This window comes from Pseudomonas putida W15Oct28, from assembly GCF_000708715.2.
Classification (GTDB): Bacteria; Pseudomonadota; Gammaproteobacteria; order Pseudomonadales; family Pseudomonadaceae; genus Aquipseudomonas; species Aquipseudomonas putida_R.
In genome coordinates, this window is record NZ_JENB01000023.1 from 1 (window position 1) to 57,671 (window position 57,671).

General features: G+C 62.2%; 45 protein-coding genes and 1 pseudogene (1 of these 46 running past the window's edge). 19 read left to right on the forward strand and 27 right to left on the reverse strand.

The features are described from left to right. The 3 genes and pseudogenes from AK81_RS16995 to AK81_RS30820 form a co-directional block, all read left to right on the forward strand. On the forward strand, nt 1-215 hold a 215-nt coding region (locus AK81_RS16995), incomplete at its 5' end, for a 16S rRNA (uracil(1498)-N(3))-methyltransferase (protein WP_043200608.1). A 217-nt stretch (nt 216-432) separates the two neighbouring features. Beyond that, nucleotides 433-1,377 (forward strand): annotated as a pseudogene (locus AK81_RS30815) (methyl-accepting chemotaxis protein); the annotation flags it as partial. A gap of 141 nt (nt 1,378-1,518) precedes the next feature. After that, nucleotides 1,519-2,232 carry a methyl-accepting chemotaxis protein gene (locus tag AK81_RS30820; protein ID WP_416733608.1) on the forward strand — a complete coding sequence of 238 codons (714 nt, stop codon included), beginning with the start codon at nt 1,519-1,521 and terminating at the stop codon, nt 2,230-2,232. 474 nt (nt 2,233-2,706) lie between these two features. Here the strand turns inward: AK81_RS30820 and AK81_RS17005 are convergent, their stop codons facing one another. The 7 genes from AK81_RS17005 to pip all read right to left on the reverse strand — a co-directional run bounded on the left by AK81_RS17005 (nt 2,707) and on the right by pip (nt 11,498). Further along, complete coding sequence (locus AK81_RS17005) at nt 2,707-3,441, reverse strand: amino acid ABC transporter ATP-binding protein (protein WP_041168148.1); 735 nt, start codon at nt 3,439-3,441, stop codon at nt 2,707-2,709. Further along, complete coding sequence (locus tag AK81_RS17010; RefSeq protein WP_043200610.1) at nt 3,434-4,396, reverse strand: amino acid ABC transporter permease; 963 nt, start codon at nt 4,394-4,396, stop codon at nt 3,434-3,436. Before AK81_RS17010 ends, AK81_RS17005 begins: the two co-directional genes overlap by 8 nt. Before the next feature lie 77 nt (nt 4,397-4,473). Further along, a complete protein-coding gene (locus AK81_RS17015) occupies nt 4,474-5,271 on the reverse strand; it encodes a transporter substrate-binding domain-containing protein (RefSeq protein ID WP_043200709.1) in 798 nt (265 codons plus the stop codon). 253 nt (nt 5,272-5,524) lie between these two features. Beyond that, nucleotides 5,525-8,098: a glucans biosynthesis glucosyltransferase MdoH gene (gene mdoH / locus AK81_RS17020; protein ID WP_043200611.1), complete on the reverse strand. Its 2,574-nt coding sequence runs from the start codon at nt 8,096-8,098 to the stop codon at nt 5,525-5,527. After that, on the reverse strand, nt 8,091-9,830 hold the full coding sequence (locus AK81_RS17025) for a glucan biosynthesis protein G (protein WP_206542914.1): 1,740 nt from the start codon (nt 9,828-9,830) through the stop codon (nt 8,091-8,093). Before AK81_RS17025 ends, mdoH begins: the two co-directional genes overlap by 8 nt. Before the next feature lie 262 nt (nt 9,831-10,092). Next, entirely contained in the window at nt 10,093-10,530 is a 438-nt protein-coding gene (gene dtd, locus AK81_RS17030) for a D-aminoacyl-tRNA deacylase (RefSeq protein ID WP_043200613.1), read from the reverse strand. Continuing rightward, the gene (gene pip / locus AK81_RS17035) at nt 10,527-11,498 is read right to left on the reverse strand and encodes a prolyl aminopeptidase (protein ID WP_016489576.1); all 972 of its coding nucleotides are present in this window, start codon (nt 11,496-11,498) and stop codon (nt 10,527-10,529) included. The genes dtd and pip overlap by 4 nt, the downstream gene beginning before the upstream one ends. Before the next feature lie 168 nt (nt 11,499-11,666). Here pip and AK81_RS17040 point away from each other — a divergent pair, with 168 nt between their 5' ends. Then, the gene (locus AK81_RS17040) at nt 11,667-17,153 is read left to right on the forward strand and encodes a dermonecrotic toxin domain-containing protein (RefSeq protein ID WP_081042087.1); all 5,487 of its coding nucleotides are present in this window, start codon (nt 11,667-11,669) and stop codon (nt 17,151-17,153) included. A gap of 87 nt (nt 17,154-17,240) precedes the next feature. Here the strand turns inward: AK81_RS17040 and AK81_RS17045 are convergent, their stop codons facing one another. Beyond that, on the reverse strand, nt 17,241-17,879 hold the full coding sequence (locus AK81_RS17045) for a class I SAM-dependent methyltransferase (RefSeq protein ID WP_081042088.1): 639 nt from the start codon (nt 17,877-17,879) through the stop codon (nt 17,241-17,243). Between the two features lie 453 nt (nt 17,880-18,332). On the opposite strand from AK81_RS17045, the gene AK81_RS17050 reads away from it, so the two are divergent. The 5 genes from AK81_RS17050 (at nt 18,333) to AK81_RS17070 (ending at nt 23,242) form a co-directional block, all read left to right on the forward strand. After that, nucleotides 18,333-19,289, forward strand: coding sequence for a condensation domain-containing protein (locus tag AK81_RS17050; RefSeq protein WP_043200614.1), 957 nt, complete (start codon nt 18,333-18,335; stop codon nt 19,287-19,289). An 80-nt stretch (nt 19,290-19,369) separates the two neighbouring features. Continuing rightward, complete coding sequence (locus tag AK81_RS17055; RefSeq protein WP_160325559.1) at nt 19,370-20,119, forward strand: AMP-binding protein; 750 nt, start codon at nt 19,370-19,372, stop codon at nt 20,117-20,119. A 14-nt stretch (nt 20,120-20,133) separates the two neighbouring features. Beyond that, nucleotides 20,134-20,955, forward strand: coding sequence for a methyltransferase (locus AK81_RS17060; RefSeq protein ID WP_154100808.1), 822 nt, complete (start codon nt 20,134-20,136; stop codon nt 20,953-20,955). 79 nt (nt 20,956-21,034) lie between these two features. Continuing rightward, entirely contained in the window at nt 21,035-21,574 is a 540-nt protein-coding gene (locus AK81_RS17065; protein ID WP_043200616.1) for a dihydrofolate reductase family protein, read from the forward strand. A gap of 45 nt (nt 21,575-21,619) precedes the next feature. Then, nucleotides 21,620-23,242: a M28 family metallopeptidase gene (locus tag AK81_RS17070; protein ID WP_154100809.1), complete on the forward strand. Its 1,623-nt coding sequence runs from the start codon at nt 21,620-21,622 to the stop codon at nt 23,240-23,242. Here the strand turns inward: AK81_RS17070 and hutG are convergent. The 7 genes from hutG to hutC all read right to left on the reverse strand — a co-directional run bounded on the left by hutG (nt 23,145) and on the right by hutC (nt 31,615). Further along, nucleotides 23,145-23,948 carry an N-formylglutamate deformylase gene (hutG, locus tag AK81_RS17075; RefSeq protein ID WP_043200618.1) on the reverse strand — a complete coding sequence of 268 codons (804 nt, stop codon included), beginning with the start codon at nt 23,946-23,948 and terminating at the stop codon, nt 23,145-23,147. The two genes, AK81_RS17070 and hutG, sit on opposite strands and share 98 nt — an antisense overlap. Nucleotides 23,949-23,958: 10 nt before the next feature. Further along, nucleotides 23,959-25,164, reverse strand: coding sequence for an imidazolonepropionase (hutI, locus tag AK81_RS17080; protein ID WP_043200619.1), 1,206 nt, complete (start codon nt 25,162-25,164; stop codon nt 23,959-23,961). A 15-nt stretch (nt 25,165-25,179) separates the two neighbouring features. Further along, nucleotides 25,180-26,583 (reverse strand): amino acid permease, encoded by a 1,404-nt coding sequence (locus AK81_RS17085; protein ID WP_043200621.1) that lies wholly within the window; start codon nt 26,581-26,583, stop codon nt 25,180-25,182. A gap of 180 nt (nt 26,584-26,763) precedes the next feature. Next, complete coding sequence (gene hutH, locus AK81_RS17090) at nt 26,764-28,296, reverse strand: histidine ammonia-lyase (protein ID WP_043200622.1); 1,533 nt, start codon at nt 28,294-28,296, stop codon at nt 26,764-26,766. Nucleotides 28,297-28,404: 108 nt separating this feature from the next. Beyond that, a complete protein-coding gene (gene hutU / locus AK81_RS17095; RefSeq protein WP_016502006.1) occupies nt 28,405-30,078 on the reverse strand; it encodes a urocanate hydratase in 1,674 nt (557 codons plus the stop codon). A 257-nt stretch (nt 30,079-30,335) separates the two neighbouring features. Further along, nucleotides 30,336-30,908 carry a HutD/Ves family protein gene (locus tag AK81_RS17100; protein ID WP_043200624.1) on the reverse strand — a complete coding sequence of 191 codons (573 nt, stop codon included), beginning with the start codon at nt 30,906-30,908 and terminating at the stop codon, nt 30,336-30,338. Next, nucleotides 30,905-31,615, reverse strand: a complete 711-nt coding sequence (gene hutC / locus AK81_RS17105) for a histidine utilization repressor (protein ID WP_169725194.1) — start codon at nt 31,613-31,615, stop codon at nt 30,905-30,907. Before hutC ends, AK81_RS17100 begins: the two co-directional genes overlap by 4 nt. 144 nt (nt 31,616-31,759) lie before the next feature. On the opposite strand from hutC, the gene AK81_RS17110 reads away from it, so the two are divergent. Beyond that, nucleotides 31,760-33,124, forward strand: a complete 1,365-nt coding sequence (locus tag AK81_RS17110; RefSeq protein WP_043200625.1) for a formimidoylglutamate deiminase — start codon at nt 31,760-31,762, stop codon at nt 33,122-33,124. Between the two features lie 114 nt (nt 33,125-33,238). Here the strand turns inward: AK81_RS17110 and AK81_RS17115 are convergent, their stop codons facing one another. The 5 genes from AK81_RS17115 to AK81_RS17135 form a co-directional block, all read right to left on the reverse strand. Then, nucleotides 33,239-33,811, reverse strand: a complete 573-nt coding sequence (locus tag AK81_RS17115) for a lipocalin family protein (RefSeq protein WP_043200626.1) — start codon at nt 33,809-33,811, stop codon at nt 33,239-33,241. Then, nucleotides 33,808-34,062, reverse strand: coding sequence for an outer membrane protein assembly factor BamE domain-containing protein (gene bamE / locus AK81_RS17120; RefSeq protein WP_043200628.1), 255 nt, complete (start codon nt 34,060-34,062; stop codon nt 33,808-33,810). The genes AK81_RS17115 and bamE overlap by 4 nt, the downstream gene beginning before the upstream one ends. 293 nt (nt 34,063-34,355) lie before the next feature. After that, the gene (locus AK81_RS17125; protein WP_043200629.1) at nt 34,356-34,952 is read right to left on the reverse strand and encodes a DUF924 family protein; all 597 of its coding nucleotides are present in this window, start codon (nt 34,950-34,952) and stop codon (nt 34,356-34,358) included. 3 nt (nt 34,953-34,955) lie between these two features. Then, a complete protein-coding gene (locus AK81_RS17130) occupies nt 34,956-35,966 on the reverse strand; it encodes a class 1 fructose-bisphosphatase (protein ID WP_012274595.1) in 1,011 nt (336 codons plus the stop codon). 245 nt (nt 35,967-36,211) lie between these two features. Then, nucleotides 36,212-38,662: a glycogen/starch/alpha-glucan phosphorylase gene (locus AK81_RS17135; protein WP_043200630.1), complete on the reverse strand. Its 2,451-nt coding sequence runs from the start codon at nt 38,660-38,662 to the stop codon at nt 36,212-36,214. Between the two features lie 184 nt (nt 38,663-38,846). Here AK81_RS17135 and AK81_RS17140 point away from each other — a divergent pair, with 184 nt between their 5' ends. Then, nucleotides 38,847-39,251 (forward strand): YkgJ family cysteine cluster protein, encoded by a 405-nt coding sequence (locus tag AK81_RS17140; RefSeq protein WP_043200719.1) that lies wholly within the window; start codon nt 38,847-38,849, stop codon nt 39,249-39,251. A 183-nt stretch (nt 39,252-39,434) separates the two neighbouring features. Here AK81_RS17140 and typA read toward each other — a convergent pair whose 3' ends face one another. Continuing rightward, nucleotides 39,435-41,258, reverse strand: a complete 1,824-nt coding sequence (typA, locus tag AK81_RS17145; RefSeq protein ID WP_043200631.1) for a translational GTPase TypA — start codon at nt 41,256-41,258, stop codon at nt 39,435-39,437. 128 nt (nt 41,259-41,386) lie between these two features. Continuing rightward, the gene (thiI, locus tag AK81_RS17150) at nt 41,387-42,841 is read right to left on the reverse strand and encodes a tRNA uracil 4-sulfurtransferase ThiI (protein ID WP_043200633.1); all 1,455 of its coding nucleotides are present in this window, start codon (nt 42,839-42,841) and stop codon (nt 41,387-41,389) included. Nucleotides 42,842-43,331: 490 nt separating this feature from the next. On the opposite strand from thiI, the gene glnA reads away from it, so the two are divergent. The 3 genes from glnA to ntrC all read left to right on the forward strand — a co-directional run bounded on the left by glnA (nt 43,332) and on the right by ntrC (nt 47,612). Next, nucleotides 43,332-44,738, forward strand: coding sequence for a type I glutamate--ammonia ligase (glnA, locus tag AK81_RS17155; RefSeq protein WP_043200634.1), 1,407 nt, complete (start codon nt 43,332-43,334; stop codon nt 44,736-44,738). Nucleotides 44,739-45,093: 355 nt separating this feature from the next. Continuing rightward, nucleotides 45,094-46,179 carry a nitrogen regulation protein NR(II) gene (gene glnL, locus AK81_RS17160; protein ID WP_043200636.1) on the forward strand — a complete coding sequence of 362 codons (1,086 nt, stop codon included), beginning with the start codon at nt 45,094-45,096 and terminating at the stop codon, nt 46,177-46,179. After that, nucleotides 46,176-47,612, forward strand: coding sequence for a nitrogen regulation protein NR(I) (ntrC, locus tag AK81_RS17165; protein WP_043200637.1), 1,437 nt, complete (start codon nt 46,176-46,178; stop codon nt 47,610-47,612). The genes glnL and ntrC overlap by 4 nt, the downstream gene beginning before the upstream one ends. A 459-nt stretch (nt 47,613-48,071) precedes the next feature. Here ntrC and AK81_RS17170 read toward each other — a convergent pair whose 3' ends face one another. Then, nucleotides 48,072-48,509: a hypothetical protein gene (locus AK81_RS17170; RefSeq protein ID WP_043200639.1), complete on the reverse strand. Its 438-nt coding sequence runs from the start codon at nt 48,507-48,509 to the stop codon at nt 48,072-48,074. Here AK81_RS17170 and trmL point away from each other — a divergent pair. Further along, complete coding sequence (gene trmL, locus AK81_RS17175) at nt 48,508-48,969, forward strand: tRNA (uridine(34)/cytosine(34)/5-carboxymethylaminomethyluridine(34)-2'-O)-methyltransferase TrmL (RefSeq protein WP_013974580.1); 462 nt, start codon at nt 48,508-48,510, stop codon at nt 48,967-48,969. The genes AK81_RS17170 and trmL overlap by 2 nt on opposite strands. 152 nt (nt 48,970-49,121) lie before the next feature. Here the strand turns inward: trmL and secB are convergent, their stop codons facing one another. From secB to AK81_RS17190, 3 genes are read right to left on the reverse strand one after another with little or no spacing between them, the layout of a single operon-like run. Continuing rightward, a complete protein-coding gene (gene secB, locus AK81_RS17180) occupies nt 49,122-49,607 on the reverse strand; it encodes a protein-export chaperone SecB (RefSeq protein ID WP_043200646.1) in 486 nt (161 codons plus the stop codon). A 39-nt stretch (nt 49,608-49,646) separates the two neighbouring features. Beyond that, complete coding sequence (gene grxC / locus AK81_RS17185) at nt 49,647-49,901, reverse strand: glutaredoxin 3 (protein ID WP_003249204.1); 255 nt, start codon at nt 49,899-49,901, stop codon at nt 49,647-49,649. Nucleotide 49,902: 1 nt separating this feature from the next. After that, a complete protein-coding gene (locus tag AK81_RS17190; protein ID WP_016502017.1) occupies nt 49,903-50,316 on the reverse strand; it encodes a rhodanese-like domain-containing protein in 414 nt (137 codons plus the stop codon). A gap of 206 nt (nt 50,317-50,522) precedes the next feature. On the opposite strand from AK81_RS17190, the gene gpmI reads away from it, so the two are divergent. From gpmI to AK81_RS17210, 4 genes are all read left to right on the forward strand, one after another. Next, on the forward strand, nt 50,523-52,058 hold the full coding sequence (gene gpmI / locus AK81_RS17195; RefSeq protein ID WP_043200649.1) for a 2,3-bisphosphoglycerate-independent phosphoglycerate mutase: 1,536 nt from the start codon (nt 50,523-50,525) through the stop codon (nt 52,056-52,058). Nucleotides 52,059-52,286: 228 nt separating this feature from the next. After that, nucleotides 52,287-53,603 (forward strand): murein hydrolase activator EnvC family protein, encoded by a 1,317-nt coding sequence (locus AK81_RS17200; RefSeq protein ID WP_043200650.1) that lies wholly within the window; start codon nt 52,287-52,289, stop codon nt 53,601-53,603. Between the two features lie 79 nt (nt 53,604-53,682). Next, on the forward strand, nt 53,683-54,999 hold the full coding sequence (locus AK81_RS17205; protein WP_043200651.1) for a S41 family peptidase: 1,317 nt from the start codon (nt 53,683-53,685) through the stop codon (nt 54,997-54,999). A gap of 8 nt (nt 55,000-55,007) precedes the next feature. Continuing rightward, entirely contained in the window at nt 55,008-55,775 is a 768-nt protein-coding gene (locus AK81_RS17210; RefSeq protein ID WP_043200652.1) for a divergent polysaccharide deacetylase family protein, read from the forward strand. A 74-nt stretch (nt 55,776-55,849) separates the two neighbouring features. Here the strand turns inward: AK81_RS17210 and AK81_RS17215 are convergent, their stop codons facing one another. Beyond that, nucleotides 55,850-57,671, reverse strand: partial view of a BCCT family transporter gene (locus tag AK81_RS17215; RefSeq protein WP_241496087.1) — the 3' portion only. The gene runs 125 nt beyond the window's last position; only the last 1,822 of its 1,947 coding nucleotides appear in the window; its start codon lies beyond the right edge, outside the window; its stop codon occupies nt 55,850-55,852.

Genomic DNA, 57,671 nt, shown 5'->3' on the forward strand with positions numbered 1-57,671 from the left:
CTGGTACCCTGGGCCTGGTCGGCCACCCCGGCCCCTACCCCGCCTGCCCGCGTGCCGTGGAACAAACCGTAACCCTGGCCATCGGCCCCGAGGGCGGCTGGATCCCCTACGAAATCGACCTGCTGGGCAAGGCTGGCCTGGCACCGGTGCAACTGGGTGATCGCATCCTGCGGGTAGAGACCGCCGTCACTGCGCTGCTTTCGCGTATTTTCTGACGTAAACGCCACATTTTCGCCCATCAAGTTTCCCTCTCCGGGGCCGATGCCTTGGCAACACAACAATTATTTGTGCTGCCAAGCCGCCCGGGAGTCGTACATGTATCAATCGTTAGCCCAATCGCTGGGCAATGTGAGCGTCAATCGCAAACTGGGGCTGGGTTTCGGCCTGGTGCTGCTGTTGACCCTGGCTATTACCCTGGCCGGCTGGCACGGCATGGACAGCATCATCGACCGTGGCGACAAGCTGGGTAACATCTCGGTCATCCAGCAGTACACCCAGGAACTGCGCATTGCCCGCCAGCATTACGAGCGCCGCAGTGATGAAGCGTCGGTGGCCGAGCTGGAAAAAGCCCTGGCCAACCTCGACCGCCAGGTGCAACTGATGCTCGGGCAGATCGAACACCCCGCCGACCGCCAGCGCCTGGAGCAGCAGCGCGAGGCCGTGCGCATTTACCAGCAGGCATTCAACGAGCTGAAGCAGGCCGGCCAGCGCCGCGAGGCCAGCCGTAGCGTGCTCGGCGACAGCGCCGACAAGGCCGCAGAGCTGATCGGCCGCGTGCAGCGGGGCCTGCTGCAAGGTGGCGATATCAACCAGTACCAGCATGCGGTAGACGTCAGCGCCCTGCTGCAACAAGCGCGTTTCCAGGTGCGTGGCTACACCTACAGCGGCAATGCCGAGTTCCAGCAAACGGCGTTGAAAGCCATCGACCAGGCCCTGGCCGAGCTGCGCGCACTGCCGGCCAAAGTGCCGGCCGAACATGCCGCCGGTCTCGACGATGCCGCCACCGCCATGGGCGGTTACCGCGATGCGGTCACCCAGTTCGGCAATGCCCAGGCCGCCAGCGATCAGGCCCTGCAACACATGGCCGAGCAAGGCACGCTATTGCTACAGACCAGCCAGGCGATGACCACCTCGCAAACCGAGGTACGGGATGCCGGTGCGGCCCAAGCCAAAACCCTGCTCGCCGTAGCCACTGCGCTGGCACTGGCCCTCGGCCTGCTTGCCGCCTGGGCCATCACCCGGCAGATCATCATCCCGCTGCGCCAGACCTTGCGCGCCGCCGAGCGTGTGGCCAATGGCGACCTGACCCAGAGCCTGCCGGTGCAGCGCCGCGACGAGCTGGGCCAGTTGCAGGCCAGCATGCAGCGCATGACCCAGGCCCTGCGTGAGCTGATCAGCGGCATCGGCGACGGGGTAACGCAGATCGCCAGCGCCGCCGAAGAGCTGTCGGCCGTCACCGAGCAGACCAGTGCCGGGGTGAACAACCAGAAGGTCGAGACCGACCAAGTGGCGACCGCCATGAACCAGATGACCGCCACCGTACACGAGGTAGCCCGTAACGCCGAGCAGGCCTCAGAAGCCGCCCTGATGGCCGACCAGCAAGCCCGCGAAGGCGATCGTGTAGTAGGCGAGGCTGTGGCGCAGATCGAGCGCCTGGCGGGTGAAGTGGTCAATTCCAGCGAAGCGATGAACCAGCTCAAGGCCGAGAGCGACAAGATCGGCAGCGTGCTCGACGTGATCAAATCGGTGGCCCAGCAGACCAACCTGCTGGCCCTGAACGCTGCCATCGAAGCCGCACGTGCTGGCGAGGCCGGGCGTGGTTTTGCCGTGGTGGCCGACGAAGTACGCAGCCTGGCCCAGCGTACACAGCAGTCGACCGAAGAGATCGAAGAGCTGATTGCCGGCCTGCAAAGCGGCACCCAGCGGGTGGCCAGCGTGATGGACAACAGCCGCCAGCTGACCGACAGCAGCGTCGAGCTGACCCGCCGTGCCGGCAGCTCGCTGGAGACCATTACCCGCACCGTGTCGTCGATCCAGGCGATGAACCAGCAAATTGCCACGGCAGCGGAAGAACAGACGGCCGTGGCCGAAGAGATCAACCGTAGCGTTATGAATGTGCGGGATATTTCTGACCAGACGTCGGCGGCCAGTGAAGAGACGGCCAGTTCGAGTGTGGAGCTGGCGCGTCTGGGTACCCACCTTCAGGGGTTGGTGGGGCGGTTCAAGCTCTAACCTGAGGGGCGGGTTGCCTGTGCTGGCCTCTTCGCGGGCATGCCCGCTCCCACAGGTATCGCGCAGGCTTCAAGGGCTGCGCAGTACCTGTGGGAGCGGATTTACCCGCGAAGAGGCCAGTACAGGTATCGCGCAAGCTTCAAGGGCTGCGCAGTACCTGTGGGAGCGGGTTTACCCGCGAAGAGGCCAGTACAGGTATCGCGTAGGCTTCAAAGGCTGCGCAGTACCTGCGGGAGCGGGTTTACCCGCGAAGAGGCCAGTACAGGTATCGCGCAAGCTTCAAGGGCTGCGCAGTACCTGTAGGAGCGGGTTTCCCCCGAAGAAGCCAGTACAGGTATCGCGCAAGCTTCAAGGGCTGCGCAGTACCTGTAGGACCGGGTTTACCCGCGAAAGGGCCAGTACAGGTATCGCGCAGGCTTCAAGGGCTGCGCAGTACCTGTGGGAGCGGGCTTGCCCGCGAAAGGGCCGGTGCGGTTACAGCACCTGGCGCAGGAACGCCTGCGCGCGCGGGTCCTTCGGCGCATCGAAGAACGCCCCTGGCGCGGCGTCTTCCAGCAGCTTGCCATGGTCGAAGAACAGCACCCGGTCGGCCACTTCGCGGGCAAAGCCCATTTCATGGGTAACGCAGACCATGGTCATGCCTTCCTGGGCCAGGGTCTTCATCACGTCCAGCACTTCGCCGACCATTTCCGGGTCAAGCGCCGAGGTGGGCTCGTCGAACAGCATCACTTTCGGGTCCATCGCCAGGGCCCGGGCAATCGCCACCCGCTGTTGCTGGCCGCCAGACAAGCGCGAGGGGTACTCGTTGGCCTTCTGCGAAATACCCACCTTTTCCAGCAACGCCCGGGCCTTGGCTTCACGCTCGGCCTTGTTGCGCTTACGCACCACCTTCTGCGCCAGGCACAGGTTTTCCAGCACGGTCATGTGCGGGAACAGGTTGAAGTGCTGGAACACCATGCCGACCTCGCGGCGATAGGCGTTGATGTCGGTCTTCGGGTCGGCCAGTTGCAAGCCGTCGATGGCCACATGGCCTTGGTCGAAATGCTCCAGGCCGTTAAGGCAGCGCAGGAAGGTCGACTTGCCCGAACCCGATGGGCCGAGCACCACCACCACTTCGCCCTTGGCGACCTGGGTGGTGACGTTATCCACAGCCCGTACCACTTGGCCACGGGTGTCGAAGACTTTCAGCAGGTCACGGACTTCAATCACTTTGCGCAAGCCTCCGCTCGAGCCGGCTGGCAATGTGCGACAGCGGCAGGTTGATCAGCAGGTACAGGCCTGCCACGCAGAACCAGATTTCGAAGGTAGAGAACGAGGTGGTGATGGCCTCACGGCCGCTCTTGGTCAGTTCGGTGATGGCGATCACCGAGACCAGCGAGGTGTCCTTGACCAGGCTGATGAACTGGCCAGCCAACGGCGGCAGCACGCGCTTGAAGGCCTGCGGCAAGATCACGTGGCGCATCGACTGGCCAGCGTTCAGGCCCAGCGAGCGGGCGGCTTCGTTCTGGCCCTTGGTGATGGACTGCACGCCAGCACGAACGATTTCAGCCACGTAGGCGCCCGTGAACAATGCCAGCGCTGCCACCCCGGCAAACTCACGGGACAGGTTGAGCACGGTGCCGATGAAGAAGTAGAAAATGAAGATCTGCACCAGCAGCGGCGTGCCGCGCACCAGTTCGACGTAGACGGTTGAAAGGTCACGCAGGGTCGGGTTGCTGGACAACCGGCACAAGCCCGCGAACAGGCCGATGACCAGGCCCAGGGCACCAGACACCACCGACAGCCATAACGTGGTCCACAGGCCCCAGGCCAGCGGGCCGGCTGCCCAGTGGCGGGTGACGCCAATCTGGTCGCCTTCGGCCACATCGTCGCCGCGGCTCAGTTGCAGGCTGTCCTTGGCCACGTCGAGCACCTGCTCGTCACCTTGCTCGTCCTTCAGCGTGACGCGGGCGTTGTCGCCGGCAATGACGATCTCCTGCACGGTGCCATAACCGGCAGCGCGCTGAACGTCTTCGGCCTTGTAGGCGAAGTACTGCGGTACGCGGTTCCAGCGCCACTCGTAGGACATCATCGAGGTGGCCATGTACAGGCTGATCGCCAGGCCGACCAGCACCAGGGCGGTCAGCCCGTGCCAGGGCCACTGGGCTTTCTTGTGTTTGATCACGTGGGGTACTTCCGTAAATGCGAACGCGCAGGGTTTGCCTGCGCGTCGGGGTCAAAGCCGGGCTTGTGGCCTGGGCCTTATTCCATGTCCTTCAGCCAGTCCTTGTTCTTGAACCACTTGTCGTGAATACGATCGTAGGTCCCGTCATGCTTGATCTGGTGCAGGAAGTTGTTGATGAAGTTGATGCTGTCGTAGTCGCCTTTCTTCAGGCCGAAGGCCAGCGGCTCGTAGGTGAAGGGCTCTTCGAGGAACAGCAGCTTGCCGGCACCGGCTTTCTCCACGGCTACCACGTTGTATGGGGCGTCGTAAACGAAGGCGTCAGCCTTGCCGTTGACCACGTCCATCACCGCTTCCTGTTCGTTGTCGTAGCCGTGGTACTTGGCTTTGCCGATCAGCTTCTTGGAGACCATTTCACCGGTGGTGCCCAGCTTGGAAGTCAGGCGGTACTTCTCGTTGTTCAGGTCTTTGTACGACTTGATCTCGCCCGCCAGCTCCTTGCGGATCAGCAGGGTCTGGCCAACCACGATGAAGGGTTCGCTGAAGTTCAGGCGCAGGTTGCGTTCCTGGGTCAGGGTCATGCCGCTGCCGATCATGTCGAACTTGTTGGTCAGCAGGGCCGGGATGATGCCGTCGTAAGCCGTGGAGACTGCCTCGAACTTGACGCCCATGGACTTGGCCATGGCCTTGAGAATGTCGACTTCGAAGCCGATGATCTCGCCACGTTTGTTGGTCATCTGGAACGGCATGTAGGTCGGGTCCATGCCCACCTTCAAGGTGCCGCGCTTGACCGCGTCATCGATGGCGCCTGCCTGGGCCGCAGTTACAGCGACCAGGGCGGTTACACCGACCAGCAGTCGCGAAAGGTATTTCTTGATCATCACCAAGTCCCCTAGCAAGAAAAGTAGCGAATCTTATTGTGTTGGCACGGCCGTACTGGCCGAGGCGTCGTATCGGAATGGGATGCTAACGCATGGCGGCTCGGGGACATAGCGCCGGGGGGGACTTTGTTGGCCAAAATCGGTGGGAGCCCTGAAAAGCTTCGCGGGCACGCCCGCTCCCACAGGTACAGTGCATGCCTCAAGGCTGTGCAGTACCTGTGGGAGCGGGCGTGCCCGCGAAGAGGCCCGATCAGGCGCCGGCGAGTGCCGGTTGGCCTTCGTTCTCTGGGTGCAGCGGCAACAGCGGCGAGTGCGGGTCGTTCTTGATAGACGCGCGCCACACATCGATCCACGCTGCGTTCTGCTCTGCCCACACCTGCTCGTGCAGGCGGGCCAGCGCCACCGGGTCGCTGAGCAGGGCCAGGCGGGTATTGAGGTCCAGCCCTTTGGGCCCGACTTCCATGGCCTTGGCCACGCGCTCGGCACGCATCACTTCGATCGGCGCCGCCTGGCCATGACGGGCAGTGGCCATGGCGCAGGCCAGGGCGTTCTGCCGCGGGTCGACCACAGCCCGCACGAAGCCGTCATGCAGGGCATGCCAGCGGTTTTCGTGGGTGTACTGGTCTGTCGCCAGCAGCTCTTGCGGAGTGGCGTATTCCTCGGGGATGAGGAACAGCTTCTCGTCCTTGGCCGCCAGGCCCAGGCGGGTGCGGCTGGAGATCACCGAAACCGGGATCGACAGCATCAACGAGCCAACGATTGGCGCCAACCACCACAGGAAGGCCGGGTTCAGCCAGGCCACCAGCCCAGCCCAGGCAATGCCCAGCAGGGTTTGCGGGCCATGGCGACGCATAGCCTCGCTCCACGGGGTGGAGTCGTCGTCACGCTGCGGCGAGTTCCAGGTCGCAGCCCAGCCGAGGAACGCGGCCAGCACGAAGCGGGTGTGGAAGATCATGCGCACCGGTGCCAGCAGCATGGAGAACAGCATCTCCATCAGCATCGACAGGGTGACCTTGACCCGTCCGCCAAACTCGACGGCGCCCTTGGCCCAGATCAGGATGATGCTGAGCAGCTTGGGCAGGAACAGCAGCACGATGGTGGTGGAGAACAGCGCCACGGCCTTCTCCGGGTGCCACTGCGGCCATAGCGGGTAGAGCTGGTACGGTTCGATGAAGTACTGCGGCTCCATCAGGGTGTTGGTCGCCAGCAACGCCGTCGACAGCACCAGGAACAGGAACCACAGCGGCGCCGACAGGTACGACATCACCCCGGTGAGGAACACCGCACGGTGCACCGGGTGCATGCCCTTGACCAGGAACAGGCGGAAGTTCATCAGGTTGCCGTGGCACCAGCGACGGTCACGCTTGAGCTCGTCGAGCAGGTTAGGCGGCAGCTCTTCGTAGCTGCCCGGCAGGTCGTAGGCAATCCACACGCCCCAGCCGGCACGGCGCATCAGCGCAGCTTCGACGAAGTCGTGGGAAAGGATTGCACCGGCGAACGCGCCCTTGCCCGGCAACGGCGCCAGGGCGCAGTGCTCGATGAACGGCTTCATGCGGATGATCGCGTTGTGGCCCCAGTAGTGCGACTCGCCCAGCTGCCAGAAGTGCAGGCCAGCGGTGAACAGCGGGCCGTACACGCGGGTGGCGAACTGCTGCATGCGCGCATACAGGGTGTCCATGCCCGAGGCTTTAGGCCCGGTCTGGATGATGCCGGCGTCCGGGTTGGCCTCCATCAGGCGCACCAGGCTGCTCAGGCACTCGCCGCTCATGACGCTGTCGGCGTCGAGCACGACCATGTACTTGTACTCGCCACCCCAGCGACGGCAGAAGTCGTCGAGGTTGCCGCTCTTGCGCTTCACCCGGCGCCGACGGCGGCGGTAGAAGATGCGGCCGAAGCCCTTGGTTTCGCGGCACACGTCCAGCCAGGCCTGTTGTTCAGCCACGGCGATGTCGGTGTCGTTGGTGTCGCTGAGCACGAAGAAGTCGAAGCGGTCGAGGTTGCCGCTGGCGGCCACCGACTCGAACGTTGCGCGCAGGCCGGCGAACACGCGCGGCACGTCTTCGTTGCAGATCGGCATCACCAGCGCGGTACGCGCCTCGGGTGCAATCGGCTCGTTGCCGGCGCTGCTGCCCGAAATCTTGTATTTGTCGCGCCCGGTGAGCAGCTCGAGGAAGCCCATCAGTGCGGTCCAGAAGCCCGCCGACACCCAGCAGAACAGGATGCCGAAGAGGACCAGGATGGAGGTTTGCAAGGCATACGGCCACACCTGCACCACCGTGTCCCACAGCGACTGGCTGAGGATTTCGTCGAGGTCGACGAACGACCAGCCCTGGTACGGCAGGATACCCTTCATGTACCAACCGGCGACGATGGTCTGGCCGATCATCAGGGTCAGCAGGATGTAACGGCGGATCGAGCCAACCGTGCGCCAGCGTGCCGGCGGCAGCTCGCGCTTGGGTGGCTGCGGCGCGTTGGGGCGGCCGGTCATGCGCCGCCACATGCGGATCAGCACGTTGGTGCGCCAAGGCTCAGGCACAACTTTGGTGCGCTTGATCGGTGGGGCGATCTTCAGGCACAGGCGGCCGCTACCGTCGACGCCGAGCATTTCGGCGTCTTCCAGTTCGGCGGCGCTGCCCACGGTGAGGCGCGGGCCCACCGAGGCCTGCACGGCCTCGGCAGCGTCGGCGGCCGGGTTGGCCGCCAAGCGTTGGTGCAGCTCACTGAATGACGTGCAGCTGGCGAGTTCCGCCCGTTGCTCGTCGCTCAGTGGTAGGTGAGCCAGGTACTCGCCAAGCGATACTGGCCTTGCGTTTGAGTTACTCATCGGCAGGCAACTGATAGCTCCAGGTCTCGGTCAGCACTTTCTCGGTGGTGGCCGGGGTCCCGTTGGTGGGCGCCGCATCGGCGGCAGGTTGTTCGGCCTTGGCAGGTTGCTCAGCCTTGACGGCTTTCTCGGCCTTGGCATGCTTGGCTGCGGCCTTGTCCTGCTTGGCGTCCTGGGCAGGCTTGGCGGGTTCGACCGGCACATCACGCACCAGCGCGGCACGCATTCCGGTGGATTTGTTGGCTTCCTTGACCTTCAGGCGCAGGGTCAGGCGCCAGCCCTTGGTCTCAGGGTTATAGCGCAGATTGTTCTCGACCACCTCGGCGTTGTCGTCAACGCTGATCTGGCTGCGCACTGCGGCGTCTTCCGGCAATGCGGCCAGGGCCGGGCCGGCGAAGTCGACCAGGAAGGCCACGCTGCCGTCTGGCTGGCGGATCAGGTTGGACTGCTTGACGTCACCGGTGGAACGCAGGGTCTGCTTGACCGAGCCCAGATCAGGCGCCTGGAACTTCGCTTCGTCGATGGTCCAGTGCAGGCGGTAGGCGTACTCGATCGGCTTGCCTGCCTCCGGCAGTTTCTCCGGGCTCCAGAAGGCCACGATGTTGTCGTTGGTCTCGTCGGCAGTCGGGATTTCGACCAGGTCGACGGTGCCCTTGCCCCAGTCACCCTTCGGCTCGATCCAGGCGCTTGGGCGCTTCTGGTAGTTGTCGTCGAGGTCTTCGTAGTCGCTAAAGGCGCGCTGGCGCTGCATCAGGCCAAAACCACGCGGGTTCTCGACGCTGAAGTTGCTCACTGCCAGGTGTTTAGGGTTGTTCAGCGGGCGCCACAGCCACTCGCCATTACCGGCGTGGATCGACAGGCCTTCGGAGTCGTGCAGGGCCGGACGATAGTTGAGGACCTTGGACGGCTGGTTGGGGCCGAACAGGTACATGCTGGTCAGCGGGGCGATGCCCAGGCGGCTGACCTGGTCACGCAGGAACACGCGGGACTGTACGTCGACCACGGTGTCGTTGCCCGGACGCAGGGTCAACTTGTAGGCGCCGGTGGAGCGCGGCGAATCCAGCAGGGCGTAGATCACCAGGTGCTTGTCGGCCGGCTTGGGCTTCTCGACCCAGAACTCGGTGAAGCGCGGGAATTCCTCGCCCGACGGCAGCGCGGTGTCAATGGCCAGGCCACGGGCCGACAGGCCATAGACGTGCCCCTTGCCGACCACGCGGAAGTAGCTGGCGCCAAGCAAGGTCATGATCTCGTCTTGCTTGTCGGCCTTGTTGATCGGGTACAGCACACGGAAACCGGCATAACCCAGGTTCTTGGTGGTTTCCGGGTCATGTGGCACGTCACCGAACTCGAAGCGGCTCGGGTCGTACTTGATTTCCTCCACCTTGGTGGCGGTAACCTCGTTGATCTTCACCGGGGTGTCGAAGTGCATGCCCTGGTGGTAGAACGACAGTTTGAACGGGGTCTTGTCCTTGGCCCACTCAGCCTTTTCCTGCAGGAAATGGATTTTCTGGTAGTCCGCGAACTTCATGTCACGGAACACGGCCGGCAGGTTGCTTTTCGGTGCATCGTACTTCTGGCCGGCCAGATCCTTTGCCTTGGCTGCAACATCGTCAAGATTGAATGCCCACAGCTGGCCCGCGCTCATCAGGCCGACCACTGCCACACTGGCCATCAGGGCCTTGCGTAGCCGGATGCCGGGGATTCTTGATGCTTTTTGGGGACTAACAATCACGAGCAACCCTCGCCGAAAACAGATCATGAAACCAACGGCCAGCGACAAATGCCGGGTTGGCGAGCACTGTTCGGACCCCGTGAGGGCGTAATGATTCCCCAAACGGATCCAGACAATGCTCGAGTCAGAGTGAAACGAACCTGCGAACGCAGGTCCATGCAGCGCGCGATTATCCAGCAGGTCGCGTGACAACGCATCAGGCTGGAAGAACTATTTATCGTACAAAACCCCTTGTTTTCCTATAAACAAAGGGTTTTTGACCTCATATTTGTAACATAAATGTTACGGGGCCATCATTCACCAGATGCACCTGCATGTCCGCGCCGAACTGCCCGCTCGCCACGTCGGCATGCTGGCTCTTCGCTTGCTGCAAAAGATAGTCGAACAATTCAGCTCCGAGGGCCGGCGGCGCTGCCGTCGAGAAGCTCGGGCGCATGCCGTTGCGGGTGTCCGCCGCCAGGGTGAACTGCGACACCAGCAACAAGCCACCCCCGACATCCTTGAGCGACAGGTTCATCTTGCCTTGCTCGTCGCTGAACACACGGTAGTTGAGCAGCTTGTGCAACAGCTTATCGGCCTGCTCGCGGGAATCTTCAGGCTCGACGGCCACCAGCACCAGCAAACCCTGGTCGATGGCGCCAACCACCTCCCCCGCTACTTCTACCCGCGCACCGCGCACGCGCTGCAGCAAGCCCCTCATGCTTCTTCCAGGGGCAGGTCGAGCAGGCGGCGGGCCATCTGGTCGGCGGCGCGCACCAGGGCATCGGTGATGCCCGGCTCGGACGCGGCGTGGCCGGCGTCACGGATCACCTTCAGTTCGCTGTTCGGCCAGGCCTGATGCAGGGCCCAGGCGTTGTCCAGCGGGCAGATCACGTCATAGCGGCCGTGCACGATCACCGCTGGCAGGTGGGCGATTTTCGGCAGGTCGCGGATCAGCTGGTCCGGTTCGAGGAACGCGTTGTTCATGAAGTAATGGCATTCGATACGGGCGATCGACAGCGCCCGCTGCGGCTCGGAGAAGCGGTCGACCACCAGCGGGTTCGGGCGCAGGGTGGCCGTACGCCCCTCCCACGTAGACCACGCCTTGGCGGCGTGCATCTGGGCAATCTGATCGTTACCGGTGAGGCGCTTGTGGAAAGCCTTGACCAGGTCGCCGCGCTCTTCCGGCGGAATCGGCGCGATGTAATCCTGCCAGTAGTCGGGGAACAGGCGGCTGGCACCCTCCTGGTAGAACCACTCGATCTCCTGCGGCCGGCACAGGAAAATGCCGCGCAGGATCAGACCATGCACACGCTCGGGGTGGGTCTGGGCGTAGGCCAGGGCCAGGGTCGAGCCCCACGAGCCGCCGAACAGCACCCATTTGTCGATGCCAAGGTGCTCGCGAATGCGCTCCAGGTCCTCGACCAGGTGCCAGGTGGTATTGTTCTCCAGGCTCGCATGGGGCGTGGAGCGGCCACAACCGCGCTGGTCGAAGGTGATGATGCGGTACAGGTTGGGGTCAAAGTAGCAACGGCTCTGGGCGTCGCAGCCAGCACCCGGGCCGCCGTGGATGAATACCACGGGCAGACCTTCCGGCGACCCGCTTTCGTCGACATACAGCACATGCGGCGCTTCCACGGCCAGATCGTGCCGGGCGTAGGGTTTGATCTGCGGGTAGAGGGTCTGCATTGCGCACTCCGTGTGAGGATATTGACTGCCGTTGGGCATCATAAACCTGAATTGCGCTTTGAGCACCGTCCTCTAGGGCACGGCCGCAAGCCGGGCACACATATTTACCTCCAGCACGCCAGCCACACCCCCGATAGTCCCTTGCCCCATACCTAGCAAGGGCCCGCCATGCCAACCCCAGCCACTACCTCGCCTGGCATTCATTACGCCACCCTCGAGCGCAAGATCCCCGCCTGGCTCAAGCAAGCCCCGCCAGACACCCATCGCGCCCTGCGCAACGGGCAGCAGGCCCCAGCCTGGCTGCCCACAGCAATCCAGCGGCTACCGGAAATCGCCAAAGCGTGGCAGGAAGAACACGCCCGCCACCGCGAACACCAGGCACAGGTGCAGAAACTGTTCGAACAGCTACCTGACCTGCAAGCCTACGCCGCCCAGACCCTGACTGAAGCCATCAAGCAGCGATTCGGCCGCGACCTGGATGTGCACCACACGTTTCTGGTCGATGCCCGCCTGATCGACTCGGCCAACGCAAGCGACGCACGCATGGCCGTGAACCAGGCTACCCGCTCGCTGCTGCACAGCGCCCTGCACAACTTCGACCACGACGCTGCTGCGGAGAACGGCATGGACGCGCCCAACGCGCTGCTGAAGAAGTCCGTCATCCTCGATCATCGGCGCTTCATGGGCACCGTACCCATCACCAATGCAGTGGATATCCACGCCAAAGACTTCGCCGACCTGTGCCGCACCCTGGACATCGGTGGCCAATACCATGGCCTGGTGCATGCAATTTATTACCCTGCGGCCACGGCGCAGCTCAGCGCCGATGAGGTCAGGCTGTCCGTTTACCAGACGCTGGGGCGAGCAGAGGTGTCGGCCTTCCGGCAGTCTTTGCACTTCGCCCGCCTCAAAGGCGATATCGGTGAAACGCTGTACACCGCAGCCCTCGCCGCCCCCGTTGACCAGCCGCTATCGGCAACCTCGCCCGTGACGTTCAGCTACCTCGGCTTATGGGAAGCCGAGCTGACCGGGGTTGTGCTCATTACCGTGCAAGCCGAAGGGCATCAGGCCGTTGCCCTGTATATCCCTGAGGACAGCGCGGAGCCCCTCAAGGAATTTACAACCCTGGAGGCCTTGCAGGCCGACTTGCGCGACAGGCTCCAGGCCAACATCAGTTACCTGGACAAACACATCGCCGACCGCGACAAGGCATCGACGATCACCCGCCTGAAGGACCGGCTCACGCCGATCGCGTGGAGTGTCCGTGGGATACTTGAGCGTGTCCCTGATTCACATGCCACCCTGCATCCGGTCGCAGCGCCCTTCAGCCACGCGTTCCAGGGCGTCATGGCCTTCCAGAAAGCCCAACGCCATGAACAAGATGCACTGTTCCACGCAACCCCGACTGAAATCGTCGACCGGCGCACCGCCCAGGCTCACCGGGAAATGATCGCCGGTCGCGCGCTGACAGCCCTGAACATCGCCGGTTTCTTCGTACCCGGGCTGGGCGAGGTGATGCTTGCCGTCTGCGTGGCCCAGTTGGCCCACGAGGTATACGAAGGCATCGAGGCCTGGAAAAACGACGAGCGCGACACAGCGTTCACCTACATGGTCGATGTCATTGAGAACGTGGCGCTCATGGCCGCACTCAGCGCTGCAGCCAAGGCAGCGGGCAACACGGAAGGTGGCGGTGCATTGGAAGAGCCCGAGGTAGAGCGTGTTGCTGTGCCTACCCCCTCCTTCATTGAAGAGTTGGTGGAAGTCGAGCTACCGGATGGCAGCACACGCCTGTGGAACCAGGACCTGACCCCCTTCGAGCAAGACGTCACGCTCCCCTCACAGGCCAGCCCGGATGAGCTAGGGCTGTACCGCCACAATGGCAAGATCTGGCTGCGCATCGAAGACAAGGCATTTTCACTCAAATGGAATGCCCACACCGGCACCTACAGCCTCGAGCACCCCAGCAAAACAGGCGGTTATGAGCCGCCGCTGCAGCACAATGGGGCCGGGGCCTGGTTGCAGGTAACGGACAAGCCGCTGAACTGGTCGGGCATGGCACTACTGCGCCGTATCGGTCACTTGAATGCCCACTTCGACGCGCCGACGCTACAACGGATACTTGCCGTCAGCGACACCCACGAAGACGCACTGCGCCGGGCCTTGGCCGAGAACCAGCGGCTGCCAGCCTTGCTGGAAGACACGCTGCAACGCTTCAAGCTGGACGAAACGATCCGCCAGTTGCCGGACGCAAGCACCTGGCCAGCCGAGTTTTCCAGGGCTTACGGCCGCCTTGCGAGTGGCCTGGCGCCGGGAGCTGAGAACATACGGCGGGCGTATCCGAACCTGCCGGCCGCCGTCAGCGATGAACTGGCGCGTGGTGCCAGCGCCAGCGAACTGCAAATGCTCGACAGCAGCAAGGTACCGCTGCGCCTTGGCGAGGAGATCCGCGCCTACCAGCAACACATCCGCCTGGCCCGCGCCCGCGAAGGGATATACCTGTCGTGTGTGCCAAGCTGGGACAGCGACCGACTGATCATGCACACGCTTGAACGCCTGCCAGGCTGGCCCGCCGAAACAAAGCTGCAGGTGCTCCAGCGCATGTCCTGGCCTGCCCAGATGCATGGTATTGGCCCACAGGACACTCGGCCCTACCAGACCATCACCCATGCCGAGGCGGGTTACATCGTGCACGATGAAAGCCGACCGAATGCAGCAATCACAACATACCCAGACCTTTATGCCGCGCTGTACGAAGCGCTGCCAGAGGCCATGAAGCAGCTGAACATCTCAGATCAGCAAGCGCTGCGGCGACAGGTACAGGAAAGCCCCCTGCTACCCCGTGCAACCTTGAGGGCGCTACTGGGCATGCAACCTGTGCGCCCCGGCTACCGTTCACCCATGCGCTTGGCCGATGGGCGCCTGGGCTACCCGCTGAGCGGGGGCGGCCCGGCAATGCAAGGCGCCACCCGCCTGCGCCTGATCGACGCGGTCGAAGCAACGGGGCTCGTCGCACATACCGGGCTTTCGGCGGATCAGGTGCTGCTTTCGCTTGCCAGTCGCGGCCGCACGCAAGTACAGATTCTCGAGCATCTGCAGGTGCTGCTGGAGCAGCGCAATGAGCTGCAAAGCAGGCTGGCGGACTGGAGCGAGGCCATTTCACCTGTGACAGAGCAGGCTGCACGCGACTACAACGGCCTGCGCGAGTCGATCATGCAACACTGGTATGACACCGCTCTGGCTGAAGGCACCCAGCACACGGCCGAGCTCCGCATAACCCAGGTTCCCCTGGCCGACATACCCCTGACCTTGCCCGATTTCTTCAACAACCGCGTGCGTAGCCTGAGCCTGCTCGATCTACCCTCAGGCAGCCTCTCCGGCTGGGCACAGCACGAGCGCTTGCTGCAACGCCTGCTCAGGCAGATGCCGCAGCTCGAATCATTGGAAATCAGCCGGCCTTACAACCCCAGGTCAGCGCCTTCCTTCTTCCTCCTCAGCGTCCCTTCCATCACCCAGATCCTGCCCGAACTGCAACGGCTGGTGCTGACCAACCAGAACATCGCATTCTCGGAAAACGACCTCAATCTGTTGGCCGAACTTAACCAGTTGCGCTACCTGGACCTGAGTGGCAATCGCCTGGCCCAGAACAACAGCCCAAGCTTCCATGAACTGTCCCTGGACTTCCTGGGCCTGGATCGCATGCAACTGGCGCAGTGGCCCATCGGGATCGGCAGCGATGCCATGGGCCGTATCGCCCACCTGTCCCTGCGCAACAACAACCTCAGGTCATTGCCATCGTTCCTGCTCAATGAAGCCGACGCATTGCCCAACCCGACGGTAATCGCACTCGAAGGCAACACTATCAACGAAACCCATCTGCAGCGTTTGCTGCTGAACGAGCGGGCCGAGACAGCCGGTATTACCGTGGATGTGCCCGCAGAGCTCACGGGCCGGCTTGCACGCCTTCGCGATGAGCGCCAGCAGCTGCGCGACGCGATCGACGGCTGGGCCCAGGCGTCCAGTTCGAGCAACCCACTGACCCAGGCAGCGCTGGCGGACCGGCAGCGTATCCAGGCAGCGATCAGCCAATTCTGGGAGCAACAGGAGCAAGGCCAGCGATACCTTCGCTTGCAACTGGAGGATGTGGCTGTCGAACAGTTCCCCAGGCGGCTTCCGGCATTCTTTGAACAGCGCGTTCAGGCACTCGTCCTGACCCGCACCAGCGGCACCGCGTCGCAACTCGACGAACTGCTCAGCCGCTTCCCCAATGTCACCCGGCTGACCATCGATGCACATCAGGCGGCCACTTCCTCACTGGCGTCTGCCTTGTCACGTCTTCCCCAACTCAACTACCTGGAGTTTCGCAACATGGGCCTGGAAGTCGATCAGCCCATGCTGGAGGCCTTGGCGGGGCTGGAACACCTGACGTCACTGGACCTTTCAGGCAACCGCGTCGGTACCATCCGCCAGGTACCCGCACGGCTGTCCAGCAACCTGCAATCGCTCGCACTGACCAACATGAACCTGCAAGCCTGGCCCAGCTGGTGCGACAGCTTGCTGCCGCTGGAACTACTGGACTTGAGTGCCAACAGCATTACCCGATTGCCCGACCACATTCTCTCGAACCTGAACAATCCCATGCCGATTTCGTCGATCTCGCTGTTCGACAATCCGTTGCCACTTGAAACCATCCTGCGGGTGCGCGCGTTCTCGGACAGCCAGCACAGCTATTCCTTCGCCCTGGATATCCCGGGCAACTTGATGCTTGTCAATTCTTCGAGCGAAGGATCACTCGATCACCCTCACTTCCCTCTTATGGGCGACGATACGCCCAGGCCCGAAGACTGGATGCTTGGCAACGAGGCGCAGAACGAGGCCTTGCGCGACTGCTGGGAAATGCTCGAAGGCAGCGATCTGCTCCGCCTGGCGGGCCGCTTGCGCAATGCCGCACCCTACGTCGACCCGAACACGCAAGCCAGCTTCTGCGAGCGCGTACGCATGATGCTGGTTGTGGCCGCGAGCAACGACGCAGAGCGCCCGCTCATGGAAAGTATCGCCGCCGCCGCATTGCCTGACCCTGAAACCGGCTCGCAGACTTGCCACGATGGTGCACTGCAAGAGTTCAACAATATCGAGTTGTACCTGATGGGGCAGCGCCTGTTGATCGAGGCTGGCGATACCCTGCAAACGTTGCGCAGGCGCCTGTTGCAGCTGTTCAGGGTTGAACAGCTGGAGCTACTGGCCCAGCAGCGATCCGGCTCGGGCGACAGGGTTTCGGTACGACTGGCCTATCGCCGGGAGCTGGCCAGGGAGCTTGACCTTCCACTTGCCGACAGCATGCGTTTTCGAAGCGCAGCAAATCTGGCGCCTGATGAATTGTCGCGGGTGCTGGAAAAGGTCCGCAAAAGCGAACTGGGCGATGCCCTGGTCGACTACATGCTGGCCAATACGGACTGGGTTGCACGCCTGCGAGCCGAACATACCGAGCGCTTTGCCGAAATAGAGGCCCGATTCCGTCAGCGGGTACTCGACCTGGCCGGTGCTGACCACCCACTTCCCGAGGAGCTGAACCTGCAGCAGGGCCTCCAGGACGACAGGGCTCAGGAAGAGAAGGAGCTTCTCCACGAGCTGACGATTACCAATCTGAATAGCTACTGATCAGCACTGCAGAAGGCGACGCGAGGGTATGGCAGCGCGTCGCCCCTGCTCACCGCGCACGCTTTATCACCCCTGCCCACCCTCCTCTCAACGGCAGGGGCGGAAAGTGGCGAGAATGGCGTGTTGGCCGGTGATTCTCGTTTCCAGGTTCTGCAGCCCGGCCATTTGTGCGAGCTGGATCACCTCATGCTCTGATCGATAATCTGGCAGTGAACCCAACAGCCAGTAGATCAACGCGGTCAGTCCCCAACCTGCCGGTTTATTCTCCACCAGGCAGAAAAGGCCGTGGTCTTTGAGCACTCGACGGACCTCATTCAGGCTGGCGGGCTTGTCAGCCCAATGTCCGAACGACATTGAGCACACCACCAGATCCATGCTTTGCGAAGGAAATGGCAAAGCCTCAGCAACGCCCATAACGAACGAGGCGAAGGGGCGTCGCCTTTTGGCCTCGTCCACCATGCCTTGGGCCGGGTCGATGCCCTCGAAGCGCGCATCGGGCCATTGGGCCAACATGCGTTCGATGAGTGCACCGGTACCGCACCCGATGTCCAGAACACGCTCCGGGTTTGAAGTGCAAAACCACCGGCACATGACGCGCAGGCATTCGTCGTGGGCCAGGCTCAGCTGGCCACCGTACTTCTCTTCATAAGTTGGCGCAATGCGGCTGAACGTATGCACAAAACCTGGATTACTATTTCCTTTTCCACCACCAAACACACTGGGCATTATTGAACATCCCCATAGCAACAGTTAACCAGCAACGAGCCTAGTAGAGAAAATCCGTCTCGTGCAAATAAATTAAATGAGTGAAGCCAATCGGAACTTAACACCCTGAAATCCAGTAGTTTTAAAAATGTTTCTTGGCGACCCCGAACTATCCGAGCATGTTAATAGGGTATCGGGCTTACTCACGTTACCCTAGCCCTCGGGCCGCCATCTTGAGGCGCTGCAATATCTTGTTACCCAGCCGCGCTTGACTCTCACCTCAGAGGAGCAATCATAGGACCAACTACTACAGCAACAACAGCAACAACAGCAACAACAGCAACAACAGCAACAAGCGGCAACATAAAGATCACCCACGCCAAGCAATCATATAGAGCTTGAGCTAACCACGACAAATATTAAAACGCTTATCTCATTACCAAGGAGGGTATTTGGGCCACGGAGAGGTATAGAGTGAAAGCTTCACTACGCCAAACGGTTCTCTGTTTACAAGCGTCTATCGACCCCAACTTGCCTGGCTTGGTGCTTGAGGTCGCTTTTCATGTCATTACCGATCTTCCCACCCGGGAGCTTGTATCGCGTATCGAAAAGGTGGCCGAGCGCCATGCCGTTTTACGGCAGCGATTTGTCATGCGCAAGGGCAGTTACTGGATTGAACAAGCGCGTGCACAACAGCGACGCTACTGCTTGGTCCGCACCTGTGAGGAAGCTTCGGCCGAAGCACTGCTGGCGTCCAACCGCGAGCCTATCAGGGTTGAGTCAGAGCGTTTGTTTCACGCCGAAGTCGTGGAGCAACGCGACGGGCAACGTTATTTGGTGTTTAGAATTCATCACGCCATTGCCGACCTGTGGTCAATCGGCCTGCTGATCCGGGATTTTGCCGAAGGCTGCAAGGACCGATCCAGCGTCACGCGGGTACCAACACAGACAGCACCCGTGATCGACCGTGAGTTCTGGCGACAGCAAATGTCTCAAGACGCATCGTTTTCTTTACCCGTGGCCTCCCAGGTCGCACGTACCAACCGATGCAAGCCGCTATCTTCCTTTGTCATCGATCAGGAGAGTACCGCCGCTCTTTCCCGGCTGGCCAGGGCCTGCGCCACCACCTCCTATACTGTTTTGCTAGCCGCGCAGGTATTAGCGCTGTCCAGGCTCGGCCAGAGCCACCGCCTGTCGCTCGCAGTGACGTTCCATGGCCGCAATCGGAGCAACAAGGACGCGGTGGGATACTTTGCCAATACGCTTGCCGTGCCTTTTGATGTAAGTGAATGCACCGTGACCGATTTTATCAAGCGTACTGCACGACGCTTGGCTGAAGCGTCTAAAGCCAGCGTCGGGGCGGGTCACCCTGAATTGGCAGAGTACATGGCGGGAGAGGGGCAAGCACCGAGCCCCCGTCCAATGCAGTGATCTTCCAACAGAATATGCCAGGCATGCCGAGAGGACTGGCTGCAGCCCTGCTAGGGTTGGGCACGGTGCAATTGGGAGAGATGGCGCTGACCGCTGTAGAGCCACCGCCCAGCATCGGCCCCTTCGCCACTGCACTGCTGCTTACGCGCCACGACGACAAACTGCATGGCCGGGTCGAGATTGATCCTGGGCAGCATCCTGCTTGGCTGGCAGATGCAATAGCCACACAGTTCGCCACGATCCTGCAGAAAATGGTGCGTGATCCCCAAGTCAGGCTATCAGCCTTGCCAGCTTGTCTGTTGCCCCCGCCAGCAGATCAAGGCCAAGCGAGGCCAGGGCCTGCCTCCGAGACGATGGTAGCCGCCTTTCTTCGACAAGTCGCCATCGATCCCGACAAACCCGCGCTGCTTGTACCTCAGACCACCGTCAGCTATGGCGAGCTGGCCAGTCAAGTAGGCAAGCTCTCGGCAGCCATACGCCTTCGCGGATTCAAGCCTGGTCAAAGCCTTGCAATACTCCTGCCTCGCGACATCCATCTCGTCCCGACGCTGTTGGCGGTCATGGCCTGCGGCGGGAGTTATGTACCCCTTAGCGAAGCAAACTCCGTAGCGCTGAACCGTTCAATCCTGGCCCAGGCGCGCTGCCAAGCGATCCTCACGGACCAGAAAGGCGTGACGCGTTTCGCCCATCTGGCGCCCTGCTGGTCCTTGAGCGACCTGCTGGCGATGGCCGATGCGCAGTTACAGGACCAGTCCAGGCTTCACGACAAGGCTTACATCCTGTTTACCAGCGGCTCCACCGGGCAACCAAAAGGCGTGGCAAAGCCTTGAAGCCAATCGGGTTGGTGAATGAAACCGACGAAGGTTTTTACTTGACACTACTGGGCGCCAGCCTGACACATGACGCCTTTGCTTCCGCTCAGCCCAGTGCTTTGTTAATCAACAGCGAAATGGGCCAAGCCTGGCGTGCCATGACGCATACAATCCGAACAGGCGAGTCCAGCTTCAAGATGCAGTATGGCATGAGCCTGTTCGAATATTTCGAAAAGCCCCCGGAACGCCGGGCTGTCTTTGACCGTTCCCAAAACATGGGGCTGGACCTGGAGATCCCGGAAATACTGACAAACATCAGCCTGCATAACGGTGAACGCATTGTCGATGTGGGGGGTGGTTCAGGACATTTGCTAATGCACATGCTGGACAAGTGGCCAGAAAGCAAAGGCACACTCTTCGATTTACCCGTCGCAGCAAAAATTGCGCAGCAACATCTGCGCAATCACGGGAAAACTGGCTGCTTTGACATTGTCGCCGGGAGCTTCTTCGAAATCCTGCCGGGCAATGGCAGCATTTATCTGCTGTCGCACGTATTGCACGACTGGGGTGACGAAGACTGCCAGGCTATATTGGCCACATGCCGGAAGAGCATGCCGGATAATGCGCAACTGATTGTGGTGGACTTGCTGATTGACCCCAGTGAGCGTACCCAACTCAACGCCACTGGCGCGATGATGGATCTTTACATGCTGTCTTTGTTCGGTGTCGCAGGGGGCAAAGAGCGCAGCGAGGCTGAGTTCAGAGCCCTCATTGAAAATAGCGGGTTTATCGTCAAGCAAGTAAAGCATTTACCCAGTGGAAACGGAATTATCTTCGCAGCTCCTGAGAAATGACCACATTCTGCCTCGCCACGCTGCAGAGGGCAGTTCATTAACTAGCTTTTCCCGCCTTGAATAATAAAAAGGAAAACACATGTCGACACTGATCTATTACGTAGCCGCCACCCTGGATGGTTATATCGCCACAGAACAACACAAACTGGATTGGCTAGAAGACTTTGCGCTGGGGGATGATGCAACACCGTACGACGATTTTTATCAGACGGTCGGGGCAGTGGTCATGGGGTCGCATACTTACGAATGGATCATTTCGAACGCTCCCGATGAGTGGCCCTACCAGGATGTACCCACCTTTGTGATGAGCAACCGAAGCCTGCCAGCCCTCGCCGATCTTGACATAACCTTCGTACGCGGTGATGCCGGGACCATCGCGGCAAGGGCCAGGCAAGCGGCGAGGGGCAAGAATGTCTGGGTGGTGGGTGGCGGCAAAACGGCAGCATGTTTTGCCGACGCAGGGGAACTGCAGCAATTGATCATCACCACCATTCCGGTCTTTCTCGGCACCGGCATTCCTCTACTGCCCGTTAGCCGTGCGCTTGCTGTCGTTCTCAGAAAACAGCGAACACTGAAGAGCGGCGCCCAAGAATCCGCCCTGGATGTGAAAACGGAATAACACCGGTAAATCCAAAACACAGCGTCGTTCCCAGGGGAGAAACCAGTGAAGCGTTCAGTAATGATTTCATGTCTGCTGGCCGTTGTCGCATTCGCGAGTGTCCATGGGGTACAGATCGTGAAAACCGCGACCCTGACAGCCGCCGACTCTCGCGATAGCGCCTATCTGAATGTGCGCAGCGACCTAGGTGTCATCGCCGCCGCCCCCCACCCTACCGCATCACCACAGCAGGCCGTTGTTAGGCGCTATTTACAGGAAACGATTGCAGGCATGGGGTACCAAGTGGTTGAGCAACCCTTTCGATTTACCATAGAAAGCATGGTGAACCGGCAGAAAATGATTTACGCCGAACTGAACGAGTACCAGCGCCAGGCATTCGATGCCGAGCTTACACGGGTGGGCGCGGACAGTTTTGAAAAAGAAGTGCGAATTCGCTCTGGCTTGCTGGAAGGCGACAGCGGTCAGGGAGTCAACCTGATAGCCTCACGCCGCGTTCCGGATGCGACCGCGACGGTCCTGTTCGTGGCGCATTACGACAGCGTCGGCACAACCCCCGGGGCTAGTGACAATGGAATGGCCGTCGCTTCGATACTCCAACTGATGCGGGAAACCGTTACCGGTAGTGAGGCCAAAAACAATGTTGTATTTCTGTTCACCGATGGCGAAGAACTGGGCCTGCTAGGAGCCGAGCATTATGTATCGCAGCTCACTGCTGCGGATCGCGAAGCCATAGCTCTGGTGTTGAACTTCGAAGCCAGGGGTAATCAGGGCATCCCTTTGATGTTCGAGACTTCGCGGAAAGACTACTCCTTGGTCAGGACCCTGAACGCAGGGGTGAGAGACATCGTATCCTTCTCGTTCACGCCCCTGATTTACAAGATGCTGCAAAACGACACGGACTTTACCGTGTTCCGGAAAAACAACATCGCTGGATTGAACTTTGCGGTCGTGGAGGGTTTTCAACACTACCACCGCATGAGCGACACGGCGGAGACCCTAGCTCCTGAGACCTTGTTTCGCTACCAGAAGACAGTGCGTGAAGTGGGAGACCACTTTATCCACACAAGCGATTTATCTTCCCTGAGCGCTGACGAGGACGCTATCTACTTCCCACTGCCGGGCGGCACGCTACTGATACTGCCCTTACCCGCCATGTATGGGCTTGGCGTCTCTTCGTTCTTGCTCTGCGGGCTTTGGGCGCAACGCTGCCGCACTCGCCGAAAGGATCAAGATAACAACACCGGGCTGCGCCCCATTGCGGTTACCCTCCTGGGCATTGCCTGCGCAGCACTTGCCATCTACGTCCCCAGCATCGCCTATCTAATCGTCATCCCCAGTCTGTTTCTGGCTTGCGCCATGTCGTTACGAAGCTTTTACATCTCTTATTCGCTCTTGGTGCTGGGCGGTTACGCCTGCGGGATACTTTACGCGCCCGTCGTGTACCTAGTTGCTTCAGGCCTTGAAATGCCAGTCATTGCAGGGGGAATTGCACTCATCCCACTCTGCCTGCTGGCTGTGGGGCTGGCCGGAGTCATCGCACGCTCGGCGAGTTCCCATCTGAGTCACCAAACTAGTAACCGTAGCGCTCGCGGCCCCACTGCAAGGTGGCTTCCAGCAAGCGACACAAGACCGACTGAGTCGGTTGCGCCAGCTGCTCGCGATAAGTAAAAGGTTCTATCTCATCCATATAAGTGCTTTGCGCCAGCTCCAGCTGCACGGCATGGATGTGGTTGGCCGGGTCGCCGTAATGCCGGGTAATGTGCCCACCCTTGAAGCGGCCATTGAGTACATGGCTGTAGTTTCGAGCCTCGGCACATACGCCCTGCAGCCGTTCGGCCAACACCGGATCGCAACTGGCGCCATTGAAGGTACCCAGGTTGAAGTCGGGCAACTTGCCATCGAACAGGTGCGGGATGTGCGAACGGATCGAGTGGGCATCCCACAGCAGTGCGTAACCAAACTGCTCGCGCAACCGGTCCAGCTCGCGGCGAAGGGTGCCGTGATACGGGCGCCAGATCTGCTCCAGGTAGCGTTGCCGTTCTTCGCCAGACGGCGTCAGCCCCTCCTTGAACAGCGGCTCGCCTTCGAACAGCGTGGCCGGGTACAGGCCCGTGGTGGCGCCGGCGTACAGCGGCTTGTCGTCATCCGGGCGGTTCAGGTCGATAACGAAACGCGAGTACTGCGCGGCTACCACGCTGGCGCCCATGTCGCGGGCGAAGTCGTACAGCTGCGGGATGTGCCAGTCGGTGTCCGGCAAGCTGCGCGCCTCGTCAACCAGGCCGTCGCGCACGGCGTCGCTCAGGCGCAGGCCGGCGTGCGGCATGCTGATCAGCAGCGGCAGGCGGCCTTGGTGAAAACTCAGTACCTTGTCCATCGTGCCTCGCTCAGTTGGAGATTTCGTGGCCCTTGCGCACCACGCGCTTGGGCAGGTCGCCGCCCAGCCAGTAGGCCAGGTCGGCGGGGCGTTCGATTTGCCAGGCGACGAAGTCGGCCACCTTGCCCACTTCCAGCGAGCCGTGGCTGTCGCCCAGGCCCAGCGCCGTGGCGGCGTGCACGGTGACGCCGGCCAAGGCTTCTTCCGGCGTCATGCGGAAACAGGTGCAGCCCATGTTCAGCATCAGCCGCAGCGACAGCCCTGGCGAAGTGCCGGGGTTGAGGTCGCTGGCCAGGGCAATCTTCACCCCGTGGCGGCGCAATGCGTCCATGGGCGGCAACTGGGTTTCACGCAGGAAGTAGAAGGCGCCCGGCAGCAGCACGGCGACCGTGCCGGCTTTTGCCATGGCAATGGCGTCCTCTTCGGTCATGAACTCCAGGTGGTCGGCCGACAGCGCCTGGTAGCGTGCCGCCAGGCTGGAGCCATGCAGCGACGACAGCTGTTCGGCGTGCAGCTTGACCGGCAGGCCCAGCTCGCGCGCCTTGATGAACAGCCGCTCGACCTGGGCCGGGGAGAACGCCAGGTGTTCGCAGAAGGCATCGACCGCATCCACCAGGCCTTCGGCGGCCAGGGCCGGCAGCATCTCGTCACAGATGTGCGCAATGTAGTCGTCAGCCCGGCCGGCGTACTCCGGCGGCAGGGCGTGCGCAGCCAGGCAGGTGGCGCGCACCGCCAGCGGCAGCTCGTCGGCCAGGCGCCGTGCCACGCGCAGCATCTTGCGCTCGTTGACCAGGTCCAGGCCGTAACCGGACTTGATCTCGATGGTGGTCACGCCATCGCGCATCAGCGCCTGCACCCGCTGGCGGGCACTGGCGAACAGCTCGTCCTCGCTGGCCGCGCGGGTGGCCCGCACGGTGCTGGCGATACCGCCGCCCTGTGCGGCGATTTCGGCGTAGCTGACGCCTTGCAGACGCTGCTCGAACTCGCCGCTGCGGTTGCCACCGAACACCGCGTGGGTGTGGCAATCGATCAGCCCGGGGGTGACCCAGGCGCCGCCCAGGTCCACCGTGCGGTCAGCGTCGACCGGCGCCAGCTCGGCGCGTGGGCCGATCCATTCGATCAGCCCGGCGCTGGTGACGATGGCCGCGTCCTCGATGGCCGAGTAACGGCCCTCGGCCATGGTTGCCACATGGCAATGCTGCCAGAGGGTTCTCATGCACAATCTCCTTTGCTAGCGGTGCAGCTCGACCGGTTCTGCTACCGGCTGGCCCTGCCCTGCACGCGGCTTGCACCACAGCAGGTAGGACGCCACCAGGAACACCACCCAGATCACGCCGACGATCAACGCCGCCTGGGTGTCCGGGAAGTAACCGAGCACGCCAAAGATGAACACCATGAACGCAATGGCCATGGCCGGGCCGTATGGCCAGAACGGTACCGGGAACTTGAGCTGGGCCACTTCTTCACGGCTCATGCTGCGGCGCATGGCCACCTGGGTAAGCAGGATCATCAGCCACACCCACACGGTGGCGAAGGTGGCGATAGAAGCGATCAGCAGGAACACGTTCTCCGGGATCAGGTAGTTGAGCAGCACGCCGATCAACAGTGCGGCGCCCATCACCACCACGGTCATCCATGGCACGCCGTGTTTCGACAGCTTGCCGAAACTGCGTGGTGCATGGCCTTGATGGGCCAGGCCATACATCATGCGGCCAGCACCAAAGATGTCACTGTTGATGGCCGAGATCGCGGCGGAAATCACCACCACGTTCAGCACCGCGGCGGCAGAGCCAATTCCCAGGTTGCTGAAGATCTGCACGAACGGGCTACCTTCGCTGCCGATCTGCGGCCACGGGTACAGGCACATCAGCACGAACAGGGTGAGCACATAGAACAGCAGGATGCGCAGGGGCACGGCGTTGATTGCCTTGGGGATGACCCGCTGCGGGTCCTTGGCTTCACCGGCGGTCACGCCAATGATCTCGATGCCGCCGAAGGCGAACATCACCACCGCAAAGGAGGCGATCAGCCCGCTTACGCCATTGGGCATGAAGCCACCATGGTCGAACAGGTTGCTCACACCGACGGCATGCCCGGTACCCACCTGGCTGAAACCGAAGGCCATGATGCCGAGGCCGGCCAGGATCATCGCGACAATGGCGCCGACCTTGAGCAGCGACAGCCAGAACTCCATCTCACCGAACACCTTGACGTTGCACAGGTTGAGTCCGCCGATCAGGAAGACAATGCCCAGCACCCAGATCCAGCGGGCCACTTCCGGGAACCAGAAGCCCATGTAGATACCGAAGGCGGTAACGTCGGCGATGGCGACGATGACCATCTCGAAGGCGTAGGTCCAGCCGAGGATGAAGCCGGCCATGGGGCCGAGGTAGGTGCTGGCGTAGTGGCCGAACGAACCGGCCACCGGGTTGTGCACGGCCATTTCGCCGAGGGCGCGCATGACCATGAACACGGCGGCGCCGCCAATCAGGTAGGCCAGCAGCACGGCCGGGCCGGCCATCTGGATGGCTGAGGCGGAGCCGTAGAACAGCCCGGTTCCGATGGCCGAACCGAGGGCCATGAAACGGATGTGGCGGGCATTTAGCCCGCGCTTGAGACCTTGAGCTTGTTGCATGTCACGTCCTTAAATTGTTTTTGTGGTCGTGAGATCAGGGGGCTGCCTTGCAGCCCATTCGCGGCGGTTCGGCGCCCCGACACGCCCGCTCCCACAGGTACAGCAGTGGCCGTGAAGGCTGCGGTACTCCTGTGGGAGCGGGCGTGCCCGCGAAGGGCCGCATAGCGGCCCCAGGGGGCATTACAGGCTTGGCAGCACACCTGCCGGCAGCAAACCGGTCAAACTACCCTTGGCCAACAGTTCCACAGCCTTTTCGATGTCCGGCGCGAAGAAACGGTCACGGTCGTAGTGCGCCACTTCGCTGCGCAGCGCCTGGCGGGCTTTCTCCAGCTTGACCGAAGTCTTCAGGCCTTTGCGCAGGTCCAGGCCCTGGCAAGCGCCCAGCCATTCGATGGCCAGTACACCACGGGTGTTTTCGGCCATTTCCCACAGGCGCTTGCCGGCAGCCGGCGCCATCGATACGTGGTCTTCCTGGTTGGCCGAGGTCGGCAGGCTGTCGACGCTGTGCGGGTGCGACAGGGCCTTGTTCTCGCTGGCCAGGGCGGCAGCGGTGACCTGGGCGATCATGAAGCCGGAGTTGACCCCACCGTTTTCCACCAGGAACGGCGGCAGCTGGGACATGTGCTTGTCCATCATCAGCGAGATGCGGCGCTCGCTGAGCGAACCGATTTCGGCGATGGCCAGGGCCAGGTTGTCGGCGGCCATGGCCACCGGTTCTGCGTGGAAGTTGCCACCGGAAATCACGTCACCTTCGGCTGCGAACACCAGCGGGTTGTCCGACACGGCGTTGGCTTCGATGCCCAGCACCTCGGCGGCCTGGCGCAGCTGGGTCAGGCACGCGCCCATGACCTGCGGCTGGCAGCGCAGCGAGTACGGGTCCTGGACCTTGTCGCAGTTCTTGTGCGACAGCGACACTTCGCTGGAATCGCCCAGCAGGTCGCGGAAGCAGGCGGCGGTGTCGATCTGGCCACGCTGGCCACGCGCTTCGTGAATACGCGCATCGAACGGCGAACGCGAGCCCAGTACGGCTTCGACGCTCAGGCCGCCGCAGGCAATGGCCGCAGCGTACAGGTCTTCGGCATAGAACAGGCCACGCAGGGCATAGGCGGTGGACGCCTGGGTGCCGTTGAGCAGGGCCAGGCCCTCTTTGGCAGCCAGGGTCAGCGGTTCGAGGCCGGCAACCGCCAGGGCTTCGGTGGCCGACAGCCACTGGCCCTTGTAGCGGGCTTTGCCTTCGCCCAGCAGCACCAGCGACATGTGCGCCAGCGGCGCCAGGTCACCGGAAGCACCCACCGAGCCTTTCAGCGGGATGTGCGGGTAGACTTCGGCGTTGACCAGGGCGATCAGCGCGTCGATGACTTTGCGGCGAATGCCGGAGAAACCACGGCTGAGGCTGTTGATTTTCAGCACCATGATCAACCGCACCAGGTCGTCATCCAGCGGCGCACCGATACCGGCGGCGTGGGACAGCACCAGCGAGCGCTGCAGGTTTTCCAGGTCGTGGCTGGCGATGCGGGTCGAGGCCAGCAGGCCGAAACCGGTATTGATGCCGTAGGCGGTGCGGTCTTCGGCAATGATCTGCTCGACACAGGCGACGCTGGCGTCGATGGCCGGCGCGGCGCTGGCATCCAGTTGCAGGCGCACAGGGGCGGCGTAGATTGCGCGCAGCTGGGCCAGGGTCAGGGTGCCGGGCTTGAGGGTGAGTTCGGTCACGTTACTACTCCAAATCGCGTGGAGCCGCAGGCCCGTTCGTGGGTGCCTGCGCGCTCCTTCTTGTTGTTCAGTATCACCCCTTGCAGGGTGCGATCCAAAGCGTGGCAATCAGCCAGTGATCATCGGCAGGTCCAGGCCCTGCTCCTTGGCGCAGTCGATGGCGATGTCATAACCGGCATCGGCGTGGCGCATGACGCCAGTCCCTGGGTCGTTGGTCAGTACACGGGCGATGCGCTCGGCGGCTTCATCGGTGCCGTCGCAGACGATGACCATGCCCGAGTGCTGCGAGAAGCCCATGCCCACGCCACCACCGTGGTGCAGCGACACCCAGGTGGCGCCGCCTGCGGTGTTCAGCAGGGCGTTGAGCAGCGGCCAGTCGGACACAGCGTCCGAGCCATCACGCATGGCTTCGGTTTCGCGGTTGGGGCTGGATACCGAACCCGAGTCCAGGTGGTCACGGCCGATCACGACCGGCGCCGACAGCTCGCCGCTGCGGACCATTTCGTTGAAGGCCAGGCCCAGCTTGGCGCGCAGGCCCAGGCCAACCCAGCAGATACGGGCCGGCAGGCCCTGGAAGCTGATGCGCTCGCGGGCCATGTCCAGCCAGCGGTGCAGGTGGGCGTCGTCGGGGATCAGTTCCTTGACCTTGGCGTCGGTCTTGTAGATGTCCTCGGCCTCGCCAGACAGCGCCGCCCAGCGGAACGGGCCAACGCCGCGGCAGAACAGCGGGCGGATATAGGCAGGCACGAAGCCCGGGAAGTCGAAGGCATTGGCCACGCCCTCTTCCTTGGCCATCTGGCGGATGTTGTTGCCATAGTCGAAGGTCGGCACGCCCTGCTTCTGGAAGTCCAGCATGGCCTGCACGTGCACGGCCATCGACTGCTTGGCAGCCTTGACCACCGCAGCCGGTTCGGTCTGCGCGCGGTCGCGGTACTGTTCCCAGGTCCAGCCGGCAGGCAGGTAGCCGTTCAGGGGGTCGTGGGCGCTGGTCTGGTCGGTGACCATGTCCGGGCGCACGCCACGCTTGACCAGCTCTGGCAGGATTTCGGCAGCGTTGCCGTGCAGGGCGATGGAGATGGCCTTGCCTTCGGCGGTGTACTTGGCGATGCGCACCAGGGCGTCGTCGAGGTCGGTGGCCTGCTCGTCGACGTAGCGGGTTTCCAGACGGAAGTCGATGCGGCTCTGCTGGCATTCGATGTTCAGCGAGCAGGCGCCGGCCAGGGTGGCAGCCAGCGGCTGGGCGCCGCCCATGCCGCCGAGGCCCGCGGTGAGTACCCACTTGCCTTTCAGGCTGCCGCCGTAGTGCTGGCGACCGGCTTCGACGAAGGTTTCATAGGTGCCCTGGACGATGCCCTGGCTGCCAATGTAGATCCAGCTCCCGGCGGTCATCTGGCCGTACATGGCCAGGCCTTTGGCGTCCAGTTCGTTGAAGTGTTCCCAGTTGGCCCAGTGCGGTACCAGGTTGGAGTTGGCGATCAGCACGCGCGGGGCATTGCTGTGGGTCTTGAACACGCCGACTGGCTTGCCCGACTGCACCAGCAGGGTTTCGTCGTCTTCCAGGCGGGTCAGGGTTTCGACGATCTTGTCGTAGCATTCCCAGTTACGCGCGGCGCGGCCGATACCGCCGTACACCACCAGTTCTTTCGGGTTTTCCGCAACCTGTGGGTCGAGGTTGTTCATCAGCATGCGCAGTGGCGCTTCGGTCAGCCAGCTTTTGGCGGTCAGCTTGTTGCCACGTGGGGCACGGATTTCAACGTCACGGTATTTGTTGTTGTCGGTCACGGGAAAGGTCCTCTGCGGTCGTCCGCGGGCGGGTATGTCGTGGTCAATATACAAACACACCTTTACTTGTATGTACAAGCATGGACAACCAAAATATTCGGACTGGTCCCCTAGCAGGCTGGAAAAGCCGGGGCCGCTTTGCGGCCCTTTCGCGGCACAAGGCCGCTCCTACAGGGGAGCGCGCCAGCCTGGGCAAACGCGATCTTTGTAGGAGCGGCCTTGCGTCGCGAAAGGGCTGCAAAGCAGCCCCGGCTATCTCATCGTGAAATGAGTTCGATCAGGCAGAACCGCCCCTGAACCTCCAGCCCCAGCAACTCGTCGTTGCCCTCCAGCCGCAGGCAGTCATACAACCCCAACCGCTGCACCTCGCGCCCCGCCAGGGTCACTTCCACCTGGCTGCTGGCCGCAAACAACAGCACCGTCGACGCCGAGCTGTACAACCGGCTGGTGCCATCAAACCACTGCAACCGCGCCCGGTAGCGCTGCGGGGCATAGATCAGGTTGAAATCGCGGATCGGCCCGCCCAGCAGCTTGCAACTGACCTGGCTTTCGCCGCTGAAGGCAAAAGCATCGAACGGCAGCAACGGCCGGCTGGGCTGGCCATCGACCAACAGGCGCATGCCATCACCCTGCAGCACGGTGATGATCCGCTGGTAACCGGCGAAGGTGGAAAAGCCGCCAGACTCTTCGATATCGGCAATCGACAGGCGCCAGCCAAAGCCGTCCAGGCCCTCGCCACTGTCGCGGGTGATCTCCTCGGTGAAACCGCCACCGTTCTTCCACGGCATGCGCGGGTAATCCTGCGCGCGCAACAACTGCAGCTGGCTCATTTGCTGAAACGTCCTTCCAGGCGATGACGGGAACCGGGGTGGATCAGCCGCGCAGCGGTTACCGGCTGACGGCCGGACCAGGTGCGGCGGCGGATCAGCAGGCAAGGTTCGCCCCGCTCGATCTGCAGCAGGCGGCATTCTTCCGGCTCGGCCAGAATGGCCTCGACCACGTGTTCACCCTCGGTCAGCGGCGCTACCTGGGACAGGTAGGCGTAAGGCGTCTGCCGGGTGAAATCCTGCTTGAGATAGTCGGGTGCGATTGCGGCGTTGACGTAGCGGTCCTCGATCTGCACCGGCACGCCGTTCTCGAAATGCACGATCAGCGAGTGGAACACCCGCTGGCCTTCGCGCATGTCCAGGGCCAGGGCCCGCTCGGAACCGGCTGCTTCCTCGGTGAGCGTGATCACCTGGCAGCTATGCTGGTGACCACGCGCGGCAATTTCGTCGGCAATGTTGTTGACTTCGAACAACGCCGAACGGCCCTTGGGCTCGGCCACGAAAGTGCCGACCCCTTGCATGCGCACCAGCAGGCCGTCGGCCGTGAGTTCGCGCAGGGCACGGTTGATGGTCATGCGGCTGAAGCCCAGCTCGTTGACCAGTTCACTCTCCGAGGGGACCCGGTGATGCGGCGGCCAGCTGCCGTTGTCGATCTGCTGGATGATCATCTGTTTGACCCGGGCATACAGCGGCGCCGGGCCCTCGCCCATCTGGGCAACCAGCGCGGAGACAGGAGGTGTCGGCACGGCGTTGGATCCTTGTGCATAGGGAATGAGCGGTAGCTTGCCGCAGTTTACCCGGCAGGCAAACGCCTGTATATGTATATACAAGTTAACAATAACAGGATTTCACCGATGTCCGCCTACTTCGCCGAACGCGCTTTGCTACCTACAGGCTGGGCCAGCCATGTCCGTATCGAGGTCGCCAGCGATGGCCATGTGACCCGCATCGAGCCGGGTGCTTCGGCCGAAGGCGCCGAGCGCCTGGCCGGCCCGTTGCTGCCCGGCATGCCCAACCTGCACTCGCATGCCTTCCAGCGCGCCATGGCGGGCTTGGCGGAAGTCGCCGGCAACCCCAACGACAGCTTCTGGACCTGGCGCGACCTGATGTACCGCCTGGTCGGGCAGATCAGCCCGGAGCAGCTGCAGGTCATCGCCCGCCAGCTGTACATCGAAATGCTCAAGGCCGGCTATACCTCGGTGGCCGAATTCCATTATGTACACCACGACCAGGCGGGCAAGGCCTACGCCGACCCGGCCGAACTGTCCCGGCGCATCAGCGCGGCTGCAACCGAGAGCGGCATTGGCCTGACCTTGCTGCCGGTGCTGTACAGCCATGCCGGGTTCGGCGGCCAGGCACCGAACGACGGCCAGCGGCGCTTCATCAACACCACCGAACAGTACCTGCAACTGCAGGCGCAACTGGCCCCGCTGCTGGCCGCGCAATCCGCGCAGCAACTGGGCCTGTGCTTCCACTCGCTGCGTGCGGTGACGCCGGCGCAGATCGCCGAAATACTGGCGGCCAGCGACAAGCAATGCCCGGTGCATATCCATATCGCCGAACAGCAGAAGGAAGTGCAAGACTGCCTGGCCTGGAGCGGCCTGCGCCCGCTCCAGTGGCTGTACGAGCATGTGGAGGTGGACCGCCGCTGGTGCCTGGTACATGCCACCCATGCCGAGCCGGATGAGGTTACCGCCATGGCACGCAGTGGCGCGGTGGCCGGGCTGTGCCTGACCACCGAGGCAAACCTGGGCGACGGGATTTTCCCGGCGGTGGACTTCCTGGCCCAGGGCGGGCGCATGGGCATTGGCTCGGACAGCCATGTGTCACTAAGCGTGGTCGAAGAACTGCGCTGGCTGGAATATGGCCAGCGCCTGCGTGACCAGCGACGCAACCGCTTGTACCGTGGCGACCAGCCGATGGTTGGGCGCACGCTGTACGACGCAGCGCTCGCGGGCGGTGCACAGGCACTGGGGCACGCGGTCGGGGCGCTGGCCGTGGGCAAGCGCGCCGACTGGCTGGTGCTTGATGGCCAGGACCCCTACATCGCCCTGGCGGATGGCGATGCCATTCTCAACCGCTGGCTGTTTGCTGGAGGGGATCGCCAGGTGCGCGATGTGATGGTGAATGGGCAATGGGTGGTGCGCCAGGGGCGGCATGCACAGGAAGAGGAAAGCGCGCGGGCGTTTACCGGGGTGTTGCGGCAGCTCTTGGGTTAAGTGTACTGGGACTGCTTTGCAGCCCTTCGCGGGCACGCCCGCTCCCACAGGTTCTGCGCTAAACCCTGTGGGAGCGGGCGTGCCCGCGAAGGGTTGCAAAGCAACCCCAGAAAATCAGTGCATTTTTACGATTTGCTGATCGGACGCCCGCCAGATCAGCCGGCTGGTGTCATACCCCTGCTGCCGCGCCTTGGACAGCAGGTTCTCGCGCTCCCAGGCTGGTAGCGTCGGCGTGCGCGACAGAATCCACAGGTGCTTGCGGTCCGGGCTGCCGACCACTGCCGTGCGGTAGCGTTCGTCCACGTACAGAATCCAGTATTCGCCCCGAGCTACACCAGGCACCAGCTTGGTGAACCAGTTATCGAACTCTACCCACAGCTTGTCGTTGTGCCCCGGCTCCTGGATGTTTGCGTGCCCCTCGGCACGCAGCCACTCATCACCCATGGTGCGGCAGCGGTTGAGCACGCCAAAGGTGCCATCAGGCTTGAGGTTGTAGTGCGCCTCGGACTGCTCGCAGCCGGTCTGGTAGCGCATGGGCAGGCGCGCCAGTTCGAACCATTTGCCCTGGTAGCGCTTGAGGTCGACGTTGCCAGCGGTCTTCGGCGCCAGCGGGTCGTGCACGGAGCCTGCGCAACCGCCCAGCAGCAACGCCAGGCATACCCCCATCAGCAGGTACAGACGCCTCATTTGAGGCCCTGCCCTGAATACATCAGCACCTTGTCAGCCGCGTACTGCACGCTGATGAAGCTCTTCTCGTCCCCCCAGGTGCAGCTGCTCATGCCCAACGCGCCAGAGCACTCGGTCGGCGTGCCGAGCAACTGCTCGACCTCGGCCTTGTTCATACCGGCCTTGATCCTGGAATAGTTTTCCTGGTTGATCTTGCTGCAGGCAGTCAGGACGACGCACAGCGACAACAGGGCGAGGGAACGCAACGACATGAAGGACACTCCTGGAGAGGGGAAACAGGCGAGTGGCCTGCAGTGACCTTCGACGGGAAAATCCCTCCCAGGTTCCCTGCCCTACCCCCTTTGCGCGTACACCATTGGTCGGATGGCCACTACTGTGCGACTAATCACAAAGTAATAGCCCCAAAAACACAAAAGGCCGCCCCTACGCACTGTAGGAGCAGCCTTGTGCTGCGAAAGGGCCAGTACGGCCAATCGAATTGTGCTGCCAGGGATGGCCTCTTCGCAGCGCAAGGCTGCTCCTACAGAGGCCATTCAGTCCTTGCTCAGAACCTGGACCCGGGCTCCAGCAAAAAATCCATCTCTTCGCTGGTGCTCGGCCGCTCCAGCACCAGGTTGCGGTGCGGGAAGCGCCCAAACCGGGCAATCACCCGCTGGTGCTGCTCGGCATAGTCAAGGAAGCCTTCGAACAGCCGCTGGCTGGCTTCGGGCTGCTCGTCCAGCAGCAACTGATAGCGCTCTACGCACAGGTTTTGCCAGTCCAGCACCTCGGCATGCTCCAGCACCAGCAGCACGAACACGCGCTGGATCGGCAGCAGCTGGTAGTCCCAGCCCTTCTGCAGGCCCTGCATGGCCACCACCTGGGCACGCCGGTCGCCTTCGAAGGCGCGCGGTGTGTCGCGATAGAGCATGCGCGGCAGCTGGTCCAGCAAGATCAGCAGGCCCAGCCAGCCCTGCGGGCTTTGCTGCCATTCGTCGAGCCCACCCGCCAGGGCGTGCTCGACCAGGTCGCCAAACAGCGCATGGGCATCGGCATCGTGATGCTTGCCGAACCACAGCGTGCTCTTCTCGTCAGCCACGGCCTGGGCACTGGTGCCCCAACCGAACCACCACTCCAGCAACGGCTGCCAAGGTGCGAGCATGACTTACTCCTTGTGGTAGGCGGTGACGCGCTCTACTTCTTCCTTCGAACCAAGGATTACCGACACGCGCTGGTGCAGGCTCTCTGGCTTGATGTCGAGGATGCGATCGTAACCGTTGGTAGAGGCGCCGCCTGCCTGTTCGATAATGAACGACATCGGGTTGGCTTCGTACATCAGGCGCAGCTTGCCCGGTTTGCTTGGCTCGCGGGCGTCACGTGGGTACATGAACAGGCCGCCACGGGTCAGGATGCGGTGCACGTCGGCCACCATCGAGGCGATCCAGCGCATGTTGTAGTTCTTTTTCAGCGGGCCGGTTTCGCCGGCCAGCAGTTCGCCCACGTAGCGTTGTACCGGGGCTTCCCAGTGGCGCTGGTTGGACATGTTGATGGCGAACTCGGCGGTGGTTGCCGGTACCTGGATGTTTTCGTGGGTCAGGACGAAGCTGCCCAGTTCGCGGTCCAGGGTGAAGCCCTTGACGCCGTTGCCCAGGGTCAGGATCAGCATGGTCTGCGGGCCGTAGATGGCGTAACCGGCGGCGACCTGCTCGGTACCTGGCTGCAGGAAGGCTTCTTCGTTGAGGCTTTCGTTCTGGCTCAGGTACTGGTTAGGGCAACGCAGCACCGAGAAGATGGTGCCGACCGAGACGTTGACGTCGATGTTCGACGAACCGTCCAGTGGGTCGAAGACCAGCAGGTACGCGCCTTTCGGGTACTTGCCCGGGATCTGGTAGGCGTTGTCCATTTCTTCAGAGGCCATGCCGGCCAAGTGGCCGCCCCACTCGTTGGCTTCCAGCAGGATATCGTTGGAAATCACGTCCAGTTTCTTCTGGACTTCGCCCTGCACGTTTTCAGTGCCCATGCTGCCCAGCACGCCGCCGAGGGCGCCTTTGGACACGTGATGGCTGATTTCCTTGCACGCACGCGCCACCACTTCGATCAGGAAGCGCAGATCGGCAGGGGTATTGTTGCTGCGGGTCTGCTCAATCAGATAGCGACTCAGGGTAACGCGGGACATGTATGGCTCCGAACGGATTGGGGGAGTAAAAACCCCCGCAGTTTACAGGGAGAGTGACAGGCTAGCGAGCAATGAGACTCGCCACGGCTCTCAGACGGCACAATAGGTCGCTAGTTCAGCCTTCGCCAGGCCGATGGTCCGGTTGTGGGCCCATTCGCGGGCACGCCCGCTCCCACAGGTGTCTCGCAAGCTTCGAGGCCTGCGCTGTACCTGTGGGAGCGGGCGTGCCCGCGAATGGCCTCACATCAATCCAGTGCCTTCCAGATCTCGGTAGCATATTCGCGAATGGTCCTATCCGACGAGAACCAACCCATCCGCGCCGTGTTCAGCACCGCCATGCGCCACCACTCCTGCGGCGTGTGCCACAGGTCTTCGACCCGCCGCTGGGCATCCCAGTAGGCATCGAAGTCGGCACACACCAGGAAGCGGTCATAGGCCACCAGCCCGTCGATCAACCCGGCGTAGCGCGAAGGGTCGTCTGGCGAGAACACACCGCTGCGAATGGCTTGCAGCACGTCGCTCAAGCGGTTGGAAGCGGCTATGGCGGCATTGGCACCAAAATCACCGGCACGCTTGCGCGCCTCGACCTGCTGTGCGGTAAGGCCAAAGATGAACATGTTGTCGGCGCCCACCTGCTCGCACATTTCCACGTTGGCACCGTCCAGGGTGCCGATGGTCAGCGCGCCGTTCAGGCCGAACTTCATGTTGCTGGTACCGGAGGCTTCATAACCAGCCGTGGAAATCTGCTCGGACAGGTCTGCCGCCGGGATGATGCTCTCGGCCAGGCTGACGTTGTAATTGGGCAGGAACACCACCTTGAGCAGGCCGCGCACGGTCGGGTCGTTGTTCACCACCCGGGCAATGTCGTTGGCCAGCTTGATGATCAGCTTGGCCTGGTGGTAACTGGCCGCAGCCTTGCCGGCGAAGATCTTCACCCGCGGCACCCAGTTGGTGCCAGGGTCGTTGCGCATGGCCTGGTACAGCGCCACGGTGTGCAGCAAGTTGAGCAACTGGCGCTTGTACTCGTGGATACGCTTGACCTGCACATCGAACAGCGCCTCGGGGTTGACCGTGACACCAATGCGGTCCTGGATGATGCTGGCCAGGGCGCGCTTGCTGTGCAGGCGCTGAGCGGCGAACTGCTTGCGAAAACCCGCCTTGTCGGCGAATGGCACCAGGCCGGCCAGAAGCCCTTCAGGGTCGTCCTTGAGCCCTGGCCCGAGCGCTTCGACCAGCATCTCGGTCAGCTGTGGGTTGGACTGGTACAGCCAGCGGCGGAAAGTAATGCCGTTGGTCTTGTTGTTGATTCGTTGCGGGTAAAGCTTGTGCAGCTCGGAGAACACGGTGCTTTTCATCAGCTGGCTGTGCAACGCCGACACGCCGTTGACGCTGTGCGAGCCAAGGAACGCCAGGTTACCCATGCGCACCCGGCGGCCGTTGTCTTCCTCGATCAACGACACCGCGCGCAGCACGTCGAAATCGTGCATGCCTTTGGCCCGCAATGCATCGATATGGTAGGCATTGATCAGGTAGATGATCTGCATGTGCCGCGGCAGCATGCGCTCCATCAGGGCTACCGGCCAGGTTTCCAGGGCTTCGGGCAGCAGGGTGTGGTTGGTGTAGGCGAGCGTGCCAACGGTCAGCTCCCAGGCCTTTTCCCACGGCACTTCATGCTGGTCTACCAGCAGCCGCATCAGCTCTGCCACGGCAATCGAAGGGTGCGTGTCGTTGAGCTGGATGGCCGCCGCGTCGGGCAGGTTGAGCAGGTCCTTGTGCATGTTCAGGTGGCGGCGCAGCAAGTCCTGCAGCGAAGCCGACACAAAGAAGTACTCCTGGCGCAGGCGCAGTTCCTGCCCTGCCTCGGTGCTGTCGGCCGGGTACAGCACGCGCGAAATGCTCTCGGCCCGCGCCACTTCGGCCACGGCCCCCAGGTGGTCACCCGCATTGAAGCGCTCCAGGTGCAGCTCTTCCAGTGCCCGCGCACGCCACAGGCGCAAGGTGTTGACGCTGGACCCGCGCCAGCCTACCACGGGCGTGTCGTAAGCCACCGCCCGCACCGTTTCACCAGGCGACCATACCTGGCGCTGGGTACCATTGGCATCGTTCACGGTTTCGACACTGCCGCCAAAGCTGATCGGGTAGATCACCTCGGCACGCTCGAACTCCCAAGGGTTACCGAAGTCCAGCCAGTTTTCGGTCTGCTCCTGCTGCCAGCCATCGACCACGGCCTGACGAAACAACCCATGCTCGTAGCGGATGCCGTAACCATGGGCGGCGATGCCCAGGGTGGACATGCTTTCCATGAAGCACGCCGCCAGGCGGCCGAGGCCACCGTTACCCAGGGCGGCGTCGGGTTCGAGCAGGCGGATGCGCTCCAGGTCCACGTCCAGCCCTTGCAGCGCCTCACGGGCGACGTCCAGCAGCCCCAGGTTGCTCAGGCTGTCGTACAGCAAGCGCCCGATGAGGAATTCGAGGGAGAGGTAATAGACCCGCTTCTGGCTACGGCGGTAGGCCTGACGAGTGTGGTCCATCCAGTGGTCGACCATGTGATCGCGTGCGGCCAGGGCAATGGCCTCGAACCAGTCGTGGTCGAACGCATGCTCCGGGTCCTTGCCGACCGCGTAGGTCAGCTTGTTCAGTACAGCGGCGCGAAATTCGGCCACCTCGGCGTCACGTGCTTCGGGTTCCTGGGACATGCGGCATCCTCTGGCAAGTTGACGAAAGCGGAGGGAGATTGATGAGACTAGACCCTTCGACAGGGAGTGACAGTTACTGTTCGCAGTTTTCATGCCGACTCTGTGAATCCGGCAAAAGGTTGTTCATAATTTGAACAATTCCGGTATGATCGCGCGCCCCAAGACCGTGATTCACCCTATAAAGATGAAAACGACCCTGATCGCCGCCGCCGAAGTCGACCGCCTGGAGACTTGGCAGCGCTACGCCAGCCACATGTGCCACGGCTGCCATTCGACCTGTTGCACCCTGCCGGTGGAGGTGAAGATCAAGGATCTGATCCGTATCGGCGTGGTAGACGAGTTCGAGAAAGACGAACCCCCGAAAAACGTGGCCAAACGCCTGCAGAAGGACGGCATCATCGAGCGCTTCAACCAGAAGTCGGGGATCTTCACCCTGACCCGGATGAGCAACGACGACTGCATGTACCTGGATCGTAAAAGCCGGCTGTGCACCATTTATGACAAGCGCCCGGATACCTGCCGCAACCACCCCAAGGTCGGGCCGCGACCGGGGTATTGCGCCTATAAGCCCAAGGTGGTTGGGCGCTGATCGTCAGCCTGATCCGACCTCTTCGCGGGCTTGCCCGCTCCCACAGGATCTCTACGACATTCAGAACCTGTGCAGCACATGTGGGAGCGGGCAAGCCCGCGAAGAGGCCAACGCAAATCCTGAAGGCAAAAAAAACGCCCCCGGCCTTTCGACCGGGGGCGTTTTCATTCAGCCAAAGCTAACTTAGCTGTTTTTGGCTTTCTTGGCAGCGCGGGTACGCTCGCTTTCGTCCAGGATCTTCTTGCGAAGACGGATGGACTTCGGCGTTACTTCGCACAGCTCGTCTTCCTGGATGTATTCCAGAGCCTGTTCCAGGGTGAAGCGAACTGGCGGAACCAGAGCGATGACTTCGTCTTTACCCGAAGCACGCATGTTGTCGAGCTTCTTGCCCTTGGTAGGGTTGACGCCCAGGTCGTTGTCGCGGCTGTTCTGGCCGACGATCTGACCGTTGTAGATCTCTTGACCGTGCTCGACGAACAGCTTGCCACGCGCCTGCAGGGTTTCCAGCGAGTAGGTCAGCGCCTTGCCGGTTTCGACCGAAACCAGTACGCCGTTCTGACGGCCGGACATGTGGCCGGACTTCACGGTGTCGTAGCGATCGAAGATCGAAGTCAGGATGCCTGCACCGTTGGTCAGGGTCAGGAACTGGTTACGGAAACCGATCAGACCACGCGCCGGGATGTTGTATTCCAGGCGTACACGGCCCTTGCCATCCGGAACCATGTTGGTCAGGTCGCCTTTACGCAGACCCATTTCTTCCATGACCTTGCCCTGGGATTCTTCAGGGATGTCGATGGTGACGTTTTCGAACGGCTCTTGCTTGACGCCGTCTACTTCGCGAATGATTACTTCCGGACGGCCCAGGGCCAGTTCGAAGCCTTCGCGACGCATGGTTTCGATCAGTACCGAGAGGTGCAGCTCGCCACGGCCCGAGACCTTGAACTTGTCTGGGGAGTCGGTTTCTTCAACGCGCAGGGCAACGTTGTACAGCAGCTCTTTGTCCAGACGGTCCTTGATGTTACGGCTGGTGACGAACTTGCCTTCCTTGCCGCAGAACGGCGAGTCGTTGACCTGGAAGGTCATCGAAACGGTTGGCTCGTCAACGGTCAGCGGCTTCATCGCCTCAACGGCAGTCGGGTCGCACAGGGTGTCGGAGATGAACAGCTCGTCGAAACCGCTGATGCAGACGATGTCGCCAGCCTGGGCTTCTTCGACGTCGACGCGGTGCAGACCGTGGTGGCCCATCAGCTTGAGGATACGGCCGTTACGCTTCTTGCCGTCGGCGTCGATGGCGACAACCGGGGTGTTCGGCTTGATGCGACCACGGGCAATACGGCCAACACCGATCACACCCAGGAAGCTGTTGTAGTCCAGTGCGGAAATTTGCATCTGGAACGGGCCGTCACGGTCAACAGCTGGTGCTGGAACGTGGTCGATGACCGCTTGGTACAGCGGGGTCATATCTTCGGCCATGGCAGTGTGGTCCAGACCGGCGATGCCGTTCAGGGCCGAGGCGTAGACAACCTGGAAGTCCAACTGCTCGTCGGTAGCGCCGAGGTTGTCGAACAGGTCGAAGATCTGGTCCAGAACCCAGTCAGGACGCGCGCCCGGACGGTCAACCTTGTTGATCACAACGATTGGCTTCAGGCCAGCTTCGAAGGCCTTTTTGGTCACGAAGCGGGTTTGCGGCATCGGGCCGTCTTGGGCGTCGACCAGCAGCAGCACGGAGTCAACCATCGACATTACACGCTCAACCTCGCCACCGAAGTCGGCGTGGCCGGGGGTGTCGACGATGTTGATGTGGTAGCCGTTCCAGTTGATGGCGGTGTTTTTCGCCAGAATGGTAATACCGCGCTCTTTTTCCTGGTCGTTGGAGTCCATGACGCGCTCGTCGTTGAGCTCGTTACGCTCCAGAGTGCCGGACTGACGCAGGAGTTTGTCGACCAGGGTGGTTTTACCATGGTCAACGTGGGCGATGATGGCGATGTTACGCAGATTTTCGATCACAAGTGTATCTCGATCAGAGGATTCGGTTGCCGCCCATTTTAGGCGGCCAATATGTACTGTTTAAGGCTCAGCGGGCCCGGCGGTCGGGAGGGCGATGGCGGATACTGCCGCCATACAGCCCCGGCGTCTTATGTCGGACGATAAACACGCACATTGGCATGTCCCTCACTGAGCAGATGGTGTGCGTGCAAACGGCTCATCACACCCTTGTCGCAATACAGCAAGTACTGGCGCGTTGGGTCCAGGTGCTTGAACTTGCTGTTGATGGCGTAGAACGGCATGGCCTGGACTTCGATACCTTCCAGCACCAGAGGTTCGTCTTCCTGGGCATCGGGGTGACGAATGTCGATGACGATCTGGCCAGCTAGTGCCTCGGCCACTTCCTCGATTTCGACGTCCTTGCCCAGCTCGTCGATCACATGGTCGATGGAGATCAGCCTGGCGCGCTCCAGGGCGCGCTCCAGCACGGCCATGTCGAACTGCTTCTCTTCATGCTCCATGCGGTGGCGCTTGGCGTGAGTGGTCGGGTTTACCGAAATCACGCCGCAATATTCTGGCATGTGCTTGGCGAAGTCGGCAGTGCCGATTTCGGTAGCCTGGTCGATGATGTCCTGCTTGTGGCTGGCCAGCAACGGGCGCAGCACCAGCTTGTCGGTGGCCGAGTCGATGATCGACAGGTTCGGCAGAGTCTGGCTCGACACCTGGGAAATGGCCTCGCCGGTCACCAGCGCATCGATCTCCAGGCGGTCAGCCATGTGGGCGGCACCGCGCAGCATCATGCGTTTGAGGGTCACGCCCATGTAGCTGTTGTCGACCTTGTTGAGGATCTCGCCGACCACTTCTTCGAACGGCACGCTGATGAACAGCACGCGCTGGCTGCTGCCGTACTTCTTCCACAGGTAGTGGGCCACTTCCATCACGCCCAGCTCGTGGGCACGGCCGCCGAGGTTGAAGAAGCAGAAGTGGGTCATCAGGCCGCGGCGCATCATCTGGTAGGCCGCCACGGTGGAGTCGAAGCCACCGGACATCAGCACCAGGGTCTGCTCCAGGGCGCCCAGCGGGTAGCCGCCGATGCCCTGGTGCTGGTTGTGGATCACGTACAGGCGCTGGTTGCGTATTTCGATGCGCACCAGCACTTCAGGCTTCTTCAGCTCGATACCGGCGGCGCCACACTGCTGACGCAGCTGGCTGCCGACGTACCGGTCGACGTCCATCGAGGTGAAGTCATGGTGGCCACCGCGCTTGCAGCGCACGGCGAAGTGCTTGCCGGCCAGCAGGTGGCCGAAGTGCTGCTTGCACTTGGCAACGATGTCGTCGAAGTCACCCAGCGGGTATTCCTCTACCTGCAGGAAGTGGGTGATACCCGGTGTGCAGGTGAGGCGCTCGATGATCTCGCGCTGGACCTTTTCGTCCTCGATGCGGGTGACCACTTCGAGATTGTCCCAGACACCATCGACCGCGAGCTCAGGATCGAGGTCCTTGAGCACGTTGCGGATGTTCTTGGCGAGCTGGCGGATGAAGCGCTTGCGCACCGGCCGGCTCTTGATGGTGATTTCTGGGAAGACTTTGACGATAAGTTTCATTGGTTAACAGCGCGCGCAGGGCCTGCCGAAAATGAGGGGCGCGAATTATATCGGAAATTGCTCAGGATTTGACCAACTTTTGATCAGAAGCTTTCAGATAAATGCAGGGCCGGGGTTTTGTGGTGCCTGTTCCGGCCCTTTCGCGGGCAAGCCCGCTCCCACAGGAGCCGTGCAAGCTTCAAAGAGCACACCGTACCTGTGGGAGGGGGCTTGCCCGCGAAGGGGCCCTCAAAGAAAGCACAAGGCCCGAACGGCGCACCTTATTGGTGCATCAATGCCAGAATTCGCATCGTAAGGGTGCACTTTTCCCCGCCAACCCGCCGCCAAATGCCCGCAAACGCCTGCTTTTATCCCACCCTCGCCATTTTCGGGCACTGGCATGCAATTTGCTCCCTTGTGAGGCAGGTAAGCTTGGCCGACTATCCGCGCCCGGCAACACCCTTTTTCCAGGGCAGCGGCCCACCGCGCTCTAGACCCTCCGGAGGACAACATGTCGAAGTCGGTTCAACTCATCAAAGATCATGACGTCAAGTGGATTGATCTGCGTTTCACGGACACCAAAGGCATTCAGCACCACGTGACCATGCCGTCGCGTGATGCGCTGGACGAAGACTTCTTCGAAGTCGGCAAGATGTTCGACGGTTCCTCCATTGCTGGCTGGAAAGGCATCGAAGCTTCGGACATGATCCTGATGCCGGTTGACGACACTGCCGTCCTCGACCCGTTCACCGAAGAACCTACCCTGATCATCACCTGCGACATCGTCGATCCGTCGAGCATGCAAGGCTACGATCGCGACCCACGTGCGATCGCCAAGCGCGCCGAAGAGTACCTGAAGAGCACCGGCATCGGTGACACCGTATTCGCAGGCCCGGAGCCAGAGTTCTTCATCTTCGACGAAGTGAAGTTCCACTCGGACATCTCCGGCTCGATGTTCAAGATCTTCTCCGAGCAAGGCTCGTGGATGACCGGCGCTGACGTGGAAGGCGGCAACAAAGGCCACCGTCCAGGCGTGAAAGGCGGCTACTTCCCGGTTCCGCCGTTCGACCACGACCACGAAATCCGTACTGCCATGTGCAACGCACTGGAAGAAATGGGCCAGATCGTTGAAGTTCACCACCACGAAGTGGCGACTGCCGGCCAGAACGAAATCGGCGTCAAGTTCAACACCCTGGTGAAGAAAGCTGACGAAGTACAGGCCTTGAAATACGTCGTGCACAACGTTGCCGACGCCTACGGCCGTACCGCCACCTTCATGCCGAAGCCACTGTACGGCGACAACGGCTCGGGCATGCACGTGCACATGTCGATCTGGAAAGACGGCAAGAACACCTTCTCGGGCGAAGGCTATGCCGGCCTGTCCGACACCGCCCTGTACTTCATCGGCGGTATCATCAAGCACGGTAAGGCCCTGAACGGCTTCACCAACCCGTCGACCAACTCCTACAAGCGTCTGGTCCCAGGCTTCGAAGCCCCGGTAATGCTGGCCTACTCGGCTCGCAACCGTTCCGCCTCGATCCGTATTCCTTACGTCGGCAGCCCGAAAGCCCGCCGTATCGAAGCACGCTTCCCGGACCCATCGGCCAACCCGTACCTGGCCTTCGCGGCCCTGCTGATGGCTGGCCTGGACGGCATCCAGAACAAGATCCACCCAGGCGATGCTGCCGACAAGAACCTGTACGACCTGCCACCAGAAGAGGCCAAGGACATTCCGCAAGTGTGCGGCAGCCTGAAAGAAGCCCTGGAAGAGCTGGACAAAGGCCGTGCGTTCCTGACCAAGGGCGGCGTGTTCTCCGACGACTTCATCGATGCCTTCATCGAGCTGAAGAGCGAAGAAGAGATCAAGGTCCGCACCTTCGTGCACCCGCTGGAATACGAGCTGTACTACAGCTGCTGATCTGATCGGCGCCTCGCGCCGATGACATGATCACGACGGCCTCCTTCGGGAGGCCGTTTTCGTTTGCGCCCCACGCAGATACCTCGCCACCCACGCTATGCTCTATCTTGGTGCAAGATTGAGTGCAGTGCCCCGATTTGCTCCCCAATCTGGTTCACATTAAACGTTTCATCAAGACTTTCTGATCCGAATTTGCGCAGATACAGGCCTTTATCGGCAAATCCCGCTTCTTTTCGGAGCTTTGGTTTGTTTCTTGCATTTTTCTGCAGAGAGACTCGCATCAGCCGATGCACCCCGAGCCCGGCCCTGGCCAAAAAAGTGCCAGGCAAGCGCCAAAAGAGGTCAACGACGCCTTATGACCATCAGCGATGCGCAGCACCGTCTGCTTCTGGACAACCTGACCACCGCCACGTTGCTGCTCAACGCCGAGCTGCGCCTGGAATACATGAACCCGGCCGCAGAAATGCTGCTGGCCGTCAGTGGTCAACGTAGCCATGGGCAGTTCATCAGCGAGCTGTTTACCGAATCGACCGAGGCGCTCAGCTCGTTGCGCCAGGCGGTCGAGCAGGCGCACCCGTTCACCAAGCGCGAAGCGCAGCTCACCTCGCTGACCGGGCAGACCATCACCGTCGACTACGCGGTAACGCCCATCCTGAACCAGGGCCAGACCCTGTTGTTGCTGGAGGTGCACCCACGCGACCGGCTGCTGCGCATCACCAAGGAAGAGGCCCAGCTGAGCAAGCAGGAAACCACCAAGATGCTGGTGCGTGGCCTGGCCCACGAAATCAAGAACCCCCTCGGCGGCATCCGTGGCGCAGCCCAGTTGCTGGCCCGCGAGCTACCCGAAGAAGGCCTGCGCGACTACACCAACGTGATCATCGAAGAGGCCGACCGCCTGCGCAACCTGGTCGACCGCATGCTCGGTTCGAACAAGCTGCCATCGCTGGCCATGACCAACATCCACGAAGTGCTGGAGCGGGTCTGCAGCCTGGTCGATGCCGAAAGCCAGGGCTGCATCACTTTGGTGCGCGATTACGACCCAAGCCTGCCGGACGTACTGATCGACCGCGAGCAGATGATCCAGGCCGTACTCAACATCGTGCGCAACGCCATGCAGGCGATCAGTTCGCAGAACGAACTGCGCCTGGGCCGCATCACCCTGCGCAGCCGCGCCTTGCGCCAGTTCACCATCGGCCATGTTCGCCATCGCCTGGTAGCGCGGGTGGAGATCATCGATAACGGCCCGGGCATTCCGGCGGAACTGCAAGACACCCTCTTCTATCCCATGGTCAGCGGCCGCCCGGACGGTACCGGGCTGGGCCTGGCCATTACTCAGAACATCATCAGCCAGCACCAGGGCCTGATCGAGTGTGAAAGCCACGCAGGCCACACTGCCTTCTCGATCTACCTGCCCCTGGAACAAGGAGCCACCGCCTCATGAGCCGAAGTGAAACCGTATGGATCGTCGACGATGATCGCTCCATCCGCTGGGTCCTGGAAAAAGCCCTGCAACAAGAAGGCATGACCACCCAGAGCTTCGACAGCGCAGATGGTGTGATGGGCCGCCTGGCACGCCAGCAACCGGACGTGATCATTTCCGACATTCGCATGCCGGGTGCCAGCGGCCTCGACCTGCTGGCACAGATCCGCGAGCACCACCCGCGCCTGCCGGTCATCATCATGACCGCCCATTCCGACCTCGACAGCGCCGTGGCGTCGTACCAGGGCGGTGCCTTCGAGTACCTGCCCAAGCCGTTCGACGTGGACGAAGCCGTCTCACTGGTCAAGCGCGCCAACCAGCACGCCCAGGAGCAACAAGGCCTGGATGTGCCACAGAACCTGGCGCGCACTCCGGAAATCATTGGTGAAGCCCCGGCGATGCAGGAGGTGTTCCGCGCCATCGGCCGCCTCAGCCATTCCAACATCACGGTACTGATCAACGGCGAGTCCGGCACCGGTAAAGAACTGGTGGCCCACGCCCTGCACCGTCACAGCCCGCGTGCGGCGTCGCCGTTCATTGCCCTGAACATGGCGGCCATCCCCAAGGACTTGATGGAGTCCGAGCTGTTCGGCCATGAGAAAGGTGCCTTCACCGGTGCTGCCAACCTGCGCCGGGGCCGCTTCGAGCAGGCCGATGGGGGCACCTTGTTCCTCGACGAAATCGGCGACATGCCCGCCGACACCCAGACCCGCCTGCTGCGGGTGCTGGCTGATGGCGAGTTCTACCGCGTTGGCGGCCATGTGCCGGTCAAGGTCGACGTACGCATCATTGCTGCAACCCACCAGAACCTGGAGTCGCTGGTGCAGGCCGGCAAGTTCCGCGAGGACTTGTTCCACCGCCTGAACGTGATCCGCATCCACATCCCGCGGCTGTCCGACCGCCGCGAGGATATTCCCGCCCTCGCCCGCCACTTCCTCGCCCGCGCCGCCCAGGAACTGGCGGTCGAGCCGAAGATCCTCAAGCCGGAAACCGAAGAGTTCATCCGCAACCTGCCGTGGCCAGGCAACGTGCGGCAGATGGAAAACACCTGCCGCTGGATCACCGTGATGGCGTCCAGCCGCGAGGTGCTGATCGGCGACCTGCCGCCCGAACTGCTGAACCTGCCACAGGATGCCGCACCGGTAACCAACTGGGAGCAGGCCCTGCGCCAGTGGGCCGACCAGGCGTTGGCGCGTGGGCAGTCAAACCTGCTGGACAGCGCGGTGCCGAGTTTTGAACGGATCATGATCGAGACGGCGCTCAAGCACACCGCGGGACGGCGCCGGGATGCGGCGCTGTTGCTGGGTTGGGGGCGTAATACCCTGACGCGCAAGATCAAGGAGCTGGGGATGAATGTGGCGGGTGGGGATGATGAGGAAGGTGACGACCACTGAGTTCTGAGTAAACCCTCCAGATCCCGGGGGCCGCTTTGCGGCCCTTTCGCGACACAAGGCCGCTCCCACAGGGATAGCGCCGCCTCTGAACTGAGCGGCGTCCTGTGGGAGCGGCCTTGTGTCGCGATAGGCCTGCGAAGCAGGCCCGGCTTTCTCAGCCCGATGCACCGATCCTGTGCCCGGTGCACCTCGCGAAGGCACAAATCCCCTCAAAACCCGGCCAAATCCCCCTCAAAGCCCAATATTCACGAGCTTTGCAAAACTGGCACGCCCCCTGCAATAGCTAATACATACCCAGTTTCGGGGGCCCTGGTACAGGCAGGCCGGGTGAACCCCTCTTTTATTCGCAACACCGCCCGTTTTGGGGACCTCGGTACAGGCAGGCCGGGTCATCCCCCCTTTATACGCAGTAACCCCTTTTGGGGACCCTGGTACAGGCAGGCCGGGATATCCCCTCTTTTATTCGCGCAGTTTCACCTGCAACCGCCAGCGCCCATCGCCCTCTGCACCGGCCCACTCGCCGTGCAGGGGACGCGCGGCAATCACCGTCAGCAGCAACCCTTCGTCACTCTTCTGCACCCGCCAACTGACCGGTTTACCCTGCAGGCTCAATTGCCCTTGCTGGGCCTTGCCCTGAGCCTGGAACAGTAGCGCAACCGTGCCTTGCACATTCTCGCCATGCAGCTTGGGTTCTTCGTTGAACCACAGCGTCAGGCCATCCTGTACCACCTCCACCTGCTGCAGCTCACGCTCGTCGGGCGCGGTCAGGCGGCCGATCATCAGCCCTACCATCAAACCGACAATCGCCAGTGACAGCATTACCCGTGGGAAGGCCTTCGAACGCACGTCCGGTTCAGGGGTAGAATGCCCGTCATCTTCACGCTTGGAGCCGTGCATGTTTCACGTCATCCTTTTTCAACCAGAAATTCCGCCGAATACCGGCAACATCATTCGCCTGTGCGCCAACAGCGGCTGCGACCTGCACCTGATCGAACCCATCAGCTTCGAACTGGATGACAAGCGCCTGCGGCGCGCGGGGCTGGATTACCATGAGTATGCCACGCTCAAGCGCCACGAGAGCCTGGCCGGATGCCTGGAAAGCCTGGGTAATCCACGGCTGTTCGCCTTTACCACCAAGGGCTCGCACCCGTTCCATGAAGTGGCCTATCAGCCGGGTGACGCCTTCCTGTTCGGGCCAGAGAGCCGCGGGTTGCCAGCCGAGGTGCTGGACAGCCTGCCGGCCGAGCAACGCCTGCGCCTGCCGATGCGGCCGGGGTGCCGGAGCCTGAACCTGTCCAATACCGTGGCGGTGACGGTGTATGAGGCCTGGCGGCAGAACGGGTTTGCCGGCAGCTGATCTTTCACCTGCAAGGGCCCTTTCGCGGGCTCGCCCGCTCCCGCACTGAATGGTGTACGCCAAACCATTGTGGGAGCGGGCATGCCCGCGAAAGGGCCGGAACAGGCAATAAAAAAGCGCCCCGAGAGGCGCTTTTCTGAAACCGGCAGCGATTACTGCACAGTCGGCACTTCGCCCGCGTCCTGCATGCGCTGCATTTCTTGCGCGTACAGGGCGTCGAAGTTGACCGGCGACAGCATCAGGGCCGGGAACGAACCGCGGGTCACCAGGCTGTCCAGGGTCTCACGGGCGTACGGGAACAGGATGTTCGGGCAGAACGCACCCAGGGTGTGGCTCATCGAAGCCGCATCCAGGTTGGCGATCAGGAAGATACCGGCCTGCTGCACTTCAGCGATGAAAGCCACTTCGTCACCGTTCTTGACGGTAACCGACAGGGTCAACACCACTTCGTGGAAGTCGCCTTCCAGGGCTTTCTGCTTGGTGTTCAGGTCCAGCGCAACGCTCGGCTCCCAGGTCTGACGGAAGATCTGCGGGCTTTTCGGGGCCTCGAACGACAGGTCGCGCACATAGATGCGCTGCAGGGAGAACTGAGGGCTGTTGTCTTCTGCAGCAGCGCCGTTGGTCTGTTGGTCAGTCATGGCAGATCCTTATCCTAATGTTTTTGAATGCAGTGCAAATCAGGCCGCCAGCAGCGCGTCGAGCTTGCCGGCGCGCTCCAGGGCATAAAGGTCATCGCATCCACCGACATGGGTGCTGCCGATCCAGATCTGCGGCACCGACGTACGGCCAGCCTTCTGGCTCATCTCGGCGCGGACCTGCGGCTTGCCGTCGACCTTGATTTCCTCGAAGGCCACGCCTTTGCTCTCAAGCAGGTACTTGGCGCGCATGCAGTAGGGGCAGTAGTCGCTGGAATAGACGATGACGGGCTTCATATCACTTCACCAGGGGCAGGTTATCGGCTTTCCAGCTGGAAACGCCACCGCTCAGTTTGGCGGCGGTGTAGCCAGCCTTGAGCAGTTCGCGGCAGTGGGTGCCGGACTGCTGGCCCATTGCGTCGACGACGATCAGGGTCTTCTCTTTGTGCTTGTCCAGCTCGCTCATGCGGGCGGCCAGCTTGTCCTGCGGAATGTTGATCGCACCGACGATGTGGCCGGCGGCGTACTCCTTGGCAGTACGGATGTCGATGACCAGGCCCTTGTCGGCGTTGACCAGGGCGGTCAGTTGGCCATTGCTCAGGCTCTGGCCGCCACGGCGGATTTCATTGAGCAGCAGCAGGACCAGCAGAACAACGAAGATCGCAACCAGGATGTAGTGATCTGTCGCGAATTGAATCAGGTGAGCAACCATCAGCGGTGTTCCAGGCGATTGAAAATGCCGGCCAGTATACACAGCCCCCCAGTACCACCAAAGCCCGACGGGCTGGCCGCAAAGGTACCTTCATGTTGCCGCATGGGCCGCGCTGGTCAGGGAACAGGACGAATATTCGCCGCAGGTGGCGTATTTGCCCTAAAATGCGTGTCTTTATCATCTTTGAACAACCGTGAGTTTGATTGATGACGAGTACGCCCAAACCCCTGGTCCTGATTATCCTGGATGGCTTCGGCCACAGCGAAATTCCCGAACACAACGCTATCTTTGCCGCCAATACGCCGGTCTATGATCGCCTGCGCGCCACACAGCCGCATGGCCTCATTTCCGGCTCGGGCATGGATGTCGGCCTGCCGGACGGGCAGATGGGCAACTCCGAAGTCGGTCACATGAACCTGGGGGCCGGCCGCGTCGTCTACCAGGACTTCACCCGCGTCACCAAAGCCATCCGCGATGGCGAGTTCTTCGAGAACCCGGTGCTCACCGCTGCCGTGGACAAGGCCGCCAGCGCCGGCAAGGCCGTGCACATCCTTGGGCTGCTGTCCGATGGTGGCGTGCACAGCCACCAGGACCACCTGGTGGCCATGGCCGAACTGGCCGCGCAGCGCGGTGCAGACAAGATCTACCTGCACGCCTTCCTCGACGGCCGCGACACCCCGCCACGCAGCGCACAGTCGTCCATCGAACTGCTCGACACCACCTTCGCCAAGCTGGGCAAGGGCCGCATCGCCAGCCTGATCGGCCGCTACTTCGCCATGGACCGCGACAACCGCTGGGACCGCGTCAGCGCCGCCTACAACCTGATCGTCGACAGCGCCGCCGAGTACACCGCCGACACCGCCCAGGCCGGCCTGGAAGCGGCCTACGCCCGTGACGAGAGCGACGAATTCGTCAAGGCCACGCGCATCGGTGAAGCGGTCAAGGTCGAAGATGGCGATGCCGTGATCTTCATGAACTTCCGCGCTGACCGCGCCCGCGAGCTGTCGCGTGCATTCGTCGAAACCGACTTCAACGAGTTCCCGCGTGCCCGCCTGCCAAAACTGGCGGCCTACATCGGCCTGACCCAGTACTCGGCCAAGATCCCGGCCCCCGCAGCCTTTGCACCTTCCAGCCTGAACAATGTGCTGGGCGAGTACCTGGCCAAGAACGGCAAGACCCAGCTGCGCATCGCCGAGACCGAGAAGTACGCCCACGTTACCTTCTTCTTCTCGGGCGGGCGTGAAGAGCCGTTCGAAGGCGAAGAACGCATCCTGATCCCGTCGCCGAAGGTTGCCACCTACGACCTGCAGCCGGAAATGAACGCGCCGGAAGTGACCGACCGCATTGTCGAAGCCATCGAGCAGCAGCGTTACGACGTGATCGTGGTCAACTACGCCAACGGCGACATGGTTGGCCACACCGGCGTGTTCGCGGCGGCGGTCAAGGCGGTCGAAGCGCTGGATACCTGTGTAGGGCGCATTGTCGAAGCGCTGGACAAGGTGGACGGCGAAGCGCTGATCACCGCCGACCACGGCAACGTCGAGCAAATGGAAGACGAATGCACCGGCCAGGCGCACACCGCGCACACCACCGAGCCGGTACCGTTCATCTATGTGGGCAAGCGCAACGTCAAGGTACGCGAGGGCGGCGTGCTGGCCGACGTGGCGCCAACCATGCTGCAGCTGCTGGGGCTGGAAAAGCCGGTGGAAATGACCGGAACCTCGATCCTGGTCGACGCCTGATTCGGTGCAAGGGGGGCGCTTCGCGCCCCATTCGCAGCACAAGGCTGCTCCTACAAGGGCTCGCGTGATGCCTGTAGGAGCGGCCTTGTGTCGCGATCGGGCTGCGCAGCAGCCCCGATTGCACATGAATTCCAGACAAACGCCCCCCTGCACCCGCAGCGAGGCGTTTTTTTTGGCCGCCCGGGCGGGCATACTAGGCCAGTCTCCATCCTTGGTACGCCAAACCCCATGCTTCGCGCCCTGATCCTCCTAGCCCTGTCTTGCCTGCTCAGCCCGGCCTTCGCCGATGAGCGCGTGCAGACCCAGCAGCAACTGGACGCCACCCGCCAGGACATTGCCGAGCTCAAGAAGACGCTAGGCAAGCTCCAGGAAGAAAAGGCCGGTGTGCAAAAGGACCTCAAAGCCACCGAGACCGACATCGGCGATCTCGAAAAACAGGTGGAGGCTCTACAGCAAGAGCTAAAAAAGACCGAGGGCGATCTGGAGCGCCTTGATACCGAGAAAAAAAAACTCCAGAGCGCCCGCGTTGAACAACAACGACTGATCGCCATCCAGGCCCGTTCGGCCTACCAGAACAATGGCCGCGAGGAATACCTCAAGCTGCTGCTCAACCAGCAGAACCCCGAGAAATTCGCCCGCACCCTCACCTACTACGATTACCTGAGCAAGGCGCGCCTGGAGCAATTGCGCACCTTCAACGAGACGTTGCGCCAGCTGGCCAACGTCGAGCAGGCAATTGCCGGCCAGCAGCAACAGTTGCTGGCCCAGCGCGCCGACCTCGACAGCCGCCGCCAGGCCCTGGAAGCCGAGCGCGGCAAGCGCCAGCAGGTGCTGGCCAAGCTCAATGGCGACGTGAAGGACCGCGACCAGAAGTTGCAGGCCCGCGAGCAGGATCAGGCCGACCTGGCCAAAGTCCTCAAGACCATTGAGGAAACCCTGGCCCGGCAGGCCCGCGAAGCTGAAGAAGCGCGCAAGAAAGCCTTGCTGGCCCAGCAGGAAGCGGAAAAACGCCGACAGCAGGAGGCCCTGGCTGCCGCCGCTGCCCGCGAACGGGCCCAGGCACCCGTGGAGCCCGTGGAGCCACCGAAAAAGGCCCGCACCACCCTCGGCCCGATGGTTTCCACCGACGGCGCAAGCTACGGCGGCGCTTTTTCTTCTGCTCGGGGCAAACTTCCGTGGCCCGTCAACGGTCGATTGCTGGCACGCTTCGGTGATGCCCGCGGCAGCGACGCCCGTGCCAAGTGGGACGGGGTGATGATCAGCGCCAACCCGGGTACCCAGGTACGTGCGGTGCACGGCGGGCGCGTGGTGTTCGCCGACTGGTTGCGCGGCGCCGGGCTTCTGGTCATTCTGGACCATGGCAACGGTTACCTGAGCCTGTACGGCCACAACCAGAGCCTGCTCAAGAGCGCCGGTGATATCGTCAAGGCCGGTGAAGCCATTTCCACCGTTGGCGACAGCGGTGGCCAGGACGCGGCAGGCTTGTACTTCGCCATCCGCCAGCAGGGCCGGCCTACCGACCCTTCGCAGTGGTGCCGGGGCTAGTCAAATTTCTACGGCGTAGCCTGAATGCTGCGCCGATGCTCCCCAAGGGAGCGCTTACAGGATCAGGAGTTCGTTCGACATGCTGCACTCGCCTCGTCTCACCCAGCTGGCCCTGTCCATCGCCCTGGCGGTCGGCGCGCCCCTGGCCACCGCCGCAGAGCCGGCCAAGGCCGCCGCAGTGCCAGCCACCGAGGTGACCGCCAAGGCGCCGCTGCCGCTGGAAGAACTGCGCACCTTCGCCGAGGTCATGGACCGCATCAAGGCTGCCTACGTGGAACCGGTGGATGACAAGACCCTGCTGGAAAACGCCATCAAGGGCATGCTCAGCAACCTTGACCCGCACTCCGCCTACCTTGGCCCCGAAGACTTCCAGGAGCTGCAGGAAAGCACCAGCGGCGAGTTCGGCGGGCTGGGCATCGAAGTAGGCCAGGAAGACGGCTTCATCAAGGTGGTCTCGCCAATCGACGACACCCCGGCTTCGCGTGCCGGTGTGCAGGCGGGCGACCTGATCGTCAAGATCAACGGCGCCCCGACCCGTGGCCAGACCATGACCGAAGCGGTCGACAAGATGCGCGGCAAGATCGGCGAGAAAATCACCCTGACCCTGGTGCGCGACGGCGGCAATCCGTTCGACGTAACCCTGGCCCGCGCGGTCATCCAGGTCAAGAGCGTGAAGAGCCAGCTGCTGGAGAACGACTACGGCTACATCCGCATCACCCAGTTCCAGGTCAAGACCGGTGACGAAGTGGGCAAGGCCTTGGCCAAGATGCGCAAGGACAACGGCAAGAAATTGCGCGGGGTCGTGCTGGACCTGCGCAACAACCCGGGCGGCGTGCTGCAGTCGGCGGTAGAAGTGGCTGACCACTTCCTGACCAAGGGCCTGATCGTCTACACCAAGGGCCGCATCGCCAACTCCGAACTGCGCTTCTCCGCCGACCCGGCCGACGCCAGCGAAGGCGTGCCACTGGTGGTGCTGATCAACGGCGGCAGTGCCTCGGCCTCCGAGATCGTCGCCGGTGCCCTGCAGGACCAGAAGCGTGCCGTGCTGATGGGTACCGACAGCTTCGGCAAAGGTTCGGTGCAGACCGTGCTGCCGCTGGCCAACGACCGCGCCCTGAAGCTGACTACCGCGTTGTACTACACCCCCAACGGCCGCTCCATCCAGGCCCAGGGCATCGTGCCGGACATCGAGGTGCGCCCGGCCAAGCTCACCGCCGAAGTCGACACCGAAAACTTCAAGGAAGCCGACCTGCAGGGCCACTTGGGCAACGGCAACGGCGGCGCCGACCGCCCGACCGGCAGCAGCAAGCGCAAGGAACGCCCGCAGGACGATGACTTCCAGCTGAGCCAGGCCCTGAGCCTGCTCAAAGGGCTGAACATCACCTCGGGCAAATGATCCACACGATGCGTTACCTGCTGTGTCTGTTGTTCTGCCTGTTGGCCGGGGTCGCGCAAGCGGCGCCGGCCGGCAAGGCCTACATGAGCATCATCATCGACGACCTGGGCCAGAGCCCCGACCGTGACAGCCGAACCCTGGCCCTGCCTGGGCCGGTGACCATGGCGATCATGCCCGACACCCCGCACGCCACCACCTTCGCCCGCCAGGCCCACAAGGCCGGCAAGACGGTGATCCTGCACATGCCCATGGACCCGGCCACCGGGCCCTATGCCTGGCACCCGGGCATCGCCATCGAAGAACTGGCCCGCCGCCTGGATGCCGCCTTGGTCAAGGTGCCCTACGCCGCCGGCATCAACAACCACATGGGTAGCCGCATGACGGCGCAGCGTGAACCCATGGCCTGGTTGATGGGTGAGCTGCAGCAACGCCACCTGTTCTTCGTCGACAGCCGCACCAGCGCCGCCACCGTGGCCGCAGCCGAGGCGCAACGCATTGGCCTGGCCCACGTTTCGCGTGATGTGTTCCTCGACGATGTGCGCACTACCGAGGCCATCACCGGCCAGTTGCAGCAAGGCATCGCCCTGGCGCGCAAGGAGGGTTCGGCGGTGCTGATCGGGCATCCTTACCCGCAGACCCTCGAAGTGCTGGAACGGGCCCTGCCACAGCTCAAGGGCCAGGGCATCGAACTGATCAGGCTCAGCCAGATGATCGCCGTGCGCAGCAACCTGGCGATGCCTGGGCATGGCAAGAATGGCCGCTACACCAATCGCTGAGAAGCTGGGGCTGCTTTGCAGCCCCAATAAAAAAACCCGCTCAGTGAGTGGGTTTTCTTTTGCCTCAACAGCAATCAGCTGTACACACGCCCCAGCAACTGGCGGTGGCTTTCGAACTGATCCAGCACGTCACGCACGATCTGCTCCGGGGCAAAGCCCATCAGGTCATACTCCTGGCTGCCATCGTGCAGGTACACCTCGGCACGGTAGTAGCGCTGACGCACTTCTGGCTCGCCCTCCACCGGTGCTTCGCTCGGCGCGGCCATGTAGCCGTCCAGGCTCACTTCGTAAACGAACGGGTTGCCCTCGTCCATCATCACCCGCAGGCCCATCATGTTGCGAGACTGGCCAACGCGGGTTTCCACCTCGAAGCCCAGGGTCTGCAACTGCGCGGCCGCTTCTTTCAGCGCCGGGCTGACCTGCTTGTCCATGAAGCGCTGCACCACAGCCTGGGTCGGTTGCAGCTCCAGCTGGGTCAGGCGCTCGCTGAAACCGCGACGGCCACGGGCGGCCAGCTCGGCGCGTTCGCTTTCTACTGCCACGTCCTGCTTCATGGCCTTGTACAGGCCGAACATGAACAGCACCAGCACCACCGAGAACGGCAGGCCCGCCAGCACGACCATGGTCTGCATGGCTTCAAAGTTACCGGCAAACAGCAGGCCGATGGTGACCAGGGTGATGACCACCGACCAGAACACCACCATCCAGTGCGGGGCGTCTTCGTCGACCTTGCCGCCTTTGCACGACAGGTTGGCCATCATCACCGCGCCGGAGTCGGCCGGTGTAAGGAACAGCACAAAGCCGACAAATACCGCCACACCAATCACGATCTTCGCCGCCGGGAAGTATTCCAGCAGCTGGTAGATCGACATTGACGGCTGTTCCAGCGCGGTCTTGCCCAGCTCCACCGCCCCCTGGTTGATCACCAGGTCCAGTGCGGTGTTACCGAAGATCGACAGCCAGGCCAAGGTGAAGCCCAGCGGGATCAACAGCACGCCGCTGACCAGTTGGCGCACGGTACGGCCCTTGGAGATACGGGCAATGAACATGCCGACGAACGGGCCCCAGGAGATCCACCAGGCCCAGTAGAACACGGTCCACAGGCCCAGCCAGCGCTCGGACTTGCCAGCATCGCCCTCGTACACGTACAGGTCGAAGGTTTTCAGCACGATGCCGTTGAGGTAGTCGCCAACGTTCTGCACGAAGCCGTTGAACAGGTGCAGGGTGTTGCCCGCCAGCAGCACGAACAGCAGCAGGCCGCTGAACAGCAGGATGTTCAGGTTGGACAGGCGGCGAATGCCGTTTTCCACACCCGATACCGCCGCCACGGTAGCCACGCCGGCCATGACCAGGATCACCACCAGCAGGTTGGTCTGGCTGTGCTCCATGCCGAACAGGTATTCAAGGCCCGAGGACACCTGCATCGAGCCGATCCCCAGGTTGGTCACCAGGCCCAGCAGGGTCACGAACATGCCGAAGATGTCCACCGCGTTGCCGGCAGCACCCTTGACCCAACGCTCACCCACCAGCGGATACAGCGCCGAGCGCAGCGCCAGCGGCTGGTTGTGACGGTAGGCGAAGTAACCCACGGCCAGGCCGACCAGGGCGTAGATTGCCCAGCCATGCAGGCCCCAGTGCAGGAAGGTCAGTTGCAGGCCCTGGCGCGCAGCTTCGAGGCTGGCCGGTGAACCTTGCGGTGGGTTGAAGTAGTGGTCCAGCGGCTCGGAAGCGCCGAAGTACAGCAGCGAAATGCCGATGCCGGAGGAGAACAGCATGCCGGCCCAGGCGCCGTAGCTGAAGTCAGGCTGATCGTCCTTGCCGCCAAGCTTGAGCTTGCCGTAATCGGAGAAGGCCAGGTAGATGACGAACAGCAGGTAACCGCAGATCACCAGCATG

Excerpts from the sequence above, each read along its gene's own strand:
- AK81_RS30820 (WP_416733608.1), top strand. The coding sequence starts at position 1,519 with ATGAACCAGATGACCGCCACCGTACACGAGGTAGCCCGTAACGCCGAG.
- mdoH (WP_043200611.1), bottom strand. The coding sequence starts at position 8,098 with ATGAGTAACTCAAACGCAAGGCCAGTATCGCTTGGCGAGTACCTGGCT.
- dtd (WP_043200613.1), bottom strand. The coding sequence starts at position 10,530 with ATGAGGGGCTTGCTGCAGCGCGTGCGCGGTGCGCGGGTAGAAGTAGCG.
- pip (WP_016489576.1), bottom strand. The coding sequence starts at position 11,498 with ATGCAGACCCTCTACCCGCAGATCAAACCCTACGCCCGGCACGATCTG.
- AK81_RS17040 (WP_081042087.1), top strand. The coding sequence starts at position 11,667 with ATGCCAACCCCAGCCACTACCTCGCCTGGCATTCATTACGCCACCCTC.
- AK81_RS17045 (WP_081042088.1), bottom strand. The coding sequence starts at position 17,879 with ATGCCCAGTGTGTTTGGTGGTGGAAAAGGAAATAGTAATCCAGGTTTT.
- AK81_RS17055 (WP_160325559.1), top strand. The coding sequence starts at position 19,370 with ATGGCGCTGACCGCTGTAGAGCCACCGCCCAGCATCGGCCCCTTCGCC.
- AK81_RS17065 (WP_043200616.1), top strand. The coding sequence starts at position 21,035 with ATGTCGACACTGATCTATTACGTAGCCGCCACCCTGGATGGTTATATC.
- hutG (WP_043200618.1), bottom strand. The coding sequence starts at position 23,948 with ATGGACAAGGTACTGAGTTTTCACCAAGGCCGCCTGCCGCTGCTGATC.
- hutI (WP_043200619.1), bottom strand. The coding sequence starts at position 25,164 with ATGAGAACCCTCTGGCAGCATTGCCATGTGGCAACCATGGCCGAGGGC.
- AK81_RS17085 (WP_043200621.1), bottom strand. The coding sequence starts at position 26,583 with ATGCAACAAGCTCAAGGTCTCAAGCGCGGGCTAAATGCCCGCCACATC.
- AK81_RS17100 (WP_043200624.1), bottom strand. The coding sequence starts at position 30,908 with ATGAGCCAGCTGCAGTTGTTGCGCGCGCAGGATTACCCGCGCATGCCG.
- hutC (WP_169725194.1), bottom strand. The coding sequence starts at position 31,615 with ATGGGCGAGGGCCCGGCGCCGCTGTATGCCCGGGTCAAACAGATGATC.
- AK81_RS17110 (WP_043200625.1), top strand. The coding sequence starts at position 31,760 with ATGTCCGCCTACTTCGCCGAACGCGCTTTGCTACCTACAGGCTGGGCC.
- AK81_RS17115 (WP_043200626.1), bottom strand. The coding sequence starts at position 33,811 with ATGAGGCGTCTGTACCTGCTGATGGGGGTATGCCTGGCGTTGCTGCTG.
- bamE (WP_043200628.1), bottom strand. The coding sequence starts at position 34,062 with ATGTCGTTGCGTTCCCTCGCCCTGTTGTCGCTGTGCGTCGTCCTGACT.
- AK81_RS17125 (WP_043200629.1), bottom strand. The coding sequence starts at position 34,952 with ATGCTCGCACCTTGGCAGCCGTTGCTGGAGTGGTGGTTCGGTTGGGGC.
- AK81_RS17130 (WP_012274595.1), bottom strand. The coding sequence starts at position 35,966 with ATGTCCCGCGTTACCCTGAGTCGCTATCTGATTGAGCAGACCCGCAGC.
- AK81_RS17135 (WP_043200630.1), bottom strand. The coding sequence starts at position 38,662 with ATGTCCCAGGAACCCGAAGCACGTGACGCCGAGGTGGCCGAATTTCGC.
- AK81_RS17140 (WP_043200719.1), top strand. The coding sequence starts at position 38,847 with ATGAAAACGACCCTGATCGCCGCCGCCGAAGTCGACCGCCTGGAGACT.
- thiI (WP_043200633.1), bottom strand. The coding sequence starts at position 42,841 with ATGAAACTTATCGTCAAAGTCTTCCCAGAAATCACCATCAAGAGCCGG.
- glnA (WP_043200634.1), top strand. The coding sequence starts at position 43,332 with ATGTCGAAGTCGGTTCAACTCATCAAAGATCATGACGTCAAGTGGATT.
- glnL (WP_043200636.1), top strand. The coding sequence starts at position 45,094 with ATGACCATCAGCGATGCGCAGCACCGTCTGCTTCTGGACAACCTGACC.
- ntrC (WP_043200637.1), top strand. The coding sequence starts at position 46,176 with ATGAGCCGAAGTGAAACCGTATGGATCGTCGACGATGATCGCTCCATC.
- trmL (WP_013974580.1), top strand. The coding sequence starts at position 48,508 with ATGTTTCACGTCATCCTTTTTCAACCAGAAATTCCGCCGAATACCGGC.
- AK81_RS17170 (WP_043200639.1), bottom strand. The coding sequence starts at position 48,509 with ATGCACGGCTCCAAGCGTGAAGATGACGGGCATTCTACCCCTGAACCG.
- secB (WP_043200646.1), bottom strand. The coding sequence starts at position 49,607 with ATGACTGACCAACAGACCAACGGCGCTGCTGCAGAAGACAACAGCCCT.
- grxC (WP_003249204.1), bottom strand. The coding sequence starts at position 49,901 with ATGAAGCCCGTCATCGTCTATTCCAGCGACTACTGCCCCTACTGCATG.
- AK81_RS17190 (WP_016502017.1), bottom strand. The coding sequence starts at position 50,316 with ATGGTTGCTCACCTGATTCAATTCGCGACAGATCACTACATCCTGGTT.
- gpmI (WP_043200649.1), top strand. The coding sequence starts at position 50,523 with ATGACGAGTACGCCCAAACCCCTGGTCCTGATTATCCTGGATGGCTTC.
- AK81_RS17200 (WP_043200650.1), top strand. The coding sequence starts at position 52,287 with ATGCTTCGCGCCCTGATCCTCCTAGCCCTGTCTTGCCTGCTCAGCCCG.
- AK81_RS17205 (WP_043200651.1), top strand. The coding sequence starts at position 53,683 with ATGCTGCACTCGCCTCGTCTCACCCAGCTGGCCCTGTCCATCGCCCTG.
- AK81_RS17210 (WP_043200652.1), top strand. The coding sequence starts at position 55,008 with ATGCGTTACCTGCTGTGTCTGTTGTTCTGCCTGTTGGCCGGGGTCGCG.